Annotated in this window: 57 protein-coding genes, 1 tRNA gene and 1 pseudogene (1 of these 59 cut by a window edge); 40 read left to right on the plus strand and 19 right to left on the minus strand. The window is 70.8% G+C overall.

The genetic code is table 11. The features are described from left to right. Positions 1–117: 117 nt before the first annotated feature. Entirely contained in the window at positions 118–678 is a 561-nt protein-coding gene (locus tag ASC56_RS32885; RefSeq protein WP_055495252.1) for a hypothetical protein, read from the plus strand. 5 nt (positions 679–683) lie between these two features. On the opposite strand, the gene ASC56_RS32890 is transcribed toward ASC56_RS32885, so the two are convergent. Further along, positions 684–1,124 carry a type II toxin-antitoxin system PemK/MazF family toxin gene (locus ASC56_RS32890; RefSeq protein ID WP_055495253.1) on the minus strand — a complete coding sequence of 147 codons (441 nt, stop codon included), beginning with the start codon at positions 1,122–1,124 and terminating at the stop codon, positions 684–686. 246 nt (positions 1,125–1,370) lie between these two features. Between ASC56_RS32890 and ASC56_RS32895 the strand changes: the two genes are divergently transcribed. Then, positions 1,371–2,123 carry an MBL fold metallo-hydrolase gene (locus ASC56_RS32895; RefSeq protein WP_055495254.1) on the plus strand — a complete coding sequence of 251 codons (753 nt, stop codon included), beginning with the start codon at positions 1,371–1,373 and terminating at the stop codon, positions 2,121–2,123. A gap of 202 nt (positions 2,124–2,325) precedes the next feature. Here ASC56_RS32895 and ASC56_RS32900 read toward each other — a convergent pair whose 3' ends face one another. Both ASC56_RS32900 and ASC56_RS32905 read right to left on the minus strand, forming a co-directional pair. Beyond that, positions 2,326–3,591 (minus strand): PTS transporter subunit EIIC, encoded by a 1,266-nt coding sequence (locus ASC56_RS32900; protein ID WP_055495255.1) that lies wholly within the window; start codon positions 3,589–3,591, stop codon positions 2,326–2,328. Between the two features lie 250 nt (positions 3,592–3,841). Further along, entirely contained in the window at positions 3,842–5,131 is a 1,290-nt protein-coding gene (locus tag ASC56_RS32905) for a PTS transporter subunit EIIC (protein WP_055495334.1), read from the minus strand. 192 nt (positions 5,132–5,323) lie between these two features. On the opposite strand from ASC56_RS32905, the gene ASC56_RS32910 reads away from it, so the two are divergent. The 4 genes from ASC56_RS32910 to rdgB all read left to right on the plus strand — a co-directional run bounded on the left by ASC56_RS32910 (position 5,324) and on the right by rdgB (position 7,636). Further along, a complete protein-coding gene (locus ASC56_RS32910; RefSeq protein WP_055495256.1) occupies positions 5,324–5,557 on the plus strand; it encodes a glucose PTS transporter subunit EIIB in 234 nt (77 codons plus the stop codon). Between the two features lie 118 nt (positions 5,558–5,675). Continuing rightward, the gene (gene rph, locus ASC56_RS32915; protein WP_055495257.1) at positions 5,676–6,407 is read left to right on the plus strand and encodes a ribonuclease PH; all 732 of its coding nucleotides are present in this window, start codon (positions 5,676–5,678) and stop codon (positions 6,405–6,407) included. Between the two features lie 169 nt (positions 6,408–6,576). After that, positions 6,577–6,975 (plus strand): hypothetical protein, encoded by a 399-nt coding sequence (locus ASC56_RS32920; protein ID WP_055495258.1) that lies wholly within the window; start codon positions 6,577–6,579, stop codon positions 6,973–6,975. Between the two features lie 58 nt (positions 6,976–7,033). Further along, a complete protein-coding gene (rdgB, locus tag ASC56_RS32925; RefSeq protein ID WP_055495259.1) occupies positions 7,034–7,636 on the plus strand; it encodes an RdgB/HAM1 family non-canonical purine NTP pyrophosphatase in 603 nt (200 codons plus the stop codon). 52 nt (positions 7,637–7,688) lie between these two features. On the opposite strand, the gene ASC56_RS32930 is transcribed toward rdgB, so the two are convergent. The 3 genes from ASC56_RS32930 to ASC56_RS32940 all read right to left on the minus strand — a co-directional run bounded on the left by ASC56_RS32930 (position 7,689) and on the right by ASC56_RS32940 (position 8,738). Then, a tRNA-Leu gene (locus ASC56_RS32930) sits at positions 7,689–7,772 on the minus strand. Between the two features lie 242 nt (positions 7,773–8,014). After that, positions 8,015–8,356 (minus strand): co-chaperone GroES, encoded by a 342-nt coding sequence (locus ASC56_RS32935; RefSeq protein WP_055495260.1) that lies wholly within the window; start codon positions 8,354–8,356, stop codon positions 8,015–8,017. A gap of 43 nt (positions 8,357–8,399) precedes the next feature. Next, positions 8,400–8,738 (minus strand): DUF3618 domain-containing protein, encoded by a 339-nt coding sequence (locus ASC56_RS32940; RefSeq protein WP_055495261.1) that lies wholly within the window; start codon positions 8,736–8,738, stop codon positions 8,400–8,402. A 164-nt stretch (positions 8,739–8,902) separates the two neighbouring features. On the opposite strand from ASC56_RS32940, the gene bcp reads away from it, so the two are divergent. Next, complete coding sequence (bcp, locus tag ASC56_RS32945; protein WP_055495262.1) at positions 8,903–9,370, plus strand: thioredoxin-dependent thiol peroxidase; 468 nt, start codon at positions 8,903–8,905, stop codon at positions 9,368–9,370. A 109-nt stretch (positions 9,371–9,479) separates the two neighbouring features. On the opposite strand, the gene ASC56_RS32950 is transcribed toward bcp, so the two are convergent. Then, positions 9,480–11,897, minus strand: coding sequence for a transglycosylase domain-containing protein (locus tag ASC56_RS32950; RefSeq protein WP_055495263.1), 2,418 nt, complete (start codon positions 11,895–11,897; stop codon positions 9,480–9,482). Between the two features lie 199 nt (positions 11,898–12,096). On the opposite strand from ASC56_RS32950, the gene ASC56_RS32955 reads away from it, so the two are divergent. From ASC56_RS32955 to ASC56_RS32970, 4 genes are all read left to right on the plus strand, one after another. Further along, complete coding sequence (locus ASC56_RS32955; protein WP_055495264.1) at positions 12,097–12,897, plus strand: ABC-2 family transporter protein; 801 nt, start codon at positions 12,097–12,099, stop codon at positions 12,895–12,897. Beyond that, positions 12,890–13,723 (plus strand): ABC transporter permease, encoded by an 834-nt coding sequence (locus ASC56_RS32960; protein ID WP_234377173.1) that lies wholly within the window; start codon positions 12,890–12,892, stop codon positions 13,721–13,723. The genes ASC56_RS32955 and ASC56_RS32960 overlap by 8 nt, the downstream gene beginning before the upstream one ends. Before the next feature lie 7 nt (positions 13,724–13,730). Next, positions 13,731–14,729: an ATP-binding cassette domain-containing protein gene (locus ASC56_RS32965; RefSeq protein WP_055495265.1), complete on the plus strand. Its 999-nt coding sequence runs from the start codon at positions 13,731–13,733 to the stop codon at positions 14,727–14,729. Between the two features lie 73 nt (positions 14,730–14,802). Further along, the gene (locus ASC56_RS32970) at positions 14,803–15,699 is read left to right on the plus strand and encodes a DUF1707 domain-containing protein (protein WP_055495266.1); all 897 of its coding nucleotides are present in this window, start codon (positions 14,803–14,805) and stop codon (positions 15,697–15,699) included. Positions 15,700–15,722: 23 nt separating this feature from the next. Here ASC56_RS32970 and ASC56_RS42415 read toward each other — a convergent pair. Then, positions 15,723–16,041: pseudogene (locus ASC56_RS42415) on the minus strand (SGNH/GDSL hydrolase family protein); the annotation flags it as partial. A 124-nt stretch (positions 16,042–16,165) separates the two neighbouring features. On the opposite strand from ASC56_RS42415, the gene ASC56_RS32980 reads away from it, so the two are divergent. The 3 genes from ASC56_RS32980 (at position 16,166) to ASC56_RS32990 (ending at position 19,616) form a co-directional block, all read left to right on the plus strand. After that, positions 16,166–17,533, plus strand: coding sequence for a DUF445 domain-containing protein (locus ASC56_RS32980; protein WP_055495268.1), 1,368 nt, complete (start codon positions 16,166–16,168; stop codon positions 17,531–17,533). Positions 17,534–17,606: 73 nt separating this feature from the next. Continuing rightward, positions 17,607–19,079, plus strand: a complete 1,473-nt coding sequence (locus ASC56_RS32985) for an MFS transporter (RefSeq protein WP_055495269.1) — start codon at positions 17,607–17,609, stop codon at positions 19,077–19,079. An 81-nt stretch (positions 19,080–19,160) separates the two neighbouring features. Continuing rightward, positions 19,161–19,616, plus strand: a complete 456-nt coding sequence (locus ASC56_RS32990) for a hypothetical protein (RefSeq protein ID WP_055495270.1) — start codon at positions 19,161–19,163, stop codon at positions 19,614–19,616. Positions 19,617–19,704: 88 nt separating this feature from the next. Here ASC56_RS32990 and ASC56_RS32995 read toward each other — a convergent pair whose 3' ends face one another. After that, a complete protein-coding gene (locus tag ASC56_RS32995; RefSeq protein ID WP_055495271.1) occupies positions 19,705–20,223 on the minus strand; it encodes a hypothetical protein in 519 nt (172 codons plus the stop codon). A gap of 25 nt (positions 20,224–20,248) precedes the next feature. Further along, on the minus strand, positions 20,249–20,722 hold the full coding sequence (locus tag ASC56_RS33000) for a DUF2269 family protein (RefSeq protein ID WP_055495272.1): 474 nt from the start codon (positions 20,720–20,722) through the stop codon (positions 20,249–20,251). Between the two features lie 172 nt (positions 20,723–20,894). On the opposite strand from ASC56_RS33000, the gene ASC56_RS33005 reads away from it, so the two are divergent. Both ASC56_RS33005 and ASC56_RS33010 read left to right on the plus strand, forming a co-directional pair. Further along, positions 20,895–21,890: a GlxA family transcriptional regulator gene (locus ASC56_RS33005; RefSeq protein ID WP_055495273.1), complete on the plus strand. Its 996-nt coding sequence runs from the start codon at positions 20,895–20,897 to the stop codon at positions 21,888–21,890. A gap of 115 nt (positions 21,891–22,005) precedes the next feature. Next, the gene (locus tag ASC56_RS33010) at positions 22,006–22,641 is read left to right on the plus strand and encodes a response regulator transcription factor (protein WP_055495274.1); all 636 of its coding nucleotides are present in this window, start codon (positions 22,006–22,008) and stop codon (positions 22,639–22,641) included. On the opposite strand, the gene ASC56_RS33015 is transcribed toward ASC56_RS33010, so the two are convergent. Beyond that, on the minus strand, positions 22,638–22,970 hold the full coding sequence (locus ASC56_RS33015; protein WP_055495275.1) for a hypothetical protein: 333 nt from the start codon (positions 22,968–22,970) through the stop codon (positions 22,638–22,640). The two genes, ASC56_RS33010 and ASC56_RS33015, sit on opposite strands and share 4 nt — an antisense overlap. A gap of 249 nt (positions 22,971–23,219) precedes the next feature. Here ASC56_RS33015 and ASC56_RS33020 point away from each other — a divergent pair, with 249 nt between their 5' ends. The 6 genes from ASC56_RS33020 (at position 23,220) to ASC56_RS33045 (ending at position 28,643) form a co-directional block, all read left to right on the plus strand. Next, on the plus strand, positions 23,220–23,642 hold the full coding sequence (locus ASC56_RS33020) for an Hsp20/alpha crystallin family protein (protein WP_199836132.1): 423 nt from the start codon (positions 23,220–23,222) through the stop codon (positions 23,640–23,642). 206 nt (positions 23,643–23,848) lie between these two features. Beyond that, the gene (locus ASC56_RS33025) at positions 23,849–24,361 is read left to right on the plus strand and encodes a DUF2267 domain-containing protein (RefSeq protein ID WP_079102870.1); all 513 of its coding nucleotides are present in this window, start codon (positions 23,849–23,851) and stop codon (positions 24,359–24,361) included. A 238-nt stretch (positions 24,362–24,599) separates the two neighbouring features. After that, positions 24,600–25,073, plus strand: a complete 474-nt coding sequence (locus ASC56_RS33030) for a carboxymuconolactone decarboxylase family protein (RefSeq protein ID WP_055495276.1) — start codon at positions 24,600–24,602, stop codon at positions 25,071–25,073. A 217-nt stretch (positions 25,074–25,290) separates the two neighbouring features. Then, positions 25,291–25,560 carry a hypothetical protein gene (locus ASC56_RS33035; protein WP_055495338.1) on the plus strand — a complete coding sequence of 90 codons (270 nt, stop codon included), beginning with the start codon at positions 25,291–25,293 and terminating at the stop codon, positions 25,558–25,560. Beyond that, entirely contained in the window at positions 25,553–26,230 is a 678-nt protein-coding gene (locus ASC56_RS33040) for a DUF6879 family protein (protein WP_055495277.1), read from the plus strand. The genes ASC56_RS33035 and ASC56_RS33040 overlap by 8 nt, the downstream gene beginning before the upstream one ends. 193 nt (positions 26,231–26,423) lie before the next feature. Then, on the plus strand, positions 26,424–28,643 hold the full coding sequence (locus ASC56_RS33045; RefSeq protein ID WP_199836133.1) for a tetratricopeptide repeat protein: 2,220 nt from the start codon (positions 26,424–26,426) through the stop codon (positions 28,641–28,643). A 132-nt stretch (positions 28,644–28,775) separates the two neighbouring features. On the opposite strand, the gene ASC56_RS33050 is transcribed toward ASC56_RS33045, so the two are convergent. The 4 genes from ASC56_RS33050 to ASC56_RS33065 all read right to left on the minus strand — a co-directional run bounded on the left by ASC56_RS33050 (position 28,776) and on the right by ASC56_RS33065 (position 35,600). Beyond that, on the minus strand, positions 28,776–29,333 hold the full coding sequence (locus ASC56_RS33050; RefSeq protein WP_055495278.1) for an N-acetyltransferase: 558 nt from the start codon (positions 29,331–29,333) through the stop codon (positions 28,776–28,778). 193 nt (positions 29,334–29,526) lie between these two features. Then, entirely contained in the window at positions 29,527–32,658 is a 3,132-nt protein-coding gene (locus tag ASC56_RS33055) for a DUF3427 domain-containing protein (protein WP_055495279.1), read from the minus strand. A 351-nt stretch (positions 32,659–33,009) separates the two neighbouring features. Then, the gene (locus ASC56_RS33060) at positions 33,010–34,023 is read right to left on the minus strand and encodes a hypothetical protein (protein WP_055495280.1); all 1,014 of its coding nucleotides are present in this window, start codon (positions 34,021–34,023) and stop codon (positions 33,010–33,012) included. A gap of 101 nt (positions 34,024–34,124) precedes the next feature. Beyond that, a complete protein-coding gene (locus ASC56_RS33065; RefSeq protein WP_055495281.1) occupies positions 34,125–35,600 on the minus strand; it encodes a glycoside hydrolase in 1,476 nt (491 codons plus the stop codon). 289 nt (positions 35,601–35,889) lie between these two features. On the opposite strand from ASC56_RS33065, the gene ASC56_RS33070 reads away from it, so the two are divergent. After that, a complete protein-coding gene (locus ASC56_RS33070) occupies positions 35,890–36,681 on the plus strand; it encodes a class E sortase (RefSeq protein WP_055495282.1) in 792 nt (263 codons plus the stop codon). 2 nt (positions 36,682–36,683) lie between these two features. On the opposite strand, the gene ASC56_RS33075 is transcribed toward ASC56_RS33070, so the two are convergent. Next, complete coding sequence (locus ASC56_RS33075; RefSeq protein WP_055495283.1) at positions 36,684–38,066, minus strand: MFS transporter; 1,383 nt, start codon at positions 38,064–38,066, stop codon at positions 36,684–36,686. 211 nt (positions 38,067–38,277) lie between these two features. Here ASC56_RS33075 and ASC56_RS33080 point away from each other — a divergent pair, with 211 nt between their 5' ends. The 4 genes from ASC56_RS33080 (at position 38,278) to ASC56_RS33095 (ending at position 41,299) form a co-directional block, all read left to right on the plus strand. Continuing rightward, entirely contained in the window at positions 38,278–38,811 is a 534-nt protein-coding gene (locus tag ASC56_RS33080; protein WP_055495284.1) for a helix-turn-helix domain-containing protein, read from the plus strand. 79 nt (positions 38,812–38,890) lie between these two features. Beyond that, positions 38,891–39,202, plus strand: coding sequence for a DUF6412 domain-containing protein (locus ASC56_RS33085; RefSeq protein ID WP_055495285.1), 312 nt, complete (start codon positions 38,891–38,893; stop codon positions 39,200–39,202). Positions 39,203–39,572: 370 nt separating this feature from the next. Further along, positions 39,573–40,286: a membrane protein insertase YidC gene (locus ASC56_RS33090; protein ID WP_055495340.1), complete on the plus strand. Its 714-nt coding sequence runs from the start codon at positions 39,573–39,575 to the stop codon at positions 40,284–40,286. Positions 40,287–40,441: 155 nt separating this feature from the next. After that, positions 40,442–41,299, plus strand: coding sequence for a fumarylacetoacetate hydrolase family protein (locus tag ASC56_RS33095; protein WP_055495286.1), 858 nt, complete (start codon positions 40,442–40,444; stop codon positions 41,297–41,299). A gap of 115 nt (positions 41,300–41,414) precedes the next feature. Here ASC56_RS33095 and ASC56_RS33100 read toward each other — a convergent pair whose 3' ends face one another. Together ASC56_RS33100 and ASC56_RS33105 are read right to left on the minus strand one after the other, a co-directional pair. Continuing rightward, positions 41,415–41,906: a heme-degrading domain-containing protein gene (locus tag ASC56_RS33100; RefSeq protein WP_055495287.1), complete on the minus strand. Its 492-nt coding sequence runs from the start codon at positions 41,904–41,906 to the stop codon at positions 41,415–41,417. Beyond that, complete coding sequence (locus ASC56_RS33105; protein ID WP_055495288.1) at positions 41,903–42,988, minus strand: Gfo/Idh/MocA family oxidoreductase; 1,086 nt, start codon at positions 42,986–42,988, stop codon at positions 41,903–41,905. The genes ASC56_RS33100 and ASC56_RS33105 overlap by 4 nt, the downstream gene beginning before the upstream one ends. Here ASC56_RS33105 and ASC56_RS33110 point away from each other — a divergent pair. Further along, a complete protein-coding gene (locus tag ASC56_RS33110; protein WP_079102867.1) occupies positions 42,987–44,327 on the plus strand; it encodes an ROK family transcriptional regulator in 1,341 nt (446 codons plus the stop codon). The genes ASC56_RS33105 and ASC56_RS33110 overlap by 2 nt on opposite strands. A gap of 129 nt (positions 44,328–44,456) precedes the next feature. Here the strand turns inward: ASC56_RS33110 and ASC56_RS41345 are convergent, their stop codons facing one another. After that, complete coding sequence (locus ASC56_RS41345; protein WP_199836138.1) at positions 44,457–44,672, minus strand: hypothetical protein; 216 nt, start codon at positions 44,670–44,672, stop codon at positions 44,457–44,459. Positions 44,673–44,881: 209 nt separating this feature from the next. Here ASC56_RS41345 and ASC56_RS33115 point away from each other — a divergent pair, with 209 nt between their 5' ends. The 12 genes from ASC56_RS33115 to ASC56_RS33170 all read left to right on the plus strand — a co-directional run. After that, positions 44,882–45,400 (plus strand): hypothetical protein, encoded by a 519-nt coding sequence (locus ASC56_RS33115; protein WP_234377175.1) that lies wholly within the window; start codon positions 44,882–44,884, stop codon positions 45,398–45,400. Positions 45,401–45,459: 59 nt separating this feature from the next. Further along, the gene (locus ASC56_RS33120) at positions 45,460–46,215 is read left to right on the plus strand and encodes a GntR family transcriptional regulator (RefSeq protein WP_055495290.1); all 756 of its coding nucleotides are present in this window, start codon (positions 45,460–45,462) and stop codon (positions 46,213–46,215) included. 151 nt (positions 46,216–46,366) lie between these two features. Continuing rightward, positions 46,367–47,488 carry a TIGR03364 family FAD-dependent oxidoreductase gene (locus tag ASC56_RS33125; RefSeq protein WP_055495291.1) on the plus strand — a complete coding sequence of 374 codons (1,122 nt, stop codon included), beginning with the start codon at positions 46,367–46,369 and terminating at the stop codon, positions 47,486–47,488. Between the two features lie 79 nt (positions 47,489–47,567). Further along, the gene (locus ASC56_RS33130) at positions 47,568–48,260 is read left to right on the plus strand and encodes a phosphonatase-like hydrolase (protein ID WP_234377176.1); all 693 of its coding nucleotides are present in this window, start codon (positions 47,568–47,570) and stop codon (positions 48,258–48,260) included. Continuing rightward, positions 48,257–49,306 (plus strand): ABC transporter ATP-binding protein, encoded by a 1,050-nt coding sequence (locus ASC56_RS33135; protein WP_055495293.1) that lies wholly within the window; start codon positions 48,257–48,259, stop codon positions 49,304–49,306. The genes ASC56_RS33130 and ASC56_RS33135 overlap by 4 nt, the downstream gene beginning before the upstream one ends. After that, positions 49,299–50,117: a 2-aminoethylphosphonate ABC transporter permease subunit gene (locus tag ASC56_RS33140; protein WP_055495294.1), complete on the plus strand. Its 819-nt coding sequence runs from the start codon at positions 49,299–49,301 to the stop codon at positions 50,115–50,117. The genes ASC56_RS33135 and ASC56_RS33140 overlap by 8 nt, the downstream gene beginning before the upstream one ends. Beyond that, the gene (locus ASC56_RS33145) at positions 50,104–50,901 is read left to right on the plus strand and encodes an ABC transporter permease (protein ID WP_055495295.1); all 798 of its coding nucleotides are present in this window, start codon (positions 50,104–50,106) and stop codon (positions 50,899–50,901) included. Before ASC56_RS33140 ends, ASC56_RS33145 begins: the two co-directional genes overlap by 14 nt. 70 nt (positions 50,902–50,971) lie before the next feature. Next, a complete protein-coding gene (locus ASC56_RS33150; protein ID WP_055495296.1) occupies positions 50,972–52,030 on the plus strand; it encodes a 2-aminoethylphosphonate ABC transporter substrate-binding protein in 1,059 nt (352 codons plus the stop codon). 45 nt (positions 52,031–52,075) lie between these two features. Then, positions 52,076–52,855, plus strand: coding sequence for an HAD-IIA family hydrolase (locus ASC56_RS33155; protein ID WP_055495297.1), 780 nt, complete (start codon positions 52,076–52,078; stop codon positions 52,853–52,855). Between the two features lie 105 nt (positions 52,856–52,960). Beyond that, positions 52,961–53,590: a hypothetical protein gene (locus ASC56_RS33160; protein ID WP_055495298.1), complete on the plus strand. Its 630-nt coding sequence runs from the start codon at positions 52,961–52,963 to the stop codon at positions 53,588–53,590. A 2-nt stretch (positions 53,591–53,592) separates the two neighbouring features. Further along, entirely contained in the window at positions 53,593–54,258 is a 666-nt protein-coding gene (locus tag ASC56_RS33165) for a class F sortase (protein ID WP_055495299.1), read from the plus strand. Between the two features lie 179 nt (positions 54,259–54,437). Then, positions 54,438–55,336, plus strand: the 5' portion of a protein-coding gene (locus tag ASC56_RS33170) for a glycoside hydrolase family 6 protein (protein ID WP_055495300.1). The gene runs 118 nt beyond the window's last position; the window shows 899 of its 1,017 coding nt (coding positions 1–899); the start codon lies at positions 54,438–54,440; its stop codon lies off the right edge, out of view.

A 55,336-nucleotide genomic window follows, 5' to 3' on the forward strand; every position in this document is an offset into this window, starting at 1 on the left:
CAGAAGACGGCCGGGCCCCGTTGCGGCCCTGTGGGGATCCTGATGCGCTGGAGAAACGTCCCATCAGCGCGCGGGCCCAGGACATCGGAACAAGTGAACAGGAAAGGCGGCCATCCCATGCGCCGTACGACCCCCCACCGGACCACCACCACCGTCGTCGCCGTCGCGGCGACCCTCCTCCTCGCGGGCTGCGGCAGCCAGGGCGGTGCAGGGGCGGCCGGCAGCGGCTCGGTGTCACCGTCGGCCTCGGCCTCGGGGCCCGCGTCCGGGGCACCCTCGGGGTCGCCGTCGCTCACCCCGTCTCAGCCGTCGTCGGTCCCGCCGTCGGGGGCGCCGTCCGGCACCACGAGCGGCACGGCCTGCGCGCCCCAGGTGCAGCTCACCGCGGCCGACACGGGCCGTGTCGTCTGCCTGACGACGGGCGGCCGGATCAGCCTCACGCTGGAGGGCACCAGGGACCGGCCCTGGACCTCCGTCCGGGCCTCGGGCAGCGCGCTGAGGGCCACCAACGCCGGCATCGCCGTCCAGCCGGGCAACGCCACCGCCGCGTTCGACGCGGTCGCGCCCGGAACGGCACGGCTCACCTCGACCCGTCCGCTGTGCACCAAGCGCCCCGGCCAGAGGTCCTGCCTGGGCATCCAGGAATGGACGGTCACGGTGACGGTGACCAAGCCGTAGGGCCCTCAGCCGGCCAGATACCGCACCTGGTCCCACAACGCCGGGTCCACCACCCCCACCCGTCGCCGGAAGTGCCACAGCGGCACGTCCCACAGCTCGTCCGTCTCCAGGAAGCTGGGCCGCCCCTGGGCGTCGGCCACCGTCCCCGGGGGCAGCGGGATCACGCCGGCCCGGTCGTCGTGGTACCGGCTCGTGATCTTCGCGACCGTCGCGCTGTCCCCGTGCACCGTCAGCACCAGACACGGCCCGTCCTTGCCGCCCGACCGGTCCCGGTACGGCACGCTCGCCCACCAGATCTCGGCCGGCCGCGGATGCACGCGGGCGCGCCCCGGCGGACGCGTGGCCGCCCTGCGACGGCGCTGTCCGCGCCCCCAGCCGTCCACCAGCGTCGCGACCAGCGCGAGCAGCACCACCGCCGCCAGCGCCAGCCACCAGGACGTGTCCATGTGGATGACGGTACCGGCGCGTCCATGGCGTCGCCCGCCCTTCGCAACGCCCGTGCGCCCTGTCGTGCTCCCCGCACGCCCTTGTTCCAGCCGAACCGGTGACACCACAGGTGAGTTCCCCCACAACGGCCCCTGGCGGAGGAGCGACCCGCCCTTTTGCGTCTTACGCTCGACGAACCGCACGACCCCCGTCACCGCTCCCGTCCCTGCCTTCTGCACTTCCTGCCACGCGGAGGTTCCAGCTCTATGAAGCTCACCGTCGTCGGCTGCTCGGGGTCGTTTCCGTCCGCGGAATCGGCCTGTTCGAGCTACCTCGTCGAGGCCGACGGCTTCCGGTTGCTCCTCGACATGGGCAATGGCGCCCTTGGCGAGCTGCAGCGCCACTGCGGTCTCTACGACCTCGACGCGATCTTCCTCAGCCATCTGCACGCCGACCACTGCATCGACATGCTGGCGTACTTCGTCGCGCGCTACTACCGCCACGACGGCGGCCGCGCCGACCCGATCCCGGTGTACGGCCCGGAGGGCACCGAGCAGCGTCTGACCACCGCCTACGGCGACACGCTCGCGGCCTCTTCGATGAGCGAGGTCTTCGACTTCCACACGGTCAAGCCGGGTACGTTCGAGATCGGCCCCATCACCGCCCACACGGAACTCGTGCGCCACCCCGTCGAGGCGTACGCCATCCGCCTGGAGCACGGCGGCAGGTCGCTCGTGTACTCGGGCGACACGGGCGTGAGCGAGGCCCTGAACGAACTCGCGCGCGACGCGGACCTGCTCCTGTGCGAGGCCGCGTTCACCTACGGCAAGGAGAACATCCCGGACCTGCACCTCAACGGTCGCGAGGCCGGTGAGACGGCCGCCCGCGCCGGAGCCCGCCGTCTGGTCCTCACCCATATCCCGCCGTGGACCGACCCCCAGGTCAACCTCCTGGACGCCCGTGCCGTCTACCCCGGGCCGGTCGACCTGGCGGCGCCCCGGGCGTCGTACGAGATCTAGCCGTACGAGGTCTAGCCCTACGAGGTCTAGCCGTACGAGAACCAGTCGCGAGATCCAGGGCCGTACGGCGGCGACGGCCGGAATCGCCCGCGCACGCACGCGACCCGCGCACGCATGACCCGCGCACGCATGCGACCCGCGCACGCACGCACACGAAGAGGCCCCCGGAGGAATCCCCCGGGGGCCTGTCCGCGTAGCGCTCCTACCTGGCCTCGGCCTTCTGCAGTTCGGCCAGCTCCTCGTCGGACTCGCGGCCCGGCGTCGGCAGGTTGAACCTGGTGATCGCGAAGCGGAAGACCGCGTAGTAGACCGCCGCGAAGCACAGGCCCACCAGGACCAGGCCCCAGGGGTTGGTCGCGATGCCGAGGTTGAGGCCGAAGTCTACCGCTCCGGCCGAGAAGCCGAAGCCGTCCTTCATGCCCAGCGCCCAGGTCAGCGCCAGGGAGACACCGGTGAGGACGGCGTGGATCGCGTACAGGACCGGCGCGATGAACATGAACGTGAACTCGATCGGCTCGGTCACGCCCGTCACGAAGCTTGTCAGCGCGATGGAGAACATCATGCCGCCGACGACCTTGCGGCGCTCCGGGCGGGCGCAGTGCACGATGGCCAGGCACGCGGCCGGGAGGCCGAACATCATGATCGGGAAGAAGCCGGTCATGAACTGGCCCGCCGCCGGGTCGCCGGCCAGGAAGCGGGCGATGTCACCGCTCTTGCCGTGGTACTCGCCCGCCTGGAACCAGGGGAAGGAGTTCAGCAGGTGGTGCATGCCGATCGGGATCAGCGCCCGGTTGGCGACGCCGAAGATGCCCGCGCCGACGGCGCCCGAACCGACCAGCCACTCACCGAAGTTGTGCAGACCCGTGCCGAGCACCGGCCAGATGTACCCGAACACGATGCCGATCAGCAGGCCCGCGAAGGCCGACAGGATCGGGACGAGCCGGCGGCCGCCGAAGAAGCCGGCCCAGTCCGGCAGCTTCGTGCGGTAGAAGCGCTGGTAGAGGAGGGCGACCACGAGACCCATCACCACACCGCCGAGGACCTTGGCGTCCACGGGAGCGTCCACCATGACGACCTTGCCGTCGACGGCCTGTGCCACCTTCGGCAGGTTCTTGTCGGTGAACGTGGCGAGCACGTTCTTGAAGACCAGGTAGCCGACGACCGCCGCGAGCGCCGTCGAACCGTCCGACTTCTTCGCGAAGCCGATCGCGATGCCCACGGCGAACAGCAGCGCCATGTTGTCGAGGATCGCGTTGCCGCCGGCCGCCATGAAGCCCGCTATCTTCGTGAGGAACGAAGGGAACGACGGGCGGCCCAGCATGTCGGTGTTGCCGAGGCGCACCAGGAGGGCGGCAGCCGGCAGCACCGCAACCGGCAGCATCAGGCTGCGGCCGATGCGCTGCAGTACAGCCATCGCACCGGCGCCCTTCTTCTTCTCGGCCGCGGGAGCGGCGCTGACCGTGGTCACAACTTCCTCCAGTGGGCAAGGCGCCGCCCGGTGACAGGGGAAGGGGGACGGCGGCGTCTCCGACGGAACGGGACCGCGCACCCCGACCGGGGCGTATCGCGTGGTCTACACCACCCAGTGGTGTAGACCTGTTGTAGCAGATGAAGGGCGGATAAGGAACCCGCGATCCTGCGACCGCCGCGCTACGCGCCGTACCGGCCCGGGACATGGCAGAGGCCCCCGGATCAGGGGGCCAGGCGGGACGGTGGCATCACGGCTCGGTGACGTCCTCGACCTCCTCCTCCTGCTCCCTGCCCACCGTCTTCAGGTCGAACGTCGTGATGGCGAACCGGAAAACCGCGTAGTACACGACCGCGAAGCACAGCCCGATCGGGATGATCGCCCACGGCTTGGTCGCCAGGTTCCAGTTGATCACGTAGTCGATCAGGCCCGCGGAGAAGCTGAAGCCGTCGTGCACCCCGAGGCCCCAGGTCACCGCCATCGACACCCCGGTCAGCAGGGCGTGGACCGCGTACAGCAGCGGCGCGACGAACAGGAACGAGTACTCGATGGGCTCCGTGATGCCCGTGACGAACGACGTCAGCGCCACCGACAGCATCATCCCGCCCACCTCCTTGCGACGGCTCGGCCTGGCGCAGTGCGTGATCGCCAGCGCGGCGGCGGGCAGCGCGAACATCATGATCGGGAAGAAGCCTGACGTGAATTGCCCCGCGTGCGGGTCCCCCGCCAGGAACATGTTGATGTCGCCGTGCACCACCGTCCCGTCCGGCTTCGTGTAGCTGCCGAACTGGAACCAGACCGGCACGTTGAGGAACTGGTGCAGCCCCACGACCAGCAGCGCCCGGTTGGCGACGCCGAACAGGCCCGCGCCCCACGCCCCGAGCCCCACCAGCCAGTCGCCGAAGCGCTCGAGACCGCTCCCGACCGGCGGCCAGATCCACAGACACAGCGCCGCGAACGCGATCCCGACGAACGCCATGACGATCGGCACCAGCCGGCGGCCGTTGAAGAAGCCGAGCCAGTCCACCAGCCTCGTACGGTGGTAGCGCTGCCAGAAGAACGCCGAGAGCAGCCCCATCACGATGCCGCCGAACACCCCCGGATTCTGGTACGTGAAGGCGGTCACCGAGTGGTCCGCCGCCTGGCAGCCGATCGCGGGCAGTGCCTTCGTCCCGCCCGCGCAGTCGTTCGGGAACTGGTGCAGCACGTTGTAGTAGACGAGGAACCCCGCGACCGCCGCGAGCGCCGTCGACCCGTCCGCCTTCTTCGCCATGCCGATGGCGACCCCCACGCAGAACAGCATCGGCAGCCCGAGCGAGCCGTCGAGCAGCGCACTGCCCGCGCCCGCCATCACCCTGGAGACATCGGTCCAGCCCAGTCCGTCCTTGCCGAACACGTCGGGCTGGCCCAGCCGGTTGAGGATGCCCGCCGCGGGCAGCACCGCGATCGGGAGCTGGAGGCTGCGCCCCATCTTCTGCAGCCCCTGGAACAGCCGGTGCCCGCGGGCGCGGCCGGGCGCCGCGGGGCTCCCCGCACTCATCGGCGTCCCGAGCCGGTCATCGGCGTCCTCCGGCACACAGTTTGGCGACCGTTCCTCAGGTGGTGTAGACCAGTCGGGGGACGGTCGCGCCGTCGTGAACGCCATCCTCGGGGACGGACGACATGACCGCTCGCAAAGTTGGGCCAACTGTGGGTTACTGCGACAAAGCGGTTCGGATCAGGGAGAGAAGACATGGCCAGCAAGGCTGAGAAGATCGTTGCCGGGCTCGGCGGCATCGACAACATCGACGAGATCGAAGGATGCATCACCCGACTCCGCACCGAGGTCAACGACCCCTCGCTGGTCGACGAGGCCGCCCTGAAGGCCGCGGGCGCGCACGGCGTCGTCAAGATGGGCACCGCCATCCAGGTCGTCATCGGCACGGACGCGGACCCGATCGCGGCGGAGATCGAAGACATGATGTGAGGCGCCGGGCGCGCCAACGGGTCCCGGAGGACCGCCGGCGGGTCCAGGCGCTCACTCGGAAGGGGTCCATTCCGCCGCGGGAGGGGCCCCTTCCGCAGCTACGGATAGGCTCGGGGCCATGTCTCGAATCGACGGCCGAACCCCTGACCAGCTCCGCCCCATCACCATCCAGCGCGGCTGGAGCAAGCACGCCGAGGGCTCCGTCCTCGTCTCCTTCGGTGACACGAAGGTCCTCTGCACCGCCTCCGTCACCGAGGGAGTGCCGCGCTGGCGCAAGGGCAGCGGGGAGGGCTGGGTCACCGCCGAGTACGCCATGCTGCCCCGCTCCACCAACACCCGGGGTGACCGCGAGTCGGTCAAGGGCAAGATCGGCGGCCGTACGCACGAGATCAGCCGGCTCATCGGCCGCTCCCTGCGCGCCGTCGTCGACTACAAGGCGCTCGGCGAGAACACGATCGTCCTCGACTGCGACGTGCTGCAGGCGGACGGTGGCACCCGCACCGCGGCGATCACCGGCGCGTTCGTGGCGCTGGCGGACGCGGTGGCCTGGGCCCAGCGCAAGAAGCTGGTGAAGCCCGGACGGAAGCCGCTGACCGGCACCGTCTCGGCCGTCTCCGTGGGCATCGTGGACGGCGTACCGCTCCTGGACCTCTGCTACGAGGAGGACGTCAGGGCCGAGACCGACATGAACGTCGTCTGCACCGGCGACGGCCGCTTCGTGGAGGTACAGGGCACGGCGGAGGCGACACCGTTCGACCGCAAGGAGCTGAACGCCCTGCTCGACCTCGCGGCCGCCGGCTGCGAGGAACTGGCGGCGATCCAGCGCACGGAGCTGGAGGCAACCGCATAGGGGCCCTTCGGCGTTCTCAGGGATAGCCGCACGGTTGCGGTGGCAGGCGCACGGGACGTGCCGCGCGCCCGCTCGCAGCCCCGTACGACCACCGAAGCGTCGGGCGCGCCGGATCGCCCGGCGCGTCCACGGGAGAGTGCGGCACCGTCCACGGGGAGGGAACCGTTCCATGGCCGCGCGCCACCGCCGAGGCATTGCCACCGCCGCGTTCGCCGCCGTCGCCGTACTCGCCGCCGTGGGCGCGAGCTCCGGCTGCGACGTCGTCGACAAGGCGATCGACTGCGTGCAGACCGCCGACACGATCGCCGACAGCGTCACCGGTCTCCAGCAGGCCGCCGAGAACGCGGCGAACGATCCGGCGCGGACGAACGCCTCCCTCGACTCCATCGAGAAGAACCTCGACAAGATCGGCGACAGGACGGGCAACGTCGACGTCAACAAGGCGGTGGACGACCTCCGCAAGGCCGTCACGAACGTCCGCCAGGCCATCGGGAACGGCGACCGCACCCCCGACGTCGGCCCGGTCACGGACGCGGCGGGGGAGCTGACGAAGGTCTGCACGTCGTAGCGGACCGGCACGGGGGGTGCGGCGAGGCGGGCGTCGGCGGCGCACGATACTGGGGGACATGACCCGCCTGATCCTCGCCACACGCAACGCCGGAAAGATCACCGAACTGAAGGCGATCCTCGCCGAAGCCGGCCTCCCGCACGACCTCGTCGGCGCGGACGCCTACCCCGACATCCCCGATGTCAGGGAAACCGGTGTCACGTTCGCCGAGAACGCCCTGCTGAAGGCCCACGCACTGGCCGGGGCGACGGGACTGCCCGCGGTCGCCGACGACTCGGGTCTGTGCGTCGACGTCCTCAACGGCGCGCCGGGCATCTTCTCGGCGCGCTGGGCGGGCCGGCACGGCGACGACAAGGCGAACCTGGACCTGCTCCTGGCCCAGATCGCGGACATCGACGACGCCCACCGGGGCGCCCACTTCGCCTGCGCGGCGGCCCTGGCCCTGCCGGACGGCACGGAACGCGTGGTCGAGGGCCAACTGCGCGGCACCCTGCGCCACACCCCGTCCGGCACGAACGGCTTCGGCTACGACCCGATCCTGCAGCCGGAGGGCGAGACGCGCACCTGCGCGGAACTGACCCCGGAGGAGAAGAACGCGATCAGCCACCGCGGCAAGGCGTTCCGCGCGCTGGTGCCGGTGGTACGGGAGCTGCTGGGCTGACGACGAGGGTCCACCCGGTTCCCGCTCCGGGTGGACCCTCGTATCGATCGCGTGCGGCCGGTGGGATTCGAACCCACACGGGCGTGAACCCACTGGGACCTAAACCCAGCATGACTGCCAGTTCCATCACGGCCGCTCACGCGGTCGGCGTGCGCGACCGCGGCGCTCAGTCTACGGGCAGGCCGAGTCGCGCCGCGAGGGGCACCGCGTCATCCGGCGGTCCTACGGTGCCGTCGCCGCACGGCAGTTCGGTCTCAGCGCCCGGCCGCCGCCTTCAGCCCCCCACATGCTCGCGACAGCAGGAGGGGAACGGCAGAGGGGCCCGTGACGGTGGTCACCGGCCCCTCTTCCTGAGTGATCTACAAGTGCCTGAGTGATCTACAAGTACAGGCCCGTGGAGTCCTCCGACCCCTCGAAGCGGTCCGCCGCCACGGCGTGCAGGTCGCGTTCGCGCATCAGGACGTACGCGGTCCCGCGCACCTCGACCTCGGCCCGGTCCTCCGGGTCGAACAGGACCCGGTCGCCCGGCTCCACGGTCCGCACGTTCTGCCCGACCGCGACGACCTCGGCCCAGGCGAGGCGGCGGCCGACGGCCGCGGTCGCGGGGATCAGGATGCCGCCGCCGGACCGGCGTTCGCCCTCCGCGGCGTCCTGCCGCACGAGCACACGGTCGTGCAGCATCCGGATGGGCAACTTGTCGTGGTGGGTCTTCTCGCTCACGCCTTGAACCTACCTGCCCTCGACGGCCTCGTGCGCGGCCGGGTCAGCGCTTGCGCCGCTTGGCGCCGACGGCCAGCAGCCCGACGACCCCGACCACGACCAGCGCGACGGGCACGACGCGCTCCAGCCGTGGCGCGCCGTCCTCCGTGACCAGCTGCCCCTTCACCTGGCTGACGACCCGGTTGACGCCGACATAGGCACGCCCGAGCGTGTGATCGACGTGGGAGACGACCTTGGCCTTGGCGTCCCCGACGATCGTCTTGGGGTGCACCCGGACGCCGATCTCGTCGAGCGTCTCGGCCAGCGTTTCGCGGCGGCGCTTGATGTCCGCCTCGATCTGCGCCGGAGTTCTGGTGTCCGGTGTGCTCGACGTGTCCGCCACCGCGCTTCCTCCGTGGTCGTTTGCGACGTGTTCCGCGCAATTCCTGCTTCTGTGGTCGACAGTCTGTCAGCTTCGGGCCGAACACACTCCTCGGCACCCCTATGGAGGGGCCGGAAGCGGATTAGGCTCGTCGGGTAATCCGCCCCTTGCCACGTGAGGTTCCGATGAGCGAGCGACTCCAGCCCGGCGACACCGCCCCCGCCTTCACCCTGCCCGACGCCGACGGCAACGGGGTCTCCCTGGCCGACCACAAGGGCCGCAAGGTCATCGTGTACTTCTACCCGGCCGCGCTCACCCCTGGCTGCACCAAGCAGGCGTGCGACTTCACGGACAACGTGGAGCTGCTGGCGGGCGCCGGCTACGACGTCATCGGCATCTCCCCGGACAAGCCGGAGAAGCTCGCGAAGTTCCGCGAGAAGGAGTCCCTGAAGGTCACCCTCCTCGCCGACCCCGACAAGGAGGTCCTGGAGGCCTACGGCGCGTTCGGCGAGAAGAAGCTGTACGGCAAGACGGTCGTCGGTGTCATCCGCTCCACGGTGATCGTGGACGAGGAGGGCAAGGTCGAGCGTGCCCTGTACAACGTGAAGGCGACCGGGCATGTGGCGAAGATCATCAAGGATCTGGAGCTCTGACGGTCCGCCCTCGGCACGAACGGCCCGCACCGGCTTGATCCGGTGCGGGCCGCTTGCGTGCCGGTGCGGGCCGGTGAACCGCGCCGCTACGGCCTTGAGCCGCGCGTCCTCACGCCCCCGCCCCGCCCGTGGTGCCGCCCGTCGGCGGTGTCCCCCCGGTGCCGGTCGTCCCCCCGGCCCCGGTGGTGCCGCCCGCGCCGGTGGTGCCGCCCGTCGGCGGAGTCCCTCCCGTGCCCGTCGTCCCCCCGGCCCCGGTGGTGCCGCCCGTTGCGCTGGTGCCCCCGGTCCCGGTCGCGCCGCCGGTGCCCGGAGTGCCCGTGGTGCCCGTCGTGCCGTCCGCCCCGGGTGTGCCGCCGGTGGTCTGGCCCTGGGTCTGGCCCTGGTCCTGGCCCGGGACGGTCTGGTCACCCGTCGTGCCGCCGTTGTCCTGGGTGCCCGTGGCCCCCGGCTGCTGGCTCGTGGGGTCCGTGCTGGGCTCGATCGTCTGGTCCGCGCCGGCCTGCAGGTTGAGATCGAAGTCCTTGACCGCCTTGCCCTGCAGGGCGGCGCCCGTGAACTGCGCCCAGATCTGCGCGGGCGCGCCGCCGCCATTGATCCGCGGCAGGCCCATCGCGCCGTACAGCGACTCGTGTCTGCCGGTGTCCGGGTCCTGGCCCATCACCGACACCACCGTCGCCAGGTCCGGGGTGTAGCCGGCGAACCAGGCCGCCTTGTCCTCCTCCGCCGTGCCCGTCTTGCCCGCGGCGGGCCGCCCGGCGGCCTGCGCGTTGGTCGCGGTGCCGTTGTCCACCACGCTCCGCAGGACCGCGGTGGTCGTGTCGGCCGCCTCGCGGCTCACCGCCTGCCGGGTCTGCTGCTGCGGCAGCTGGACGTCCTGGGTGCCGTCCTTGGCGACCTTCTCGACCAGCGTGTAGACACCGTGCTTGCCGTGGTTGGCGAGCGTCGCGTACGCCTGGGCCATGTCGAGCACGCTCGCGGTGGCCGTGCCGAGCGCGATCGACGGATACGGGTGCAGGTCCGGCGTGTCCGCGGGCACGCCGAGGTCGACCGCGGTCTTCTCCACCTTGGACGGGCTGACGTCCACCGCCATCTGCGCGTACACGGCGTTGACGGACTTGTCCGTGGCCTGGCGGACGGAGAGCGGGCCGTAGGACTGGTTGTCCTCGTTCTCGGGCGCGTACGCCGCGCCGCTCCAGCCCTGTACCGGGCGCTTGTCCGTGCCGTCGTACACCGTGTTCGGGGTGATCGTGACGCCGTCCTGCGTCTGGGCGCCGTTCTCCACGGCGGAGGTGAACACGAACGGCTTGAACGTGGAGCCGACCTGGTAGTCGCGCCGGGTGGCGTTGTTGACGTACTGCTTCGTGTAGTCGATGCCGCCGTACATCGCGAGGACCTTGCCGGTGGCCGGGTCCATGGCCACGCCCCCCGCGCGGACGTACCGGTCGACCTTGCGGTTCTGCTTGTCGAGCTTGGACATCACCTGGTCGTCGACGGCCTTGACGAAGGCGTCCTGCTTGGACTTCTGCAGGGTGGTGGTGATGCGGTAGCCGCCGCCCGCCAGGGTGTCCTCGTCGATGATCTTGTTGGTGGTGAGGTAGTCCTTGACCGCCTGGACGAGGTAACCGCGCTGGCCGGACAGCCCCGTCCCGGCGGCCTGCTGCCTGGGCGCCGGGAACGTCACCTTCTGCCGCTCCGCCGCGCTCAGCCAGTTCTTCTTGACCATGCCGTCGAGGACGTAGTTCCAGCGGGCCATGGCGGCACCCTTGTTCTCGGGGTGCGCGATCACGTCGTACTCGCTCGGCGCGTTCAGCAGCGCCGCGAGGTAGGCGCCCTGGCCGACCGTGAGGTTCTTCGCGTCCACGCCGTAGTACGCCTGCGCGGCGGCCTGGACGCCGTACGCGTTGCGGCCGAAGAAGCTGGTGTTGAGGTAGCCCTCCAGGATGTCGTCCTTGCTCTTCTCGCGGTCGAGCTTTATCGCGATGAAGAACTCCTTCACCTTGCGGGTGACGGTCTGCTCCTGGCCCAGGTAGTAGTTCTTCACATACTGCTGGGTGATCGTCGAGCCGGACTGCTTCCCCTTGCCGGTGGCGGTGTTCCAGGCGGCGCGGACCATCGCCTTGGGGTCGACCGCGGACTCGGAGTAGAAGTCGCGGTCCTCGGCGGCGAGCGCCGCGTGCTGGGCCGCCCTGGAGATCTGCGCGAGCTGCACGTTCTCACGGTTGACCGGGCCGACGCGGGCCAGTTCGCTGCCGTCCGCGTACAGGTAGACGTTGCTCTGCTGGGTCGCCGCCGCGTTCGCCGCCGGGATCCTGACCATGTAGTAGCCGACCGCGAAGAGGCCGATGAGGACCAGTAGCCCGGTGACGCAGGTGGCGAGCACCGTCCGCCAGGTGGGGATCAGCCGACGCCATCCCGTGCGCCCGGGCCGCTTCGGCTCCTCACCGGGGAGCGCCCCCGGGGCCGCGGGCTGGGGCTGTCTGGGTGCCAAGCCCTGGCTGCTGTGCTGCGGCTGCGGCTCGTCGCTCATCGTGGTGCCGGATCTCCCGTTTCGCGTCGTACGTTCCGTACGTCCTCGTACGCCATGTGCGTCCCCCGAAGAAGACTGTCGCACCTTCCGTTCCGTTCCCGACACGAGGGACGCGTCCCTGGGAAAAACGTGTGGTACGCCACTTCGTGCGGGCGCTAGGCTCCAGCGCTTCGCCCGGCTCGCGCCGAAGGAGGTTGCCGTGGGGACAGGGCGGTTGTACGCCGCCGTCGCCGCCAGCGGTTTCCGGCGGTACGCGACCTACCGGACCGCGACCGCGGCGGGGGTGTTCACCAACACAGTCTTCGGAGTGATCTTGGCATACACGTACCTCGCCCTGTGGCACGAGCGGCCCCACCTCGGGGGGTACGTCCAGGCACAGGCGTTGACGTACGTGTGGGTCGGTCAGGCGCTGCTCGTCGCGGTCTCGGTGATGGGCGGCGGCTTCGAGGACGAGCTGATCGAGCGTATCCGTACGGGCGACATCGCGATCGACCTGTACCGGCCCGCCGATCTGCAGTTGTGGTGGCTGGCCGGGGACCTGGGCCGGGCCCTGTTCCAGCTGCTGGCCCGGGGCGCGATCCCGATGGCGGCCGGCGCGCTGCTGTTCCGGCTCGCCCTGCCCACCCGCCCGCTGACCTGGCTGGCGTTCCTGGTCGCCGTCGTGCTCGGCACGGTGGTGAGCTTCGCGATCCGCTTCCTGGTCGCGCTCACCGCGTTCTGGCTGATGGACGGGGCGGGCGTCGCCCAGATCTCCTGGATCACCGCGACCTTCTGTTCGGGCATGCTGCTGCCGCTCAACGTCTTCCCGGGCGTGCTCGGCGAGATCGTGCGCGCCCTGCCCTGGGCGTCGCTGATCCAGGCCCCCGCGGACATCCTGCTGGGCGCGGCGGACCCCCTGACCACGTACGCCCGCCAACTGGCATGGGCGGTGGCGCTGCTCGCGGCCGGGCGGCTGCTCCAGTCGGCGGCGACGCGGCGGGTGGTGGTCCAGGGTGGCTGAGAGCTCCCAGTCGTACGGCCGTGCGCGGGAAGGCCTGCGCGCCTACGGACTGGTCGCCGCGATGTGGATCCGCTCCACGATGGCCTACCGGGCCTCCTTCGTGATGAGCACCCTCGCCAACTTCGCCGCAACCGCGCTGGACTTCGTCGCGATCCTGCTGATGTTCTCGCGGGTCGACGTGCTCGGTGGCTACCGGCTGCCCGAGGTCGCCTTCCTGTACGGCCTCTCGGCGACCGCCTTCGGGCTCGCGGACCTCGCGATCGGTTCCATGGACCGGCTGGGGCGGCGGGTGCGCGACGGCACGTTGGACACCCTCCTGGTGCGTCCCGCGCCCGTCCTCGCGCAGGTCGCCGCGGACCGCTTCGGGCTGCGTCGGCTCGGCCGGGTGACACAAGGGGTGTGTGTCCTGGGATACGCGGTCGCCGCGCTCGACATCGCCTGGACCCCGCTGAAGGCGGTGATGATCCCGCTGATGGTGCTGAGCGGCGGCCTGATCTTCTGCGCGGTGTTCGTGGCGGGCGCGGCCTTCCAGTTCGTGGCACAGGACGCCTCGGAGGTGCAGAACGCGTTCACGTACGGCGGTACCACGCTGCTGCAGTACCCGCCGACGGTGTTCGCCAAGGAGCTGGTGCGCGGGGTGACCTTCGTCCTGCCGCTCGCCTTCGTCAACTGGCTGCCCGCCCTGTACGTGCTGGGGCGGCCGTATCCGCTCGGCCTGCCGGGGTGGGCCGCCTTCACTCCGCCCCTGGTCGCGGCGGGCTGCTGCGCGCTGGCGGGGCTGGCGTGGCGCGCGGGACTGCGTTCGTACCGGAGTACGGGGAGCTGAGGGGCATATGGAGGGTGCATCGGTGGACGGTGGCTTCATCGAACTGGAGCGGGTCGAGAAGGTCTTCGACGTGCGCAAGAGGACCGGCTTCCTGAAGAGCGAGCGGCGGCAGGTGCGCGCCGTCGACTCGATCTCCTTCACGGTGGCGCGCGGCGAGATGGTCGGCTACATCGGTCCGAACGGCGCAGGGAAGTCCACCACCATCAAGATGCTGACCGGGATCCTGACGCCGAGCGGAGGCCGGCTGAGGGTCGCCGGGATCGATCCCTCTCGCGAGCGGACGAGACTGGCCCGGCGCATCGGGGTGGTGTTCGGGCAGCGCACGACCCTGTGGTGGGACCTGCCGCTGATCGACTCCTACCGGCTGATGCACCGTATGTACCGCATCCCGGACGGCCGTTACCACGAGAACCTCGACCAGTGCGTCGAACTCCTCGAACTGGGCGGCCTGTTGGACGTGCCGGTACGGCAGCTGTCGCTGGGGCAGCGGATGCGCGGCGACATCGCGGCGGCGCTGCTGCACGACCCCGAGGTGCTGTACCTCGACGAGCCGACGATCGGCCTCGACGTGATCTCCAAGGCCAAGGTGCGGGACTTCCTGCGGGACCTGAACGCCGAGCGCGGCACGACGGTGCTGTTGACCACCCACGACCTGCAGGACATCGAGCAGTTGTGCTCGCGCGTGATGGTCATCGACCACGGGCGTCTCATGTACGACGGTCCGCTCGCCGGGCTGCACGAGGTGGGCGACGGCGAACGCACCCTCGTGGTCGACCTGGAGCGGGAGCTGCCGCCGATCCAGGCGCCGCCCGCTCGCGTGGTGCGGGTCGAGGGGCCGCGGCAGTGGCTCGCGTTTCCCGCCTCGGAGTCGGCGGCCCCGCTGGTGGCGCGCGTCGCGGCCGAGTATCCGCTGGTGGACCTGTCGGTGCGGGAGCCGGACATCGAGGCGGTCATCGCGAAGATGTACGCCGGCCAGGCGGTACGGGCCGAGCGGGCGCTCCCGTAGGCGGGGGCGGCCCTCCTCCCTGACCCGGCATCCCTCGTAGCCCGGCGCCCGCGATCCTCGTAGGCTGACGCCTATGACCGACGCAGCGTCTTCCGGGGGAAGCGACGATCAGCGGCCGACGCCGCAGGCCCCCCATCCCGCCGCCCCGGAGCTCCGCGCCTCCGACGCCGACCGCGAACGGGTCGCCGAGGTCCTGCGGGACGCCCTCGCGGAGGGCCGCCTCGACATGGAGGAGTTCGAGGAGCGGCTGGAGGCCACGTACAAGGCCCGGACCTACGGGGAACTGGCCCCCATCACCCGGGACCTGCCGGTCGCGGGCGTTACCGCGCCGACCGTGTCGCTGACCAAGGAGCCTGCGGAGAGCGGGGGTTGGGCGGAGCGGATCGTCGGGGGCGGCGGGTCGTCCTCGTGGGCCGTCGCCGTGATGTCCGGGTTCCAGCGCAAGGGGCGCTGGACGGTGCCCAAGCGGTTCAACTCCTTCGCCTTCTGGGGCGGCGGTGAGATCGACCTGCGGGAGGCGTACTTCGCGGACCGTGAGGTCGAGATCAACTGCGTCGCGATCATGGGCGGGGTGAACGTCATCGTGCCGCCCGGGGTCCAGGTGGTGGTGCGCGGCATCGGGATCATGGGCGGCTTCGACCACCGTGAGGAGGGCGTGCCGGGAGAGCCGGGCGCGCCGCGCGTGATCGTCAACGGGTTCGCGTTCTGGGGCGGGGTCGGCATCGAGCGCAAGATCACCCGGGCCGAGCGGCAGCGGCTGAAGGAGGAGCGGCGCCAGGAGAAGCTGGAGCGCAAGGCCGCCCGCAAGGAGCTGCACGCGTCGCTGCGTGAGCGGTACGAGACCCACCGCGACATGCTGGAGGATCATCGCGAGCTGGGGCGCGAGCGACACGAGGAGCGCCGCGAGCTCCAGCGGGAGCGCCGGGAGGCCCGTCGCGAGGGGCGCGACAGGCGCCGCAACGGCTACTGACCGGAGCATGCCGGGTGGACCCCCGGGCCCGACGGGGTGGGGGAGTACGTGGTCACGAGCACGTCGGAGTCGCGCGGGACGGCGATGCGCACGGCTGACCACCTGCCCACCGGGGGCCAGGAAGACCGAGGCGGCGACCGCGGAGGTGAGCCGGCGCATGGTCCCGGCGGCCGCGGCCGCGTCGTCCCCGGCGGCGACCGCGAGGGAGGCGTGCGTGATGGCCGGCGGCTGCCGGCCGTGGCGATGGGACAGCGTGATACGGGCACTCGTACCGCCGACGCCGACGCCGACGCCGACGCCGACGCCGACGTGCACGACGTCGCGCACGGACCGTCCGGACATCGCGAGGCACAACCGGAACGCCCCGACCCGACCCTGACGAGACCCTGAAATGCCCCGGGACTTCTCCGTCCGGACAGACGCCGGGAACTCCCGCTCCGTTCCAGGAGTCGGTCAGGAAGGGACAATGTGTAGCGGGGTACGTGAACGGGTGGAGTGGATGGAACGCACGAAACCGGATGAAGTGGTCGCCGTAGGGCTGTCCCGCGCGGGGACGGCCACGAACCGGGCGATGACGGCCTTCAGCCCTGCCGACGAGGAGAAGCGCCGGGGCGTACGCCGGATGAAGGGCATGGCGAGCGGGCTGCTGCTCCTCGTGGCGCTCGTGTACGCCCTCGCCAAGGGCGCAGAGAACGCGGGCGCGGGCCCCTGGGCCGGCTATGTCGCGGCGGCGGCCGAGGCCGGCATGGTCGGCGCGCTCGCCGACTGGTTCGCGGTCACCGCGCTCTTCAGGCACCCGCTGGGCCTGCCCATCCCACACACGGCGATCATCCCCAACAAGAAGGACCAGCTCGGGGTCTCCCTGGGCGAGTTCGTCGGCGAGAACTTCCTCTCCGAGGAGGTCGTACGCCAGCGCCTGCACGCCGTCGGCATCAGCAGACGTCTGGGCGCCTGGCTCGCCGATCCGGAGCACGCCGACCGGGTGACGGCGGAACTGGCGACCGCCCTGCGCGGCGCCCTCACCGTCCTGCGCGACTCCGACGTCCAGGCCGTGGTCGGCGAGGCCATCACCCGCCGCGCCGACGCCCAGGAGATAGCGCCGGGACTCGGCAAGATGCTGGAGAAGGTCGTCGCGGACGGCGGCCACAGGCGGTTCGTGGACCTCATCTGCCTGCGTGCCCACGACTGGCTCGTCCTGCACGACGACCAGGTCATGACCGCCGTCCAGGACGGCGCCCCCGGCTGGACCCCCCGGTTCGTCGACAAGAAGGTCGGCGAGCGTGTCTACAAGGAGCTGCTCCGCTTCGTCACCGAGATGCGGGACGCCCCCTCCCACCCGGCGCGTGGCGCCCTCGACCGGTTCCTCGCCGACTTCGCCTCCGACCTGCAGTCCGACACCGACACCCGTGCGCGCGTGGAGCGGCTCAAGGGCGAGGTGCTGGGCCGCGGCGAGGTCCAGGACCTGATCGCCTCCGCCTGGACGGCCGTACGGTCCATGATCGTGTCCGCCGCCGAGGACGAGAACAGCCAGCTGCGGCTGCGCGTGCGGGCCTCGCTGCTGGCGCTCGGCGCGCGTATGGCCGCCGAGCCGAGGACCCAGTCCAAGGTGGACAAGTGGGTGGAGGGCGCGGCGGTGCACGTCGTGACGACGTACCGCAAGGAGATCACCTCCCTGATCACGGACACGGTGGCCGGCTGGGACGCCGCGCACACCACACGCAAGATCGAGGCGCACATCGGCCGTGACCTGCAGTTCATCCGGATCAACGGCACGGTGGTGGGCTCGCTGGCCGGACTGTTGATCTACACCGTGTCGCGGGCGCTCGGGGCGTAACCGGCGGCCGAGCGGGAACTCGGGTCGCGTGCGGCCGGGTGCGAGGACACCCGGCGCCCTTGAGGAGGAAGCCATGTCCGTCACCGCGCCCCCACCCGGCACGGTCACCACCGCCATCCCCGCCCGACTTGATCGCCTGCCCTGGTCGCGCTGGCACTGGACGATCGTGATCGGACTCGGCACGGTATGGATCCTCGACGGCCTGGAGGTCACGGTCGTCGGCAACATCGCCAGCCGTCTGTCGGAGCCCGGCAGCGGGCTGCCGATCACCTCCGGGCAGGTCACCGGCCTGGCGGCCGCGCTGTATGTGGCGGGCGCCTGTTCGGGCGCCCTCTTCTGGGGCCGCCTGACCGACCGCTACGGCCGCAAGAAGCTCTTCATGATCACCCTGGCGGTCTACCTCGGGGCGACCGCCCTGACCGCGGTCTCCTTCCAGTCCTGGTGGTTCTTCCTCTTCCGCTTCCTCACCGGTTTCGGCATCGGCGGCGAGTACGCGGCCATCAACTCCGCGATCGACGAGCTGATCCCGGCGAACTACCGCGGACGCGTCGACCTGATCATCAACGGCAGCTTCTGGCTGGGCGCGGTCGGCGGTTCGCTGCTGTCGATCCTCGCGCTGAACACGAGCTTCCTGCCGAAGGACGTCGGCTGGCGGCTGACATTCGCCCTGGGCGTCGTCCTCGGCCTGGCCATCCTGCTGGTACGACGGCACGTTCCCGAGAGCCCGCGCTGGCTGCTGATCCACGGCAGGGAGCAGGAGGCGGAACGGGTGGTGTCCGAGATCGAACGGCGCGTCGAGGCGGAGAAGGGCCAGCCGCTTCCGCCGCCCCGGGGCGTGATCACCATCCACCAGCGCGAGAGCATCGGCTTCGCCACCATCGCCCGCACGGTCTTCCACGACTACCGCAAGCGCGCCATCCTCGGCTTCTCCCTCTTCATCGGGCAGGCCTTCCTCTACAACGCGATCACCTTCGGCTTCGGCGCGATCCTGACCAGGTTCTTCAACGTCCCCGCCGACCACACCGGCTACTACTTCGCCGTCATCGCGATCGGCAACTTCTGCGGCCCGCTGCTGCTCGGCAAGCTCTTCGACACGGTCGGCCGCCGGGTGATGATCTCGTCGACGTACCTGCTCTCGGGTGTGCTGCTGTTCGGCACGGCCTGGCTGTTCTCACGCGGCGTGCTGAGCGCGGGCACACTGACCGCGTGCTGGTGCGCGGTGCTGTTCTTCGCCTCGGCGGGCGCGTCCAGTGCGTATCTGACGGTCTCCGAGGTGTTCCCGATGGAGACGCGGGCCATGTCCATCGCCTTCTTCTACGCGATCGGCACCGCGGCCGGCGGCATCAGCGGCCCGATCCTGTTCGCGGAGCTCACCAACACCGGGCGGGTCGGTGACACGGTTCTCGCCTTCCAGATCGGCGCGGCCCTCATGTGCGCGGCGGGACTGGTCGCGGCGCTGCTCGCGGTACGGGCGGAGCGGCGGTCGCTGGAGGACATCGCCAAGCCGCTCACGGCGACGACGGTGGGGGCGCAGGCGACGCCGTAGGCGCGAGGGCCCAGAGGCCACAGGGCGATCTGAGTATCCATACTCTGTCCGCTCCACGGCGGGGCGGGAACTCTCGTACGCATGACCGAGAAGCTGCTCCGCCCCATGCGAACGCGCCCCATGCCCGAGCGCTGGCTGATCCGCCTGCTCGGCGCCGCCCTCGCGGCAGCGGCGTACCTCCTGTGCCTGCCGTGGGACCTGCGCAACCGGCCGGCGACCCCGGAAGCCGCCCAGGAGACGACGCCCGTGACGGTCGCCGGGGTCCTCCTCCTCGCACTGGCCCTGCTGCTCCTGGCGGCCTACTTCGGCCACTGGGACGGCCTGGGCTGGCCGCTGCTCCTGGTGGCGGCGCCCCCGGCCGCCCTGATGTACGCCTCCTTCCGCACCCACCCCGGACCGGACGCCTCGTTCAGGCCCCTGGCCTGGGGCTCCTTCACGCTGCTGATCGCAGGCGGGGTGTTCGTGGCGGCCGGCGTGGCGCGGACGTTCCGGGGGGAGTGGGCGAGGGAGGACCCGATGCTCTCCAACCCGCTGTAGTCGTACGGGGATCGGGCGCCTGAAGTCGTACGCGGCTCAGGCGCCTGTAGCCGTAGGGGGGCTCAGGCGCCTGTAGCCGTAGGGGGGCTCAGACGCCGTAGAAGTACCGCGTCCCCTTCTCGATGAAGTGGGACGCGTAGACGCGTCCGAGGGCGGGCTTGCCGCGGTACATGCCCACGTACTGGTGGGTGCTGTCGACCACGACCGGCCGGGCCATACAGGCGAACCTGGTGCGCTGCTGGGCCTCCGCCCAGTGCACGGCGGCCGGTTCGACGTTCTCGCTGACCAGGACGGGGAAGGCGCCGACCCCGGTCTGCAGGCCCACCGGCAGCCCGCCCTTGGTGTCCTTGGCGTACCTCAGGACGCTGTCGGTGAAGCTCTCGATGGCCTGCACGGTGATCTCGGGGACCATGGCGGCCACCGTGAACAGATGCAGGTTCGTGGCCATCCAGCGCAGCCGGAAGTCCGAGCGCCGCCCCACCAGCACCTGGGTGCCCGCCCAGTCCTCCCACCGCGTGCTGCACCCGTCGGCCGTCAACCGTGCCTGGAGGGCGGTGAGGTAGGCCCTCGACGCCGACTGCTGCTGCCCGTACACCTGTCCGTACATGAGCGGGATCCTAAGCCCAGCGCCCCTAGGCACCCGTGGTGGATCCCGGGCGCACGATCATCAGGACGGTGACGGCGGCCCACAGGAGGTTGAAGATCCCGGTCACCATGGCGAGCCGGACGGTCGCCCGCTCGTCCACCCCGCCTCTCTCAAGGCCCTCGCCTCCCTCGACGACCTCCAGGATCGCGCCCTGCCGGGGCAGCACCAGGGCGGCGAGCACGGCCGCGGCGAGCGCGGTCAGCACGATCGACACGATCAGCCAGGCGTCACCGAGCACGCCCATGTCGCGCGCGGTGGCGAACCCGAACGCCGGGACGACGACGCCCACGACGGCGTACACCCGGCAGATGCGGTGCAGGAGCGCGAGGGTGTCCCGGTTCTCCCGGGGCCGGGCGAGCGCCTTGCGCGCGGTGGGCGGGAACATGCTCGCGGCGACGGTGACGGGCCCGATGGCGACGATCGCGGCGAGGACGTGGACGGCGAGAAGGAACTTGGTCACGGGCCGAGGCTAGGGGCCCGCGCGGATCTTGAGGAAGTGGCGGAATTGCCAGTCCCCGACGGATTCTCGCCACAAGCCCGACCGGGGTTGCGACATGGCTCGCCGTCCAGTGGCCTTTCCCGCGCACGACCCCCTGCTTGGCCAGAACCTGTCGCACCCCTAGGCTCTCGCCATGCACACCGTGGCCGTCCTGGCGCTCGACCAGGTGATCCCCTTCGACCTCTCGGCCCCGATCGAGGTCTTCTCGCGCACCCGGTTGCCCGACGGGCGGCTCGCGTACCGGGTGCGGATCTGCGCGGCGACGGAGGAGGTGGACGCGGGTACGTTCCGGATCCGGGCGCAGTACGGTCTCGACGCGCTGGCCGAGGCGGACACGATCATCCTGCCGGGCACGGCGGATCCGACGCTGCCGTTGCCGGAGGGCGTGGCGCAGGCCCTGCGCGCCGCCGCGGCGAACGGGACACGCATCGCGTCCGTCTGCGCGGGCGCGTTCGTGTTCGCGGCGACGGGCCTGCTGGACGGACGGCGCGCCACGACGCACTGGGTGGCGGCGCCGGTGCTGGCCGAGCGCTATCCGGCGGTGACGGTCGATCCTGACGTGCTGTACGTCGACGAGGGCCAGTTCCTCACCTCGGCCGGGGCGGCCGCGGCGCTCGACCTGTGCCTGCACATGATCCGCAAGGACCACGGCTCAGCGGTCGCGGCGGACGCGGCCCGGCTGTCGGTGATGCCGCTCGAACGCGAGGGCGGGCAGGCCCAGTTCATCGTTCACACCCGGCCGCCGGCCCCCGCCGGAGCCACCCTGGAGCCGTTGCTGCACTGGCTGGAGGAGAACGCGGACCGGGATCTGACCCTGGACGACATCGCGGCCCGTGCGGGCATGAGCGCCCGCACCCTGAACCGCCGCTTCCGCGAACAGACCGGCACGACGCCGTTGCAGTGGCTGCACCGGGCGCGGATCCGGCGCGCGCAGTACCTCCTGGAGACGACGACGCACCCCGTCGAACGTATCGCGGCCCAGGCGGGCTTCGGTTCCCCCACGGCGTTCCGGGACCGTTTCAAACGAGTGGTCGGCACCAGCCCGTACGCGTATCGGCGGGCGTTCCAGGGGGTACCCGCCCCGGTGGGCGCCGGGCACGGTGCGAGGCATGCCCCCCGAACGGGCTAGGTCGGAATGCCGGTACATCGGGGAGCGGCGATGGTGGGGATCACATGGTGGGGTCACCCGCCTGTCTGTCCCGACGCCCCCCATCCGGTCGGTGCCGAACCCACCAGGAACCTCGATGAGCCGACGTCCGACGCACGTAGCAGTCGTCTCCGACTGCCCGCTCCTTCAGCAAGGTCTGGCGCTCGTCATCGACGGCGCGCCCGACCTGCAGAGAGTGACCTCCGTCAAGCGCGTCGGTGCGCGGCGATACGACGCGGGTGACGCGGACGTGGTCGTGCTCAACATGCAGGTCTCCGTCAGGGAGACGTGCGACCTCGTCGCCGGACTGCATCGGCAGAACCACAGTGTCGTCGTGCTGTCGCCCTCCAAAGCGCAGACCGACCTCGTCCTGGCCATCGAAGCGGGCGCCCAGGGATACCTGAGTCAGCAAGCGGGGGAGGCGGAGCTGTTGACGGCGGTGCGTACCGTCGCCTCCGGTCGCAGCTACTTCTCCGCGGAATTCCACAGTCAGCTGGGGCAGAAGCACCCGTTCGACATCACTGACCGGGAACGAGAGATCCTGGTGCTCGTCGCGAGCGGTGCCACCGATCGTGAGATCGCGTCCAAGCTGAACATCAGCGAGCACACGGTGCATTCGCACCTGGACCGATTGCGCAGTAAGACCGGCGTCCGCCGCAGGGCCGACCTCACACGCCTCGCGCTGCAGGGTGGCGTGGCCGATGAGCTGTCGGACGAGGGGTGGTCCGGCTAGCCGAGGGGTGGTCCGCCAGAAGGGTCCTGGCCGCGCCGGTCGGCGACGGCCCATGAGGCGAGCGCGACGGCTCCGGCGACCCCGAACACGGCCGGCCATGCGCCCACCTTCCTGGCCAGCGGGTGCGACCCGGCGAAGGCGGCGACGTATGCGGCACTCAGCGTCCCGGCCGCCGCGCCACCGGCCTGCCGCCGCCACCGCTGGGCGGCGGTGGCTCCCGCCACGGCCAGCACGGCCCCGCCGAGCTGCCGCTTCTTGCTCCAGCGCCCGGCCCCGTACCCGCCGACGAGCCCGCTCGCGGCCACCAGCGCCGTAGGAACCTTCGCCATCGCTGTCCGCCTCCCGCTGCTGCGTCCTGTCCCGGCCATTTCGGCGACACGAGGCTAACTCCGCGCCGGGACACGGGCGCGCCGGGGGCGAGCCGGGCGCGCCGGTGGCCGTGCCGGGCGCGCCGGTGGCCGTGCCGACACGCCGCCCAGGTGAGGGGTTGAGTCAGAGGTTGTCAACTTTCTGCCCTCGCGCTATATAAGAACCCGAAGGGCATCGCACCCAGTGCCTCAGTGAAGGGAGTGACCGTGATGCTCATGCGCACCGACCCGTTCCGCGACCTCGACCGGCTCGCTCAGCAGGTCTTCGGCTCCTCGCAGCGCCCCGCCGCGATGCAGATGGACGCCTACCGGTCCGGTGACGAGTTCGTCGTCCACTTCGACCTCCCCGGCATCGACCCCGAGACGATCGACCTGGACGTCGAACGCCACGTCCTGAACGTCCGCGCCGAACGCCGTTCCCCGGCCCCCGCGGACGCCGAGATGGTTGTGGCCGAACGTCCCACCGGGACCTTCACCCGCCAGCTGTTCCTGGGCGACACCCTGGACACGGACCGCATCGACGCCTCGTACAACGCCGGCGTCCTGACCCTCCGCATCCCGGTCGCCGAGGAGGCGAAGCCGCGTCGCATCCCGATCGCGGGCGGCGACAAGCCCAAGCAGCTCAGCACCTGACAGCCGCAGCGCCGAAGCCCGTCCTGCGCGCCCGAAACGCGATCTGGCACGTGTGTACGAAACACGAGTCGACACACAGGTCTAACAACGGGTCGACACACGAGTCGACACACGTGTCGAAAGACGCGTGGGACGGGTGGCGGCATTGGGGTACCCGGGAGAGGACCGGGTGGGGATACAAGCGGAGGAGTACCCGCAGGATGAGCATGACCACGACGAGCGCGGCGGCGAGGAGCACGATCGACGAGGTCGCCGCGCCGGGGATCGACGAGGTGGCCGCAGCCGACCGGGAAGGGGCGGGCGCGGTCCCGTCCCGCCCTGACTGGGGCCGCCTCCTGAAGGCCGTGAAGGAATCCGGCCAGTACCCGACGACGAGGGAGGCAGAGCGCATCACGTGCCTCGTGCTCTGCGCCCTCGGCGGCCACGTCATCGGAGACGAGCGCGTGGAACTGGCCCGACGGCTGCCCGACGAGGCGGCCCGTCTGATCGCCTCACAGATCCCGGTGCGCCGGCCGCTGACGGCCCCCGAGTTCGTCGACGCGGTCGCGGGCCGCATCGAGGGAGCCACACCGGCGACGGCCCGCTGGGACGTCGGCGCGGTCCTCGGCACGCTGCCCGCCCTGATCGGGGAGGACCTGACGGCCCGTATCCTCCGCCAACTCCCCACCGGTTACGCGCTGTTGTTCGGCAAGGCGGAACTACTGACACGGGCGGCGTGACACCAGTGCGTCGACGTCGCCCACGATCGACCCCATGACCGTGGAACGAGGGGCCGGACCCGGAGCGGTCCGGCCCCTCGCCACACGTCGGGCGACGCTTCCTCGTCACGCGAGGCCCCACCGATACGCCACCAGCCGCTGAGACGCACGTCACACCCGACCGACTCGTCCGCGTGTCACATCTGGCCGGGCCGCTCCGTCAGTGCTGTGTAACCACCAACGCGGCAAGGAGACCACCATGGACGCCCGTCTCAACTTCTACGGCAGCCCCGTCGCGGCCAAGTTCGCGAAGTACATCAACTCGGCCGGCAAGGTCGTCGCGGACTCGACCCTGCCGGCCGCGACACAGGAGCTGGTGAAGATCCGCGCCAGCCAGATCAACGGCTGCGGCTTCTGCACCGACATGCACACCAAGGACGCCGCGCACGCCGGGGAGACCTCGGTGCGCCTGAACCTGGTCGCGGCCTGGCGGGAGGCGAAGGTCTTCACCGACGCGGAGCGGGCGGCCCTGGAACTGACCGAGCAGGGCACCCGGATCGCCGACGCGGCCGGAGGCGTCACCGACGAGGCCTGGGCGAACGCCGCCAAGCACTACGACGAGGAGCAGCTCGCCGCCCTGGTGTCCCTGATCGCCCTCATCAACACCTACAACCGCATGAACGTGATCATCCAGCAGCCCGCCGGCGACTACCAGCCGGGCCAGTTCGCCTGACGGTGACCAGGGGCCCGGTGGCCGATGCCGCCCACCGCGCACGCGCGGCATCGGCCACCGGGCCCCGCCTCTCTGGAAGTTCGCGCCCCGGGGAGCGCCTCGGGGCGAGGTGGCTGGGACGAGCCGTGAACTGGCTCTGATGCCCCGTTGTTCGGTGTGTGCGGGCAGCTACAATCCGTAGTGGGTGATAGCGCAAAGAAGTCGAGTGGAGGCGGAGATGACCCGCGCCTGGGAGGCCGACCCGTCCGCGTTATTCAGACGAAGGCTGGGGAAGTCGGCCAAGGAGCTTGGCAATTCGGATAACCGGGACGAATGCCCGGACATTTGGCAGCTCGACAACGGTGACATCGCTGTCATCGGCAGGGACCTCACAGCCGCCTACCGCTCCCGCCTCCCTGACGGCGTGGCCCTTGCCCCGGACGAGCGATTGGTCGTCATCCCCGGAGGCATGCTCAGCGCGGCGAAGACAGACATCCCCGATGCGTGACCCGCTCCCCCCGACTCTCGTGCCTGAGCAGGGCGAGCGTCTCACTCGCGACGCCTACAAGCAGGACTTCCAGGCATGTGACGCGGCCCTCCGTGATGCGGACTCGTGGAAGCTGGAGCGCCGTCAGCACTTCGAGGAACAGGGCAGCGCCAGCCGGGACGCACTGCGCCGAGGAGAATGGCAGAAGGCTCTACGGCTCCTCGGGGACCGGCGTGACGGCCTGCTCGCCACAGTCCAGGAAGACGAACGCAAGGGCCATCGCTTTCACCGCGTGCGGGTGGTTGAGCAGCCGCTGACACCGTATGTCCAGTGGGAGCTCCACTCCCATCGGCAGCGCGCCGAATGCGGAGAGCGGATCCGCGTCGTCAGCGCCGAACAGGTGGCTTCGGCAGAGGCCGAGCGCGTCCTGCCGGAAATCGTCGTCCTCGGCGGCGCCACCCTCTTCCAGGTCCTCTACACCGAGGCCGGGGCCGCCGTAGGCGCGGTCCGCTACACCGACCACGATCTGGTCAGGGGCTGGGAGAACTACATCAGGAAGCTCTATGAGGCAGGGGAAGACGTGAGGTCCCACTTCGAGCGCGAGGTGGCGCACCTTCCCCCGCCCGCAACGGCACCCGGCGCCGCAGCCGTCGTAGCAGCCGCAGACCAGGACGGAGTAGGCGATCACTGAGTCCAGCTCTGCCAACCAGCACCCCGGCAGCACGCACTCCGAACTGTCGGGATCGTCTTCCCGCGACGTCGTACAGGCCAGGGACATCGCGGGAGGAATCCACTTCCACACACAGGCGACGCCGGACCACAGCGGCTCCGCGAACCCAACGCCGCGCCAACTGCCCGCCAGTGTCAGCGCCTTCGTCAATCGCATGGCAGAGCTGGACCAGTTGAACGCCGTGCTGACCGGCGAAGGCGACGATCCACTGGTCGTCTCGGTGTACGTGATCGCCGGAACCGCAGGCGCCGGAAAGACCTCGCTGGCGCTGCGCTGGGCCCACCAGGTGCGCGACCGCTTTCCGGACGGGCAGCTCTATGTCAATCTACGCGGTTACGATCCGGGGCAGCCGGTCACCGCCCAGGAGGCCCTGCACCGTTTCCTGACCGCTCTGGGAATCGACCCGCAATCCGTACCGCAGGACGTCGACGCCGCCGCGGCGCTCTACCGTTCGCTGCTGGCCGAACGCCGGGTACTGGTCGTGCTGGACAACGCGGCGACGGCGGGCCAGGTCCGTCCGTTGTTACCCGGCAGCGCGAGCAGCCTGGTCCTCGTCACCAGCCGCAGCCGGTTGTCCGGCCTCGCGGTCCGGGACGGGGCACGCCGACTCACCCTGGGGACGCTGCCCGAGCGCGAGGCGATCGCCCTCCTGCGAGCGGTGACCGCCGGATACCGGCCCAAGGACGACGAACAGCAACTCGCCGAACTGGCCCAGCTGTGCGCGCGGCTGCCCCTTGCCCTGCGCATAGCGGCCGAACGCGCCGCCGGCAACCCCCACATGCGGCTGGACGATCTGATGGCCGATCTGCGTGACGAATCCGCCCTGTGGGACGCCCTGAGCACCGGCGACGAAGGAGAGGCCGAAGCCGTCCGCACCGTCTTCGCCTGGTCCTATCGCGCCCTGTCCGCCCAAGCCGCCAGGCTCTTCCGGCTCCTCGGCCTGCATCCCGGACCGGAATTCGGCCTGGACGCCGCCGAGGCCCTCACGGGAGCGACCAGGGGCCGGACCCGCCAGCTGTTGGACACACTGGTCGGCGCCCATCTGCTGGAGCAGACTGCCCCGGACCGCTACGAGTTCCACGACCTGCTGCGCGCCTACTCCATTGATCAAGCGCAGCACGAGGAGCCACCGAAGGAACGGGACGCTGCGCTGCGCCGCATCCTGGAGTGGTACCTCCACACCGCCGACGCAGCCCAGAGCTGGATCAGCCCTGCCGAAGACCGACTGGCCCTCGCCTCAACGCCCCAGGGCGTGCGCCCGCTGTCCTTCCCCGACTACGACGCCGCCGTGAACTGGGCCGAGCGCGAACACACCAACCTCCTGCACGCGGTCCGTACAGCGGCTGCCGCCGGATACGACGCGCTCACCTGGCGGCTGTGCGCCGTACTGTTCCACGCCCAGTCTCCCTCTGCCCCGGGCGCCGATTGGCTGGGCGTGGGCCACATCGGCTTGGATGCGGCAGCCCGGTGTGGTGACCGTGCTGCGGAGGGTCTGCTGTTCACCGATCTCGGTATGGCGCACGCACGCGTCAACCGCTTGGCCGAGAGTGCCGAATACCACCGCAAGGCGCTGGAGATCTGGGGCGAGCTGGGCGACCGTCTCAACGAGGCGCACTCGCTCAATCTCATCGGACTGAACCATCTCCAGCACAGACGTCTCGACGCCGCTGCCCGACACTTCGAGCAGGCCATCGCCGCCTTCGAGGAACACGGCTCGGCCCAGTGGGAGGCCACCGCGCTGTCCAACCTCGCTACCGCCCACTACCTGGCCGGAGACCTCTCTCGGGCCGCGACTGCCGTCGAGCGGGCCCTGACATCACACCGTGCCCTGAACGACAAACGGGGCGAGGGCAACATCCTGCGCGTCCTGAGCGGCCTCCAGCGCGAACGGGGCGAGATCGACGAGTCCCTGACCACAGCCCAGGCCGCCGTCGACATCGCCCTCGGTCTGCGCAACCCCCGTCTGGAAGCGTACTGGCTCCTCACGCTGGGTGACGCCCAGCAGGCAAGCGGGCTGTTCGCCGACGCGCTGAGCTCCTACCAGCGCTCCGCCACGCTCCATGGCCGCCTCGGACACCGCAGCAGACAGGCGCTCGCCTGGCACCGTGCGGGCGAGGTCTACCGTCGGCTCCACCGCCACTCGGAGGCGGCCGACTTCCACCGCCAGGCCGCCGCCGCCCACCACGATCTGGGTGATGTGTGGCACGAGGCCCTGGCTCTCGACGGCCTGGGCCAGGCCTTGCTGGAGGAGGCTCCTGCGGCGGCCCGTCAGCACTGGGCCGAGGCGCTAAGGCTGCTCGCCGCATACGACGACCCAAGGGCCGTGGCGACGCGCAACAGCCTCGAACGGCGGCTGGCGGGGGGCGACTCCTGAACACGAGCACCGGGCCCCGGGGCCCGCACTATGACGGTGTACGCCGAGTGGGCTCCATTGAAGAGAGGGCAGTGCGACGGCGTAGGGGGCAGCGAAGGAGCCAACCGTTCACTTGACGCGCCAACGGTGCGTTCAGCGAAGGTCGAGCAGCATGACGTCGTGGAGGTCTGACCCTTCCCACGGACGCGCCTCCCCGATCTTCTGGTATCCCCATGCTCGGTAAGCGGCCGTTGCCGCCGTGCTGTCCGGGTGGACATTCAGCAGCACTCGCTCGGCCTGGATGTCGTCGAGCACCGTCGTGTGAAGACGGCGCGCGACGCCCTGTTCTCGCCACGGTCCGCGCACGGCGAGTTCCATAAGCCCGAAGGTCCGATGGCCGTCCTCACGGCTCATCTCGTCGGACACAGGCTCGGTCAGACGGTCCCACCATCCGGAGTTGGGACCAAGGGGGTAGCCGAAGGCCATGCCGACAGGCTCGCCGCCGCCCTGGGTACGGGCAAGAGCGGCGCGAAATGCAGCTTTGCGGGTCTGGGAGCGGAAGCGGCGGAAGGTTGCCGCCACGTCTTCTTCCGTCTCGTTATACGGCGGCTCCGCGAACGCCTCAGCGTAGATCAGCCTGAATGCGTCTTCGGCCTGCGTCGCCCCGAGTCCGTTCAAGCGCTCCACTGTGATGGTTGCTCGCTGCGTCACGTCATGCTCCCTGGGACAGTTTCGCGGATGCGTTCTCGGCATTCGAGGGCCACAACGCTGTCGACCCGGCCTGCGGCTTGTTGAAACAGGGAGCCGGTCCCGTCAGCCTTCGAGCCGTACCCCGTCGCAAAACTGCGGGCGTCTCCGATCAACCGGGCCGCTGGGGTCGGGTTCCAAGACTGCGGGGCTGAGGTCACCCGGCCGCGATGGTCGAGTAGGCCCACACATCCGCCGGGATCTCATGTTTTAGCCGCCATGTGATGGCCAAGGGCTTGCTGCCCTTGTGCTGGACGTACTCGGCTGGGCCGAGCAGCATCCATGGCTGGGCTCCTCCGATGTCGCTGCTCTTGTTGCGGCGCACGAAGAGGAGGACGTGGCTGCCTTGTGCGACGTGATGCTGGTAGCGGAGACCGGTTGCGGACGTCTCCGACGTTTGATTCTGGGACTCCCAATGGAAGAGGGTCTCGCTTAGTGCGTAGTCGTGGTAGCGGGTCTGCGGAGAGAAGTCCTTCTCGTCCTTCTCCAAGGTGATGAGCAGCGCATCGGTCTTAATGGACTCGCACCACTTCACACCCTCCCGGAAATCACCGGGCATGAAGCCACCGATAGAGGACTGGCCGAGTGCGGGCAGTATCTCTTCGCGACTGTATGAGGCGTGCACAGTCAGTGGAACGCTGCTGGGCCCGCCGATCCCGAGGAGCGGGATGGGGACGTGCTCGGTGTGGGCGAGGCTGTACTCCAGGACCTGTCGAATCTCGCTACGCACGGCGCGTTGGTTGCGGAGCGCCGCAAAGCCCGCATCGTAATGTGCGAAGCCCTTGCGGGTGACACCGCCCAAGGGCCAGAGCTGGAAGAAGAGCATGCGGGCGTAGGCTTGCTGCTGCTCGTCGAGGGCGCTGTAGGGCGGGGCGTCGTCCTCCAACATGCGTGTGTACGCGGCAACGCGCAGCGGGTCGTCCACGTGGAGGAAGGCGGAGACTCTCTTGAGTAGTGCGGCCTCTCCCGTCGGTGCCTCACCTTTCAAGAGTCCGGAGCGCCGGAGCAAGCCGGTCCAAGAGTTCCCGTTGCCCCGGTAGAGGTCCTTGAGGTCGCGTCCGCTCTCGTCGAGGTAACGACTCAGTTTGGGTTCGGCGTACTCAGCTACCTCGCGTGCCAGCGCCGTGACGTTCACGGCGAGCTGATCCTTGATGTTGGCGATGATCCTTCTCTTGGCCTTCTCTTCCAGGATGATCTGGCAGCCGGAGGGTAGCTGCGGGAAGCCGCGCTCGATGTTGTCCAGGAGGCGCTTACGGGTCAGGTTTATGAGGGCGCGGAACTGGTTCTCGAAGCGGAACTCCTTGCGGTGCTGCCCGATGAAGTCCAGCACGGTCAGGACCGCCTTGTTCTCGCTGCGCCGCAGACCACGTCCGAGCTGCTGAAGGAAGACTGTTGCGCTGGAGGTAGGGCGAAGTAGGAGCAGGGTGTCCACGTCGGGGATGTCGAGGCCTTCATTGAACAGATCAACAGAGAAGATCACCTGTAGCGCCCCGGCTGCGAGGTCGACAAGTGCTTGCTTGCGACTCTCGGCAGGGGTCTCACCTGATAGCGCGACGGCATTGATGCCGGCGGCCCTGAAGCACTGTGCCATGAAGTGCGCATGCGCGACCGAGACGCAGAATCCCAGTGCTCGCATGGAGCCAGGGTCGGCAATCTTCTCCTCAACTGCCTTAAGTATCAGGCGAGCCCGGGCATCGTCGCCGGTGAGAACATTGCTCAGAGCGCTCGCTTCGTATCCGCCTCGCTTCCACTCGACCGCACTCAGGTCAGTGCTGTCACTGATGCCGAAGTAGTGGAACGGGCTCAAGAGGTCGTTTTCCAAGGCTTCCCACAGGCGCATCTCGGCGGCAATTCTGCCGTCGAAGAACTCGTCCTGGATGCTCTTGCCGTCCATGCGCTCGGGGGTGGCAGTCAGCCCCAGCAGCTCCATCGGTTCGAAGTGGTCGAGGATCTTCCGGTAGGTGGGTGACGTGCCGTGGTGGAACTCGTCGATGACAATTACATCGAAGTGATCAGGAGCGAGCCGATCCAAGGCGCGCGCGTTGAGTGACTGCACGCTCGCGAACACATGTGTCCAGCGTTGGGGGATCTCTCCACTGTGCAGGGGTTCACCGAAGTTCGCGTCGATCAAGACGTCTTGGTACGTGCGGAGCGACTGTTGCAGAATCTCCTTGCGATGGGCGACGAACAGCAGTCGCAGGTCCCGGCCGCGCTTTTTGCGCAGTTGCTTGTAGTCCAGCGCTGCCATGACGGTCTTGCCGGTGCCGGTCGCTGCTACGAGTAGATTCCGGTGCCGGTCATGCACCTCGCGTTCGACCTCTAGCCGCTCCAGCATGTCGCGCTGGTGCGGGTAAGGGCGTACCTCAAGGCCGGAGAGTGTGATCCCGCGGTCTGCGGCCGTCTTCGAGGAAGAGCCACCCGCAATCGTGAGTGCTTCCTGGAGTCGGCTTCCGTCAGCCACCGGGTCGTACGTCTCGAAGGACGGGTCGCTCCAGTACGCCTCGAAGGTTGCGTCGAACTTTCGTAGGACGTCGGGTGTAGCGATGGACGACAGCCGAACGTTCCACTCCAGGCCGTCCAGCAGCGCGGCCTTGGAGAGGTTGGAACTGCCGACGTACGCCGTGTCGTAACGACTGTCGCGGCGGAACAGCCAGGCCTTGGCATGGAGCCGCGTCGACCGCGTCTCATAGTTGACCTTCACATGGGCGTTGAACTCCTGCACCAGTCTGTCGAGCGCCCGCCGCTCGGTTGCCCCGATGTACGTGGTGGTGATGACGCGTATGGGCACACCACGCTCATGGGCTGCTCTGAGGGACTGCTCGATGATCCGCAGCCCGTGCCACTTCACGAAGGCACAGAGCAGGTCGACCCGGTCAGCGGTGGCGAGTTCGGCACGCAACTCGAAACCGAGGCTCGGGTCTTCCGGGGAGTTAGTGAGTAGGGCAGTGTCGGAAAGCGGGGTGGCGGGGCGGACAGCGAAGACGCCGGGGGCCTCCTGCTTGGTCAGAGCTAGAAGTTGGCGGGGACCGGCAGCTACCAGGTCAACCCACTGCTGTGCCCCTTGAAGTGTGCTGATGGACTCCAGGATGTGATTGGCGGCGTGTACCCGCTCTTCTGGCGGGAGCCCTTGCAGCACACGTCGCACAGCCAGGGCCACGTGGCGTGCCAGCACGTGCGGTACCGAATCCTGCCGCACCGCGTCGATTACGGGGTGCCACCCACGGTTGGCGAGCTCCTTCAGCTTCTGCTCGAACCGCAGCGTGACCAACTCTTCGTACACGCCCGCCATCGGGTGCGACGGTTCTCCCAGCTCAGGCACGTTGGCTCCCCCCCGGGTTAGGTGTGATGGCCATGTCTAACAGAGGCCACTGACACCCGTGAGGGCGTCCCCGTCGGTGCGGTCTTCCATAGGCGGCTGGATGTGATGCGGGCCAAGCTGCATCGCACCAACTGGAAGGGCATCTCCTGGTTGGTAGACACGGACGGCAGCGAGGTGGCCGCGTAGCCAGTCATGGTTCTACCGGGACAATGCGGCCCTGAGGCGGAGCTATGAGCGGAGGCATCCCATCCGTGTCATTCGGGGCTATGAGGAGACCCTCAGCACTCCCCGCCTGATGACTCACAGCGACGTGGCGATGAGTTACTGCCCTCCGTGACACCCCTCATAAGCCCGCCCCGTCCCACACCAACAAGCCGCCCCCCGCTCCGGTGGCCAGGCGACCGCCCGTCCTCGGGCCGCCAGTGTCGTCGCGTACTGGGGTAGCAGTGCCGTGTCGCTCGGGGACGTGCTCTCCGACGCCGCGAAGGCCTCGTACGACGGGACCGTGCCCGTCACGATGCCCAGGTTCGGGGTGCCCGAGGCCGCCAGCTCCCGGAGTGAGTCCTCTATCGTCGTCAGGTGCTCGTCGTGGGACGGGTACTCCGCGGCCAGCGACGGGTACGCCGACACCAGTTCGTCCAGCTCGGCCGCCGTCCAGTGGAGGATCGCCACCGGGAACGGGCGGGAGAGCGCCTCGCGGTAGGCGCCCAGCTCCGCCCGCAGGCGGCTGATCTCCGCCTCCAGCTCCGCCGGGTTGTCCGAGCCGAGGGACCAGATCCGCTTCGGGTCGTGGAGCTCGTCCAGGGAGACCGGGTAGGAGTGCAGGGTGTCCGCCAGGGCGTCCCACTCGTCGTGCGCCGCGCCCAGCATGCGGCGGACCCGATGGCGGCCGTAGAAGAGCGGGTGCGTGGACTTCGAGGGCTCCGACGAGTCGCCGATCAGGAGCCGCAGCCCCTCGGTGAACGTCGCCTCCGCCGCCTCCAGCTCGTCGTGCGACTCCAGGGACTCCGCGACGATCACCCAGGGGGCCGCGTGCCGGGGGGAGGCCGTGCGGACTCCGTCGATGATCGCCCGGGCCTCCGCCTCGTGGTCGTACTCCCACAGGTTCGACGCCTTCAGGGCGCGTACGAGATAGGGGTTCTCCAGAGGCTCGGGAGAGGACAGCAGGCGGTCGTACAGCGCGGTCGCGCCGGGGCGGTCGCCGGCCAGTTCCCGGTGGGCCGCTGCCTGCAGCAGCAGGTGTTCCGCGTCCTCGGGATACAGGCCGGCAGTCCGCTCCAGGCGTGCTGCTTCGGCGTTGTGGTCGACGTTCTCGGCAGGCGTGTCGGGGCGCATGGGGGACACCGTACTGCCGCCGACCGACAAAGGAGAGAGATTCGCAGGCCAGGGGGTGGGGGAGGGTTTGGGTCGGGTCGGAGCGTGTGCCCCCCCGGCCGCTATGCCACCACCCCGTCCACTTGCAGGGTCTGCACCGCCCCCGCCGCGAACGGCACACTCACCGTCTTCCCGCTCAGGTAGGTGTCCCTGTGCGTCGTGTACAGGTCACCGCCACCGCCCGTCACCGTGTTCCAGCGGGGGACCACACCGCCCGCGCCGCCCGTCACGGTCGTGAAGCGGGAGAGGTCGAAGGTCAGGGTCTGGGCGGACGACGACTTGTTCGCCGCCACGATCACCAGGCGCTTGGCCGACTTGTCCAGGGCCGCCACCGCGTAGTCGACGCCCGTGTCGATGATCGTCATCCCCGGGCGGATGTGGCGGCTGAACTGCGCCATCACGTAGTACTTCGTCTGTACCGCGCCGGGCTGCAGGGTGCTCGCGTCGTACGCGATCATCGCCCAGCTCGCGGTCGGGTCCATCACCTGCCAGTAGACCCATGCCGTGGGGTGCAGCCAGCGGAAGTCGAGGAGCAGGTTGCTCGCCAGCGTCAGCCCGGTGGCGTCGCCGTCGCCCGTCTCCGAGTTCCACAGGGCCTTGCCGGCCGTCTTCACCACGTCGGTGTACAGCAGGTCCCTGCGGCCGCCCGAGCCCTGGTAGCCGTGGACGTTGACCCGGTCGACGTAGGACTTCGTGGTCGAGCTGAAGGAACCCCATGTCGTTCGGGCCAGGTCGTAGCTCGTCTCGTCCGACGCCGAGATCTTGGTGCCCGTCAGTCCGCGCTTGTCCAATTCGCTGCGCAGGTAGGGCAGTACGGCCGACTGCACGGAGGCGTCCATATGGCAGCCCTCCTGGGTGCCGGTCGCCTTCCACCAGTTGGACGACGGCTCGTTGAAGGCCTCGACCGTCGAGAAGTTCACGCCCCAGTTGTTCCTGGCGTGCAGGGCCACCGCCGCCAGGTGGGAGGCGTGCTGGCGGTAGTTCCAGGACTGGAGGTTGTTGCCGCCGTCGGCGGCGCCGGACGGGTTGTGGTTCAGGCACATCCACCACATCGGGGAATTGGCGAACAGCTCACTGATCGCGCCCCGCTGGGCCGCCTTGACGAGCATCGCGCGCTGTGTCGCGTCGGCCGACCACTTCCACGCCGAGGACGTGGGGTCCTCGTTGTTCCAGTCCTGCCAGTAGCCCTCGATCTGCTTGAAGGAGGGGATGTTGGCGGAGGCGACCATGCTTTCGCCGTTGACGCTGTTCCAACTGCACGCGCCGAGGTTGTACCGGGCGATGTTCAGGCCGAGACCGGGCAGCGTCCTTCCGCTGTACGTCACCGACTTGGTGGTGAAGAAGATGTCGGCGAAGTCGTCGCGGGCGCCGAAGACGTTGGCCCACCAGGCGAGGGAGGTGCCCCAGCCCTCCCAAGTGCCGCAGATGCCGGACGGGTTGACGGCGATGGTGGCGTCGGCCCGTGCGGTGCCGGTCGCCAGTGCGCTGCCGAGGAACGAGCCGCCCGCGGCGGCCAGCAGGGTTCTGCGTCGGATCATGGCTTCTCCGCCTCGTCGTACCGCTCGAACGCGGGGTCGTCCGCCCGGCGTCGACCGGTCTCGTTGGTGCCGTCACGAAGGATCTGACCATCACGAAGGATCGGGTGTGGCGCACGGGGTTGTCGAGGGTTGTGACAGCCCTTTCCAAAACCGCTGTAGGAAGCGGGCGGAAGGGGCCGGTGAAGGGCGGGCGAAGGGTGGCGCAGAGGGCTGGTGACTTGGCAGGGGGCTGGTGACTTGACGGGGCACCCCCTATCGTGCGGGCGGCCCCGGCTGAGGAGGCGTGCGCATGCGGGCTTCCGTGATCCTGCACAGCACCCGACGGCGCCGGGCCCGCGTCAGGCGTGTTCTGTGGTCCGGGGGTGAACTGCTCGTCACCGTCGGGGTCGTGGTCATGTTGCTCGTCGTGCACCAGCTGTGGTGGACCAACCGGGAGGCCCGGCAGGGCGCCGAGCGGCAGGTGCGGGCGTTGGAGCGGGAATGGGGCGGGCGCACGGGATCGGCGGCGGGCGGGGCCACGGGATCGGCGGTGGGCGGGGCCATGAGGGCGCCGGGTGACGGCGGGCCCCTGAAGGGCTCCCCGCGGCGGCAGGGGCAGGCCCTCGTCATCGGCCCCGTCCGCCCCGCTCCCTCCCAGGCCTACGCCGTCCTCACCATCCCCCGCCTCTCCCTCCGCGTCCCCATCGCCGAGGGCATCGGCAAGGCGGACGTGCTCGACAAGGGGTACGCCGGGCACTACCCGGGCACCGCGCAGGCCGGGCAGGCGGGCAACTTCGCGCTGGCCGCGCATCGCAACACCCATGGGGAGCCGTTCCGGTACCTCGACCGCCTCCGTCACGGGGATGCCGTCACCGTGGAGACCGGGGCCGCCACGTACACGTACGTCGTCGACCAGGTGCTCCCGGAGACCTCCGCGGGGGACGGGGGCGTACTGCGTGCGGTGCCGCGCAGCACCGTCGAGCCGTCGTACGGGTACGACCGTCGTGGGTACTACCTCACCCTCACCACCTGCACCCCCGAGTTCACCTCCCGCTACCGGCTGGTCGTGTGGGGCGTGCTGGCCTCCGCCCGGCCCCGGTGACCTCAGGCGCGTTCCCGCAGGAGCAGCACGCCCGCGGCTCCCACCAGGGCCAGGCCCGCCGAGACGGCCGCGGCGATGTCCGCCCCGTGGGCGGGTGCGCCGCCCGTCGTCACCAGCGTGATCGTCAGGGCCACACCCGCGCACGAGCCGATGTAGCGGAACGTCTGCTGGGCGCCCGAGCCCATCGCGGCCCGTTCCATGGGCACCGACTCCACGGCGACCAGCGGCAACGCGGCGTTGAGCAGGCCGCTGCCCACGCCGCCGATCACCAGGCCCGGCAGCAGTCTGGCCCAGGAGCCCGAGCCGACGGCGCCCAGCATCGTGAGGACGCCCACGGCGTGGAGCGCGAATCCGAGGGCCAGTTGGTGGCGCGATGAGACGCGGCCCGCCAGCCGCTTCGCCTGCAGTGCGACCGCGAAGGACAGCCCGGACCAGAGCAGGAACAGCCACGCCGTGTTCATCGGCGTGAGGCCGAGCGTCCGCTGGAGCAGCGTCGGAAGGAAGCTGAACAGGCCGATCACCGCCAGACCCGTGAACAGCCCGCTCACGGCCGAGCCGAGGAAGCGTGGGCGGCGCAGCAGGGCGAGGTCGATCATCGGGGTGCGGGCGCGGTGTTCGATCACGGCGAAGACCAGGACCAGGAGCACGGCCGCCGCGAACAGCAGGACCACCGGCGGGCGCAGCCAGCCGTCGCGGCCCAGCGTCAGCGCGGCCACCAGGGAGACGAGGGCGAGGCTGAAGACGGCCGCACCCGCGAGGTCCGGCCGGCCGCCCCGGGGTGCGCGGGACTCCGTCAGGGTGCGTGCGGACAGGGCGGCGACGATCAGGGCCGCGGCGCCCAGGACCCCGTACGCCACCCGCCAGGTGGGCATCGCCCCGGCGACCAGCGGGCCGACCGCGATGCCTCCGCTGACGAAGGCGCCCCACACGCCGGTCGCGTGCAGCCGGCCCCGTGGTGTCGGGAAGGCGTGCACCAGCAGGCCGAGGCTGCTGGCGAGGATCGCCGCGCTCGCCGCGCCCTGGGCGACGCGGGCCAGCGTGAACAGCCAGGTGGAGGTCGCGAAGGCGCCGAGTGCGGTGGTGAGGCCCAGTGCCACCGTGCCCGCGACGAAGATCCGGCGGCGGCCGTAGTCGTCGGCGAGGCTGCCGGCCACCAGGAGCAGCGCGGCCAGGCCCAGCGGGGTGCCGTTGAGGAGCCAGGCCTGCGCGGAGACCGAGGTGTGCAGGGCGGCGGCGGTGCCGGGGAGCGTGACCATCGGCGCGGTGTACGTCATCAGCGCGACGGCGGTGGCGGCGCTGGTCAGGGCGAGGGTGGGGGACGCACGGGGGATCTTCCGGGTCGCCGGGGCGGCGACGGTTTCCACGGTGCGTTCGAGCTGGGACATGGCCTGCCCTTCCGGGGCGGGTCGGTTCAGGGGGCGGACCGACCGATGGGTGGCGGATGGCGGGGGGTGGCGGGAACCGCTCCAGGTTCGGTCATTGAACCTGTCTCCTCCGTGTGACCGTAGCAGGCTTGGTTCGTTCACTGAACCAAGATTGGGGAAAGTCGGTTCGGTCACTGAATCAAAACGTGGGGATGTCGCTACAGTGGGGCTCATGGCTCTGGGCAAGGACTACGCGACGCAGGAGTGCTCGATCGCCCGCGCGCTGGAGGTCGTGGGCGAGCGCTGGACGCTGCTCGTCGTGCGCGACGCGTTGTACGGCGTACGGCGCTACAACGACTTCCTGGTGCACCTCGGCATTCCGCGCGCCGTCCTCGCGGCCCGCCTCCAGACCCTCACCACCGAGGGGATCCTGGAGAAGCGCCGCTACCAGGAGTCGCCGCCGCGGGACGAGTACGTCCTCACCGACCGCGGTGTCGCCCTGTGGCCCGCCCTCCGGGCGCTCGGGCTGTGGGGCCGCGAGCACTTCAGCGAGACGCAGCTGCGGGCCTTCCGGCACGCGACCTGCGGCACGGAACAGGAGCTCGGGCCGTATGGCGAATGCCCCGGCTGTGGAACCGTCGTCCCCGTCGCGGACGTCGAAATGATTCCGGGGCCCGGACTCGATCCGGACCCGGCCGACCCGATCAGCCGGGCGCTGCTCAGGCCGAAGAGGCTGCTGCGGCCGATCGAGACGGATCCTGTATAACCGATGCAGGACGACCGGTCCTGTGTCCGCTGGGCAACCACGGGGACGGACAAGGCAGTTGTGGAGGGGAGGGCAGTCGATGATCCGGAGCCGGGCGAGTCTGCGGCCCGCCGCCGTGTTGCTGCTCCTGCTTCTTGAGGTCGCCGTCCTCGACGCCGGCAGCCTGCCCGCCGCCGTCGCCTTCGCCGCGACCGCCGCGGCCGGCACCGCCCTCGCCGTCTGCGCGCTGATCGCCGCGCGCAGTGTGCCCGTCGTGCCGCCGACCCGGGTGCGCACGGCCATCCGTGACCGCGAGCACCGCACCGCGTTCCTGCCGCAACGGGACCCCGACGCCCCTGGCCGCAGGCGACCGCGTGCACCGGGGCGTGCCCTTCCGGCGACCGCCGCGTAGGTCACGTCTCCTTCGTACGCCGCGTACGTCTGCCCGCCGTAGCTCCTCCTACGGCGCCTCGTCGCACGTTCGCGTACGGCAGCCCGCCGTACAGCCGAGTGCCTCGTACGTACCCGTCGTACATCGGCGCACCTCGTATGTACTCGCCGTGCATCGGCGTACCTCGTATGTACTCGCCGTGCATCGGCGCACCTCGTACGTACCCGTCGTACATCGGCGCACCTCGTACGTACCGCCCGTACATCCGTGTGCGTCGTACGTCCGTGACCCCGCGTGGGTCGTCATGCCGACACCTTCCCGACCCCGGCACGACGAGACCCCGGAGGGCTCATCCATGTCCGCATCCATGTCCGCAGCTATGTCCGCATTCATGTCCGTGTTCGCCGGTCTGGTCGAGCGGCTGGCCGACCTGCTCCAGCCGCTCTTCCACGCCTCCGCGGCGGCCGCCGCGATCGTCCTGTTCACCGCGCTGGTACGACTCCTGGTCCACCCCCTGTCCCGGGCCGCGGCGCGTGGGCAGCAGGCGCGTGCCCGGCTGCAGCCGAAGATCGCCGAGCTGCGCAAGAAGCATGCGAAGGACCCGGAGAAGCTCCGGAAGGCGGTCCTCGAACTGCATGCCGAGGAACGGGTCTCGCCGCTCTCCGGCTGTCTGCCCAGCCTGCTTCAGGCGCCCGCCTTCTTCCTCCTCTACCACCTGTTCTCCAGCACGACGATCGGCGGCCGGAGCAACGGTCTGCTCAGCCATACGCTGTTCGCCGCCCCGCTCGGGGGCCGATGGGCCGACGCGCTCGGCGGCGATGGTGGCCTCCTCGGGCCGGCCGGGCTCGTCTACCTCGGGCTGTTCACGCTCGTCACGGCCGTCGCCGCCTTCAACTACCGGCGTACGAAGCGAATGATGGCCGACACCCCGGTTCCGGTCGGTGACGGCGAGCAGCCGCCCGGGCTCGGCGCGGTCACCAAGGCCATGCCGTTCCTGTCCTTCTTCACCCTGGTCAGCGTGGCGGTGGTGCCACTGGCCGCCGCGCTGTACGTGGTGACCAGTACGACGTGGAGCGCGGTCGAGCGGGCTGCGCTGTACCGCTGAGCGCGGGGCCGCGGTGCGGTCCAGTCCGTGAACGGGGTATTGCGGACTGGACCTGGACCTTGGAGGATCGACCAGTCCTCCGATGGCTGCGCCCTCGGCCGCACTCGGGCCGCACCCATCGGCCGGGCTGCCCGCGATCGAGGGAGACTGTGATCATGAAGCTGCTGCGAGTCGGTACGGCGGGGGCGGAGCGGCCCGCGCTGCTCGACACCGAGGGGACCCTGCGGGACCTGTCGGGTCTCGTCCCGGACATCGACGGGCCGCTGCTCGCCGACGACGCGGCGCTCGGCCGCATCCGTGCCGCCGCCGGCTCGGGAGAGCTGCCGGAGCTGGACGCCACGGGGCTGCGCGTCGGACCGCCGCTCGCCCGGATCGGCAAGGTCGTCTGCATCGGCCTGAACTACCACGACCACGCCCGCGAGACCGGCGCCGAACCGCCCGCCGAGCCGGTGATCTTCTTCAAGGCGGCCGACACGGTGGTGGGGCCCAACGACACCGTGCTGGTGCCGCGCGGGTCCACCAAGACCGACTGGGAGGTCGAGCTGGCGGTCGTCATCGGCCGTACGGCCCGCTATCTGGAGTCGCGCGAGGAGGCGCTCGCGCACGTCGCCGGGTACGCGGTCGCGCACGACGTCTCCGAGCGCGAGTTCCAGATCGAGCGGGGCGGGACCTGGGACAAGGGCAAGAACTGCGAGACGTTCAATCCGCTCGGGCCGTGGCTGGTGACGGCGGACGAGGTGCCGGATCCGCAGAACCTCGCGCTGAAGCTGTGGGTCAACGGGGAGCTGAAGCAGGACGGGACGACCGCCGAGCAGATCTTCCCGGTGGCCGAAGTGGTGCGTTACGTCAGCCAGTTCATGACCCTGTACCCGGGAGACGTCATCAACACCGGTACGCCCGCGGGCGTCGCGCTGGGGCGGCCCGAACCGAAGCCGTTCCTCCGGGCCGGGGACGTGGTGGAGCTGGAGATCGAGGGGCTGGGGCGGCAGCGGCAGGAGCTGAAGGACGCGTAGGCGCTGCGCTGGGGGAGCCGGGGAACTGCGGGGAACTGCGGGTGAGCCGGGGAACTGCGGGTGGTTCGCCACCACGGGGCGTCAATGGTCGCTCGCGCAGTTCCCCGGGCCCCTTTCACGGGCGTACCCGCTCCTCGCCCCCCTCGGCCCGGAACCTCTCCAGCGCCTCCACCACCAGCGCGTGGTCCTCCACCTGGGGCAGGCCGGAGACCACCACGGTGCCGATGACGCCGGCGCCCTCGACCGTGATCGGGAACGCGCCCCCGTGGGCCGCGTACACATCGGGGTCGAGGCGGGAGGACTCCTCGAAGGTCGTGCCCTTGGCGCGGAAGCGGGAGCCGACCAGCAGGGAGGAGCAGCCGTAGCGTTCGACGACGCGGCGCTTGCGGTCGATCCAGGCGTCGTTGTCCGGCGTGGAGCCGGGCAACGCCGCGTGGAAGAGCTGCTGGCCGCCGCGGCGGATGTCGATCGCGACGGGGGCCTGCCGGGCCCGCGCCAGCTCCACCAGCAGCGTGCCCAGGGCCCACGCGTCGTCGTAGGTGAAGTGGGGGAGCGTCAGACGGCGCTCCTGGGCTTCGAGTTCCGCGATCTCCGGTGCCGTGGTCACAGCTTCACCGCCACGCCCTCGTGGGCCGAGCGCCGGGCCGCCTCCAGGACGTCCAGGGCCGCGGCCGCCTCGGGCGCGGTGACCGGGTTGGGGCCGCCCTCGCGCAGGGCCTTCGCGATCGCCGCGTAGTACGCCGGGTAGTCGCCGGGGAGGGTCGGCACGGGGCGGCCGCCGCCGGTCAGCGGGGACTCGCCGGCGCCCACGCGGCCCCACAGGGGCTCGGGTTCGGTACCCCAGCCGCGGCCGGGGCGCTCGCCCGCGCGCAGCGCCGCCTCCTGCGGGTCCAGACCGTACTTCACGTAACCCGCCCGGGAGCCCAGGACGCGGAAGCGCGGGCCGAGTTGGGCCGCTGTCGCGGAGACGTACAGGTGGGAGCGGACGCCGCTGGTGTGGGTGAGCGCGATGAACGTGTCGTCGTCCGTCTGCGCGCCCGGTCGGCGGATGTCCGACTCGGCGTAGACGGAGGCGGCGGGGCCGAAGAGGACCAGTGCCTGGTCGACGACATGGCTGCCCAGGTCGTACAGGAGACCTCCGATCTCTGCGGGGTCGCCCGACTCGCGCCAGCCGCCCTTGGGCTCCGGGCGCCAGCGCTCGAAGCGGGACTCGAAGCGCCACACATCGCCGAGTTCGCCCTCGGCCAGCAGCTTGCGGACCGTGAGGAAGTCGCCGTCCCAGCGGCGGTTCTGGAAGACGGAGAGCAGCAGGCCGCGCTCCTCGGCCAGCGCCGCCAGGCCGCGCGCCTCGGCCGCCGTGCCAGCGATCGGCTTGTCGACCACGACCGGCAGGGCCGCCTTGAGCGCGGCGGTCGCGACCGGTACGTGCGTCTTGTTCGGGGAGGCGATGACGATCAGGTCCAGCTCGGCGGCGCGGGACCACAGCTCGTCGGGGGCGGCGGCGAAGCGCACGTCCGGGAACTCGGCGCGGGCCTGCTCCTGCCGCTGAGGGTTCGAGGTGACGATCGTGTCGAGGGTCAGGCCCTCGGTGGCGGCGATCAGCGGGGCGTGGAAGACGGAACCCGCGAGGCCGTAGCCCACGAGGGCCACGCGGAGGGGGGTGTGGGTACCAGGGGCTGTGCCAGTCATGGCTCTACTTTCGCAACGCTGTTGCCAAAGTGCAAGCGCGAGGGAGAATGGGTGGGTGAACAGGACGTACGCGGAATCCGCTGGAGGCAGACGTGGGGTCGGGGGGACCGTGGCGGGCGGGGTGAACCTGCTGGCGCTGCGCAGCCACAACGCGGCGCTCGTGCTCGACCTGTTGCGTACGGCGGGGGAGAGCGGGATCAGCCGGCTGGAGCTCGCGGAGCGGACCGGGCTCACCCCGCAGGCCGTCAGCAAGATCACGGCCCGGCTGCGCGCCGACGGCCTGGTGACGGAGGCGGGCCGCCGCGCCTCCACCGGCGGCAAGCCGCGGACGGTGCTGCGGCTGGTGCCGGGGGCCGGGCACGCGGTGGGGCTGCATCTGGACCGCGACGAGCTGCGGGCCGTGCTGTGCGACCTCACCGGCGCGGTGGTCGCGGAGCGACGGGCCCCGCTGGACCTGGGCGCCGGCGCGGACGCCGTGGTGGAAGGCGCGGCCCGGGAGGTGGAGGGGCTGCTGGCCGAGGTCGCCGAGGTTCCAGAAGTTGCCGAGGTCGCCGAGTTCTCCGGGGTCTCGGAGGCCGCCGAGGTCGGCGAGGTGACGGAGGTCGGCGAGGTGACGCAGGTGGAGCCCGCGTCTGTGCCGGCGCCCGCGGGCGTTCCCGTGCCCGTTCCCGTGCTCGGTGTCGGTGTGGCGCTGCCCGGCCCCCTCGATCATCTGCACGGTGTACTGCATCGCGTCACCGGCTTCCCCGAGTGGGACGGTTACCCGCTGCGCGACGCGCTGGCGCGACGGCTCGGGGTGCCCGTGGTGGTCGACAAGGACACGAACGCAGCCGCGCTCGGGCTCGCGCTGGGCGGCGCGGTCGAGGACGCGCACGGGTCGTTCGCCTATCTGCACCTCGGGACCGGACTCGGCGCGGGGCTGGTCATCGGCGGGGCCGTGCACCGGGGGGCCCGGACCGGGGCCGGGGAGTTCGGGCACCAGGTGATCCAGCTCGACGGGCCGCCGTGCGGGTGCGGCAACCGGGGCTGTATCGAGGCGCTGTGCCTCGCGGCCGTCGCGCGCGGCGATACGGCCGAGGCGGCGCGCGTCCTCGGCGCGGGCGCCGCGAACCTGGCGGGGCTGCTCGACATCGATCTGGTGCTGCTCGGCGGGCGTACCGTCGCCGCGCAACCGGACTCCTTCCTACGAGGAGTGGGAGCCGTCCTCGGCGCACGCGCCCGGCGCGAGGGCTCGACCACGGCCGTCCCGGTGCGTATCGCGCCGGGCGGGGCGCGCGGTGTGGCTGAGGGCGCGGCCCAACTGCTGCTCGCGCCGTTGTTCGGGCGGGCGGAGGGGTGAGGGTGCGGGTCCGGTCCGGCCGGACCGGTGCGGGCGACGGCTGCGCCGATCGAGGGGACTTGGCCCGTCGGCCGTCGTCCGCAGAGCGTGGCGTGGTCCGGCGCGTGCCCACCATGGCAGGTCATATTGTCATGCGACCCTCCCGACCTCCTCGACCCTCTCGACCTCCTCGACCCTCTCGACCTCCTCGACCCTCTCGACCTCCTCGACCCTCTCGACCTCCTCGATCCTCTCGACCTCCTCGATCCTCTCGACCCTCCCGACCTCCTCGACGTACTCGACTCTCTCTGGGACCTTGGCGAGGCCGGCCCCCCTTCTCCGTCCCCTGCTCCATCCCCTGCGCACTCGCGGCCGCCGCCCTCTTCCCCCAGGCTCCCGGCATCGCGCTCCCGGCCGACCGGCAGCCCACCTGCGCCGTCGCCACCGGTCACGCCTTCCCCGTCGCCACCCGCATCCACGGCGGCCCCGACACCTACGAGGCGGGCGGCGGCGACCACACCTGGTTCATCGACCTCAGGAACACGACCGCCCACCCCTGCGGCAACATCCACCCGGTGGTCGTCCTGGTCGGCGCCCGGCACGCGATGACGGCCAGTCAGCCGAAGCTGGAGTTCTTCGACGGTGACCGCCCGCACCCGGTCGTCTTCGCGCGCACCGACCAGCAGGAACTGGTCGGCCCGTTCGACGACGGCTTCCCCGGCTTCACGGTCGCCCCGGGGCAGACGCTCACCGTGAAGGTGCGGCTCGCGCTCGCCTCCGGCACCCGGCCGGACGATGTCGTGGTGAACGCCGCGATCGTGCAGCGACAGGGGAACGACGGGGACTGGGTGGGCGAGTCGAACGACTACCGGTTCCGGATCGAGCAGGGCCGCGGCCCGGCCGACGCGACGACGGAGACCAGACCGGGGGCGAAGACGCCCGGCCCGGGGCGGAGCCCGGCCGGTGAGGCACTGGCCGACACCGGACCGCGCCCGCCGCACGGGCTCGGCCCCGCCGTCGGCGGACTGGTCCTCGCGGTGGGCGGCCTCCTCGTCGTGGGCTCGTCCTGGCTGCTGTTGCGAAGGCGCCGCTGAGACCGCCCGCCCTGCCGCCCCCTCCGGTCGGCGCCCGGCCCGTCTGCGACGATCACCCCGTGGACTACCCGAACGACCAGGACCCAGGTGCCCCGATCCGCTCCGGCATCCCCGAGCACGGCCGCATTCCCAAGTACTACGCGGTGAAGGCACGGATCGCCGAGCTCGTGGCCGAGCTGGGCGAGGGCGGGCTGCTGCCCACCGAACGCGACCTCTCCGAGCGGTACGACGTCGCGCGCGAGACCGTACGGCAGGCACTGCGCGATCTGCTGCTGGAGGGGAAGCTGCGGCGGCAGGGGCGGGGAACGGTGGTCGCCGGGCCCAAGCTGGAGCAGCCGCTGTCCCTGGCCAGCTACACCGAGGGGGTGCGCCGACAGGGGCGCACCCCCGGCCGGGGCCTCATCACCCTGGACCGCTTCCCCTGCAACGACGCCCTGGCCGCCGAGACCGGCCTCACCCGGGGCGAGCCGGTCTGGCACATGGAACGCGTGCTCCTCGCCGACGACGAGCGGGTCGGCCTGGAGAGCACGTACGTGGCGGTGGCCCGGGTCCCGCGGCTCGACACCGACTTCGACCCCGACTCCTCCTTCTACGGCTACCTCCACGAGCAGGGCATCGCCTTCGGCGACGCCGACGAACGCATCGAGACGGTGCTCGCCGCGCCGCGCGAGGCCCTGCTCATCGGTACGCCCCCGGCCCTGCCGATGCTGCTGATCCACCGCGTCTCGCGGGACACGCAGGGGCGGCCGCTGGAGCGGGTGCGGACGCTGTACCGGGGGGACCGGTTCTCCTTCACGGCGCATCTCAGCGGCTAGGGGCCCTGCTGACGGATGACCGGGCGGGCCTGCGGGCCCGCCTGTTTAATAACGAGAAGATAACTGGTCTAGCCCAAACTTGAGAGGCGGTTCACCATCTGGATGCCGACCGGACCCGTCCGATTTCCCGATCCCGAGGAGCGTGGCCGCCGTGAGAGTGACAGTCGTCGGAGCAGGCGTGGTGGGCGCCATGCACGCCTGGCAAGCAGTGGAACGCGGCCATGAGGTCGTGCAGATCGAGCGGGAGGCCGAGGCCCGCGGCGCCTCGCTGCGCAACTTCGGGCAGATCTGGGTGAGTGGCCGCGCGGGTGGCGAGGAGCTGGAGACGGCCCTGCGGGCCAGGGAGTTGTGGGAGGCGCTCGGCGCCAGGGTGCCCGCGCTGGGCTTCCGCCCCAATGGTTCGCTGACCCTCGTCCGCTCCGGCCTGGAACGCGCCGTCGCCGAAGCGGCCCTGGCCCGTGCGGACGCGGCCGTGCGCGGCTACAAGCTGCTCACCCCGGCCGAGGCGCGCGCCGTGAACCCCGCCCTGCGCGGCGCGTACGAGGCCGCCCTGTACTGCGAGCGGGACGCGGCCGTCGAGCCGCGCACCGCCCAGCTCGCCCTGCGGGCCCAGCTGCTGAAGTCCCCGAACTACACCTTCCTGCCCGGCCGGGAGGTTCGCGAGGTCACCGGACCCGGCACGGTCCGCGACGACCACGGCGACGTGCACCGCGCCGACGCCGTGGTGCTGTGCACGGGCGCCTGGCTCGGCGGACTGGTGAAGGAGCTGGCGCCCGACCTGCCCGTGCGCCGCGTACGGCTGCAGATGATGCAGACCGACCCGCTCGGCGAGGCCCTCCCCACCTCGGTCGCCGATGCCGACAGCTTCCGTTACTACCCGGCCTACCGGGGCGAGTCCCTCGACCGCCTGGAAGCCGGGCAGCCCCAGGCCCCGACCGCCGCCGCCCACCGTATGCAGCTGCTGATGGTGCAGCGCGCGGACGGCGGGCTCACCATCGGCGACACCCACGAGTACGAGCACCCGTTCGCCTTCGACACGCTGGAGGACCCCTACGAGCACCTGGCCGGGGTCGTCGAGGGGTTCCTCGGCCGGCCGCTGCCGAGGATCCGCCGCCGCTGGGCCGGTGTGTACGCGCAGTGCACCGATCCCGGCCGGGTCGTGCACCGGCAGCAGGTGCGCGACGGAGTGTGGCTGGTCACCGGGCCCGGCGGGCGCGGCATGACCTGCGCGCCCGCGATCGCCGAGACCACCGCGAACGAACTGGGCTGGTGAACCACCTCATGCACCACCTCATGGACCACCTCATGCACCACCTCATGGACCACCTCATGACCGACACATGGACCACCTCATGACCGACATACGTCTCGTCGTGCTCGACATGGCCGGGACCACCGTCGCCGACGGCGGACTGGTCGAGCGGGCGTTCGCCGCGGCGGCCGCCGAGATGGGCGTGGAGCCGGGCTCCGCCGACCACACCGAGAAGCTGGCGTACGTACGGGCCACCATGGGCGAGTCCAAGATCTCCGTCTTCCGGCACCTGTTCGGACAGGAGGGTCTCGCCCGGCGCGCCAACTCCGCCTTCGAGAAGGCGTACGGCGAGCTGGTCGACGGTGGACACGTCACCGAGCTCCCCGGAGCCCGCGCCGCCATCGAGGAACTGCGGGCCGACGGCCGGACCGTCGTGCTCACCACCGGGTTCGCCCGCGTCACCCAGGACGCGATCCTCGACGCACTCGGCTGGCGGGAGCTGGTCCCGCTCACGCTGTGTCCCGCGGACGCCGCGGGCCGCGGACGGCCGTATCCCGACATGGCGCTGACGGCCTTCCTGCGTACCGGGGCGGCCGAGGACGTGCGGCAGATCGCGGTCGTCGGGGACACCTCGTACGACATGCTCGGCGGTGTGCGCGCCGGGGCGGGCGTGGTGGCCGGGGTGCTCACCGGCGCCCACGACGGGGCGGCGCTGCGGGCGGCCGGGGCCACGCACGTGCTCGGCTCGGTGTCCGAACTCCCCGCGCTGTTGAGAGGAGCCGACACCGCATGACCGGGATTCGCTTCGACCGGGTATCGGTGGCGTACGACGGGACCACCGTCCTCGACGCTCTCGACCTCACCGTCGAACCCGGCGAGGTCATGGCGCTGCTCGGCCCGTCCGGCTCCGGGAAGACGACCGCGCTGCGGGCCGTCGCGGGGTTCGTACGGCCGGTCACCGGACGGGTCTTCGTCGGGGGGTGCGACGTCACCGCTCTGCCGCCGCACCGGCGCGGGATCGGCATGGTCGTGCAGCAGTACGCGCTCTTCCCGCACATGCGGGTCGCGGACAACGTGGCGTTCGGGCTCAGGGCGCGGAAGGCGCCCCGGCGGGAGATCCCCGGACGGGTCGCCGAAGCGCTGGAGATGACCGGGATGGGGGAGTACGCGCGCCGCTATCCGCGCGAGCTGTCGGGCGGACAACAGCAGCGGGTCGCGATCGCGCGGGCCCTCGCCGTACGCCCCGGAGTGCTCCTCCTCGACGAGCCCCTGTCCGCGCTGGACGCCCGGCTGCGCTCCGGGATGCTGGCCGAACTCGCGCGTCTGCACCGGGAACTGCCCGACGTGACGATCCTGTACGTCACCCACGACCAGGTCGAGGCGCTGACCCTGGCGGACCGGATCGCGGTCATGGACCGGGCACGGTTGCGGGACGTGGGGACGCCACGAGAGCTGTACCGGGCGCCGCGCACCGAGTTCACGGCGTCCTTCGTGGGGAGCGCGAACCTGCTGCCGGTGACCGTGGGGGCGAGGGGGGTCGCCTTCGGCGGTGCCGAACTGGAGGTGGACACACAGGGAGCGGCGAAGGGGTCCGCCGCCACCCTGTGCGTACGGCCGCACCTCGTCGGACTCGGGCCCGGACCCAACCGGCTGGCCGGAGTCCTCGGCGAGATCCAGTGGCGGGGAGCCACCCACCGTCTGTACGTGGACGTGGACGGCCACCGGCTCATGGCCGACGTACGGGAGCTGCGACGTCCGCCCGCGCCGGGGGACGCGGTGGAGGTGCACTTCGCACCGGAGGACGCGGTGCTGCTGGCCGCGGGGGTGTCCCATGGCTAGCCGTCTGACCTGGGCCCTGCCACCCGCGGCCCTGCTGGCCGCCGCCTTCCTCTACCCCCTCACCCTCGTCGTCCGGCAGTCCCTCCGGCCCGACACCGGTGGCACCTCCCTCAAGCCCTACGACGACGTCTTCGCCTCCCTGGTCTTCCGTGAGGCCCTGTGGACCACCGTCTGGCTGGCGCTCGCGGCCACCGCCTGCTGTCTCGTCCTCGGGTTCTTCCTCGCGCTCGTCATCGCCTTCGTCCCGTTCCCCGGGGCGAGGGCGGTCGCCCGGTTCGTCGACGTCTTCCTGTCCTTTCCCTCCTTCCTCGTCACGCTCGCCCTCCTCTTCCTCTACGGCAGCGCGGGGATGGCCAACGGGCTGTGGCGCGACGCGACCGGTGCGGCCACCGGGCCCTTCCAGTTCCTCACCACCCCCTGGGGCGTCCTCCTCGCCGAGGTCACCTACTTCACCCCCTTCGTGATGCGTCCCCTCCTCGCGGCGTTCACGCAGCTCGACACGGCACAGGTGGAGGTCGCCGCGTCACTGGGGGCACGGCCCGCGCGGATCGTGCGCCGGATCGTCCTGCCCGAGGCGCTGCCCGCGCTCGCGGCCGGCGGCGGCCTCGTCCTCGTCCTCGCCCTCAACGAGTTCGGCATCGTGCTGTTCACCGGCGCCAAGGGCGTCACCACGCTGCCGACGCTCGTCTACAGCAAGGCGATCCTGGAGTCCGACTACCCGGGCGCCTGTGTCGTCGCCGTCGTCAACGTCCTCGTATCCGTGGGCCTGTACGGCCTCTACCGGGTGGTGAGCCGCCGTGCTGGTGCATAGCCGCACGGGGAAGTGGGCCGCCTGGGGCCTCTTCCTCGTCCTCTTCCTCCCCCTCTTCGCCCTGCCCCTGCTCGTCGTCCTCGCCGCGTCCTTCGCCGGTCACTGGTCCGGCGCGCTCCCGTCCGGCTTCACGACCGCGCACTACACGGCCGCCACCCGCGGTGAATCCCTCCGGGCGCTCACCACCAGCCTGGTCACCGCGGTGACGGCGAGTCTGCTCGCCCTCGCCGTCGGCACCTGGGGCGCGCTCGGCGCGCACGCCCTGCCCAAGCCGGTCCGGCGGGTGCTCGACGCGCTGTTCGTGCTGCCCGTCGCCGTCCCCTCGGTCGTGGTGGGGCTCGCGGTCCTCGTCGCCTTCTCGCAGCCGCCCGTACTGCTCAACGGCACCCGGTGGATCGTGATCCTCGCCCACACCGTCCTCGTCACGGCCTTCGCGTACCAATCCGTCTCGGCGGCCCTGCTCCGCCTCGACCCCGCCTACGAGCAGGCCGCCGCGTGCCTCGGCGCCCGGCCCGGGTACGTCCTGTGGCGGATCCGGCTGCCGTTGCTGCTGCCGTCCCTCACGGCCGCCGCGGGGCTCTGCTTCGCCCTGTCCATGGGCGAGTTGAGCGCCACGATGATGCTCTACCCGCCCGACTGGACGCCGCTGCCGGTCCAGATCTACGCCGCCACCGACCGCGGCTCGCTCTTCACCGGCTCCGCCCTCGCGGTCGTCCTGATGACGGCCACCCTGCTCGTCCTGTTCACCGTGGCCCGGGTCCGCACGCGGGCCGTACACCGCTGACCACGCCGTTCACCCACGCACCGTTCACCTACGCACCGTTCACCCACGCAGGCAAGGAGTTCATTCCGTCATGCCCACGATTCCCGCCAAGCCGCTCGCCGCCGTCCTCGGGGGCCTCCTTCTCGCCGGCTCGCTCACCGCCTGCGGCGGCGGCTCCACCGCCGCCGCCGACACCGTCACCGTCTACAGCGCGGACGGCCTCAAGGGCGAGAACGGGGACGGCTGGTACGACCGCGTTTTCAAGGACTTCGAGAAGCAGACCGGGATCAAGGTCAAGTACGTCGAGGGGGGCTCCGGCGAAATGGTGCAGCGCGCCCTCCGTGAGCGGACCAACCCCCAGGCCGACGTCCTCGTCACCCTTCCCCCCTTCATTCAGCAGGCCGACAGCAAGGGCCTGCTCGCCAAGTACGCGCCCCAGGGTTCCGTCGAGGTCGCCGACGCCGACAAGGCGGCCGACGGCACCTGGACCGCCGTCGTCAACAACTACTTCGGGTTCGTCTACAACAGGAAGGAGCTCAAGAAGGCGCCCACCACCTGGGAGGAGCTGCTGGAGGGGACGTACCGGAACAAGCTCCAGTACTCCACCCCGGGCGTCGCCGGCGACGGCACCGCGGTGCTGGTCAAGGCGATGAACGACTTCGGAGGCAAGGAAGCGGCGCTCGCCTATCTGAAGAGGCTTCAGGCCAACAACGTCGGCCCGTCGGCCTCCACCGGCAAGCTCGCGCCCAAGGTCGACAAGGGCGAACTGCTCGTCGCCAACGGCGACGTGCAGATGAACTACGCCCAGTCCAGGACCATGCCGAACCTCGGCATCTGGTTCCCGGCGCGACGGGGCGGACGGCCCACCACCTTCGCGCTGCCGTACGCCGCCGGGCTGGTCACCAAGGCCCCGCACTCGGAGAACGGCAGGAAGCTGCTGGACTACATGCTCAGCCGCACCGCCCAGGAGCAGGTCAGCGCCATCGGCGGAGGATTCGCGGCCCGCAAGGACGTCGGGGCCAAAGACGCCAACGCCGCGGCCCTGACCAAGATCATGGACGGCGTCCAGGTCTTCCGGCCGGACTGGAACGACATCGACAAGAACCTTCAGACCTATGTCGAAGACTGGAAATCCGCTACGAACAGCTGATCGCTAGGCTGGGGCCCCGGCGCACCGTACGGCAGGAGATCGCACATGGCAGAGCGCAAGCCCATCGAGTCGTGGCTCACCGACATGGACGGTGTGCTGATCCACGAGGGTGTTCCGATCCCCGGTGCCGACGCGTTCCTCAAGAAGCTGCGTGAGTCCGGCAAGCCCTTCCTGGTGCTCACCAACAACTCCATCTACACCCCGCGCGACCTGCACGCCCGGCTGCGCCGTATGGGTCTGGACGTGCCGGTCGAGAACATCTGGACCTCGGCGCTGGCCACCGCCCAGTTCCTGGACGACCAGCGGCCGGGCGGGTCGGCGTACGTCATCGGCGAGGCCGGTCTGACCACGGCGCTGCACGACATCGGCTACATCCTGACCGACCAGGAGCCCGACTACGTCGTCCTCGGCGAGACCCGCACCTACTCCTTCGAGGCCATGACCAAGGCGGTCCGGCTGATCGACGCGGGCTCCCGCTTCATCTGCACCAACCCCGACGAGACCGGTCCGTCGCCGGAGGGCCCGCTGCCCGCGACCGGCGCGGTCGCCGCGCTGATCACCAAGGCGAGCGGCAGGAAGCCGTACTTCGCGGGCAAGCCGAACCCGCTGATGATGCGCACCGGGCTCAACACGATCGGGGCGCACTCCGAGACCAGCGCGATGATCGGTGACCGGATGGACACCGACGTGCTGGCCGGCATGGAGGCCGGGATGCAGACGTTCCTGGTGCTCACCGGGCTGACCACGCCCGAGGGCATCGACCGGTACCCGTTCCGCCCCTCCCATGTCGTGAACTCGATCGCGGACCTCGTCGACCTCGTCTGACGCCCCTCCGTCCGGCAACCGACCCCCGTACGGAGTAGTCGAGGGTCCCGTCCGGATGCGCCGGAGTGCCCGGCAAGGGACTCTCCTGGTATCGGGAGGTTCACGATGGGTTCACTACGGCTCACACTCTGTGCCGGATCGGTCGTCGCGGTCGCCCTCGCGCCGACGGCGTACGCGGTGGATGCTCAGGGCGTCTTCCTGACCCCTGCCTCGCCCATGCCCGGCACCGACGTCCGGCTGGCCGTGCGGGGCTGCGCCGGTACGACCGGCAGCGCGGTGTCGGACGCGTTCGTGGCGGAGGCGCGGCTCGTCGGCAGGGACGGCATGCTGACCGGCGACACCCGCGTCCGCTCCGCACTGCCACCGGGCAGGTACTCCGTCACCGTCGGCTGCGACGGCCGGCAGGTCAAGGGCGTGCTCACCGTCGGCGGGCCGTCCGTGTCCCCACCCCGGGCGCAGACCGCTCCCGCATCCCCCGGCATCCCGGCGTCCGCCGCGGTCCCGGCGGCCCCGACCGCCCCGGCGACCCGCAGCGCCCCGGTCCGGCCCTCCGCTCCCTCCTCGCCGGTCGCGCCGGTGCCCGCGGGCGGCGGCGGTACCGCGCCCCTCTCCGCCGCCGACGCCCGGGCCGCCGGGCCCGGCACCCGGCAGGCGGTCGTCGGCCTGGTCCTCGCGAGCGTCGCCGCCATCGTGGTGGTCGCCCGCAGCGTCCGTCGGGGCCGCGGCCGGGAGTGAACGTGTCCGAGCGCGAGCGTTTCTCCGGTACCGGGCGTCTGCTGATGGGGGTCGCCTGGGTGATCCTGTTGCTGGGGCTGTGGCTGTGGGGCCGCGAGGTGACGGACGTACGCCATGGGATTTCCGCGCCGACGACCGGCGACATGGCCGCCGTCGGCAGGCCCCCGCAGCCCGCACTGCCGCCCGCGGCCAAGCCGCTGGCACAGGCGGCGCCGCTGCGCTTGGACATCCCCGTCATAGGGGTGCAGGCACCGGTCGTGGCGCGCGGCCTGGACCAGCAGGGCGCGATCGACCCGCCGCCCTTCGACCAGCCGGGCGTGGTCGGCTGGTACGGGAACGGCGTGAAACCCGGGGCCGCCGGGACGGCGCTGTTCGTCGGGCACGTCGACACCGAGACCGGTCGCGCGGTCTTCTACAAGCTCAGCAGTCTGCGGCCGGGCGCCACGGTGCGGGTGGTCCGTGACGACGGCCGGGTCGCCGAGTTCACCGTCGAGGACGTCCAGGTCCTCACCCGCGACCACTTCGACGCCCGGCAGGCGTACGGGACACGCGAGCCGGGGCGGGCCGAACTACGGCTGATCACCTGTGGCGGCACCTTCGACCGGGCGAACCACGAGTACACGGCGAACGTGGTGGTGTCGGCGTATCTGACGGGCACCGGACGGTGACGTCCGACGGGCATGGACGGTGGGTGACGCCCGACGGTCGTCGACGGTGACGCCCGCGGCCCCCGCCCTCCGGGAGACGGGCTGTAACAGCTGTCCGACAAGAGCCGTGCGACCTCGTGGGCGCCGCGGCGGGTATGTCACGATTGGGGCGTAAGACGGTACACCCAAGGGGGAGTTGGATGTACGGGACGAGGAGTGCCGGGGGACGGGCCGCCGCCGCGGCGGTGGGGGCCGCGCTGCTGCTGGCCGGGTGTTCCTCCTCCGGGGGCGGCGACCGGAAGAACGACTCGGGTGGGGCGATCACCCAGCAGCCGAAGACCTCCGACCCGTTCTGGGTCAACCCGGACGGCAACGCGGCACGGCAGGTCGCCGCGTACCGGAAGGCCGGGAAGACGGCCGAGGCGGACCAGATCAGGAAGATCGCCGAGCGGCCCACGGGGGAGTGGATCGGGCCGGAGAACCCCGAGGCGGAGGCGCAGGGATTCACCGAGGCCGCGCGGAAGGCGGACCGGACGGCGCTGCTGGTCCTCTACAACGTCCCGCACCGCGACTGCGGACAGTTCTCGCAGGGCGGCGCGGCGGACGGCAACGCGTACCGGACCTGGATCGACGGCGTGGCCCGGGGCATCGGGGACCGGCGGGCGACGGTGATCCTGGAGCCGGACGCCGTGCTGCACATGGTGGACGGCTGCACGCCGGCCCAGTTCCACGAGGAGCGGTACGACCTGCTGAAGGGCGCGATCGCCAAGCTCAAGGCGCTGAAGAACACCAAGGTGTACCTGGACGCGGGCAACGCGGGCTGGCAGCACCCCGACCGCATCTTCCAGCCGCTCCAGCGGGCCGGCGTCGCCCAGGCCGACGGCTTCGCCGTGAACGTCTCCAACTTCTACTCGACGCCGGAGTCGATCGCGTACGGCAAGCAGCTGTCGGCGAAGGTCGGCGGCAAGCACTTCGTGATCGACACCAGCCGCAACGGCAACGGGCCCTATGCGACGGGTGATCCCCAGCAGCGCTGGTGCAACCCGCCGGGGCGGGCCCTGGGCGAGACCCCGACGACGAGCACGGCGGACCCGCTGGT

The organism is Streptomyces sp. TP-A0356 (genome assembly GCF_001417775.1).
In the GTDB taxonomy this organism is placed as follows: domain Bacteria; phylum Actinomycetota; class Actinomycetes; order Streptomycetales; family Streptomycetaceae; genus Streptomyces.

Bases quoted from the DNA above. Each gene is read 5' to 3' on its own strand.
- ASC56_RS32885 (WP_055495252.1), top strand. From the start codon at position 118: ATGCGCCGTACGACCCCCCACCGGACCACCACCACCGTCGTCGCCGTC.
- ASC56_RS32890 (WP_055495253.1), bottom strand. From the start codon at position 1,124: ATGGACACGTCCTGGTGGCTGGCGCTGGCGGCGGTGGTGCTGCTCGCG.
- ASC56_RS32895 (WP_055495254.1), top strand. From the start codon at position 1,371: ATGAAGCTCACCGTCGTCGGCTGCTCGGGGTCGTTTCCGTCCGCGGAA.
- ASC56_RS32905 (WP_055495334.1), bottom strand. From the start codon at position 5,131: ATGAGTGCGGGGAGCCCCGCGGCGCCCGGCCGCGCCCGCGGGCACCGG.
- ASC56_RS32910 (WP_055495256.1), top strand. From the start codon at position 5,324: ATGGCCAGCAAGGCTGAGAAGATCGTTGCCGGGCTCGGCGGCATCGAC.
- rph (WP_055495257.1), top strand. From the start codon at position 5,676: ATGTCTCGAATCGACGGCCGAACCCCTGACCAGCTCCGCCCCATCACC.
- ASC56_RS32920 (WP_055495258.1), top strand. From the start codon at position 6,577: ATGGCCGCGCGCCACCGCCGAGGCATTGCCACCGCCGCGTTCGCCGCC.
- rdgB (WP_055495259.1), top strand. From the start codon at position 7,034: ATGACCCGCCTGATCCTCGCCACACGCAACGCCGGAAAGATCACCGAA.
- bcp (WP_055495262.1), top strand. From the start codon at position 8,903: ATGAGCGAGCGACTCCAGCCCGGCGACACCGCCCCCGCCTTCACCCTG.
- ASC56_RS32950 (WP_055495263.1), bottom strand. From the start codon at position 11,897: ATGAGCGACGAGCCGCAGCCGCAGCACAGCAGCCAGGGCTTGGCACCC.
- ASC56_RS32965 (WP_055495265.1), top strand. From the start codon at position 13,731: ATGGAGGGTGCATCGGTGGACGGTGGCTTCATCGAACTGGAGCGGGTC.
- ASC56_RS32970 (WP_055495266.1), top strand. From the start codon at position 14,803: ATGACCGACGCAGCGTCTTCCGGGGGAAGCGACGATCAGCGGCCGACG.
- ASC56_RS32980 (WP_055495268.1), top strand. From the start codon at position 16,166: ATGTGTAGCGGGGTACGTGAACGGGTGGAGTGGATGGAACGCACGAAA.
- ASC56_RS32985 (WP_055495269.1), top strand. From the start codon at position 17,607: ATGTCCGTCACCGCGCCCCCACCCGGCACGGTCACCACCGCCATCCCC.
- ASC56_RS32990 (WP_055495270.1), top strand. From the start codon at position 19,161: ATGACCGAGAAGCTGCTCCGCCCCATGCGAACGCGCCCCATGCCCGAG.
- ASC56_RS32995 (WP_055495271.1), bottom strand. From the start codon at position 20,223: ATGTACGGACAGGTGTACGGGCAGCAGCAGTCGGCGTCGAGGGCCTAC.
- ASC56_RS33005 (WP_055495273.1), top strand. From the start codon at position 20,895: ATGCACACCGTGGCCGTCCTGGCGCTCGACCAGGTGATCCCCTTCGAC.
- ASC56_RS33010 (WP_055495274.1), top strand. From the start codon at position 22,006: ATGAGCCGACGTCCGACGCACGTAGCAGTCGTCTCCGACTGCCCGCTC.
- ASC56_RS33015 (WP_055495275.1), bottom strand. From the start codon at position 22,970: ATGGCGAAGGTTCCTACGGCGCTGGTGGCCGCGAGCGGGCTCGTCGGC.
- ASC56_RS33020 (WP_199836132.1), top strand. From the start codon at position 23,220: ATGCTCATGCGCACCGACCCGTTCCGCGACCTCGACCGGCTCGCTCAG.
- ASC56_RS33025 (WP_079102870.1), top strand. From the start codon at position 23,849: ATGACCACGACGAGCGCGGCGGCGAGGAGCACGATCGACGAGGTCGCC.
- ASC56_RS33030 (WP_055495276.1), top strand. From the start codon at position 24,600: ATGGACGCCCGTCTCAACTTCTACGGCAGCCCCGTCGCGGCCAAGTTC.
- ASC56_RS33035 (WP_055495338.1), top strand. From the start codon at position 25,291: ATGACCCGCGCCTGGGAGGCCGACCCGTCCGCGTTATTCAGACGAAGG.
- ASC56_RS33040 (WP_055495277.1), top strand. From the start codon at position 25,553: ATGCGTGACCCGCTCCCCCCGACTCTCGTGCCTGAGCAGGGCGAGCGT.
- ASC56_RS33045 (WP_199836133.1), top strand. From the start codon at position 26,424: ATGGCAGAGCTGGACCAGTTGAACGCCGTGCTGACCGGCGAAGGCGAC.
- ASC56_RS33055 (WP_055495279.1), bottom strand. From the start codon at position 32,658: ATGGCGGGCGTGTACGAAGAGTTGGTCACGCTGCGGTTCGAGCAGAAG.
- ASC56_RS33060 (WP_055495280.1), bottom strand. From the start codon at position 34,023: ATGCGCCCCGACACGCCTGCCGAGAACGTCGACCACAACGCCGAAGCA.
- ASC56_RS33065 (WP_055495281.1), bottom strand. From the start codon at position 35,600: ATGATCCGACGCAGAACCCTGCTGGCCGCCGCGGGCGGCTCGTTCCTC.
- ASC56_RS33070 (WP_055495282.1), top strand. From the start codon at position 35,890: ATGCGGGCTTCCGTGATCCTGCACAGCACCCGACGGCGCCGGGCCCGC.
- ASC56_RS33075 (WP_055495283.1), bottom strand. From the start codon at position 38,066: ATGTCCCAGCTCGAACGCACCGTGGAAACCGTCGCCGCCCCGGCGACC.
- ASC56_RS33080 (WP_055495284.1), top strand. From the start codon at position 38,278: ATGGCTCTGGGCAAGGACTACGCGACGCAGGAGTGCTCGATCGCCCGC.
- ASC56_RS33085 (WP_055495285.1), top strand. From the start codon at position 38,891: ATGATCCGGAGCCGGGCGAGTCTGCGGCCCGCCGCCGTGTTGCTGCTC.
- ASC56_RS33090 (WP_055495340.1), top strand. From the start codon at position 39,573: ATGTCCGTGTTCGCCGGTCTGGTCGAGCGGCTGGCCGACCTGCTCCAG.
- ASC56_RS33095 (WP_055495286.1), top strand. From the start codon at position 40,442: ATGAAGCTGCTGCGAGTCGGTACGGCGGGGGCGGAGCGGCCCGCGCTG.
- ASC56_RS33110 (WP_079102867.1), top strand. From the start codon at position 42,987: ATGGCTCTACTTTCGCAACGCTGTTGCCAAAGTGCAAGCGCGAGGGAG.
- ASC56_RS33105 (WP_055495288.1), bottom strand. From the start codon at position 42,988: ATGACTGGCACAGCCCCTGGTACCCACACCCCCCTCCGCGTGGCCCTC.
- ASC56_RS33130 (WP_234377176.1), top strand. From the start codon at position 47,568: ATGACCGACATACGTCTCGTCGTGCTCGACATGGCCGGGACCACCGTC.
- ASC56_RS33135 (WP_055495293.1), top strand. From the start codon at position 48,257: ATGACCGGGATTCGCTTCGACCGGGTATCGGTGGCGTACGACGGGACC.
- ASC56_RS33140 (WP_055495294.1), top strand. From the start codon at position 49,299: ATGGCTAGCCGTCTGACCTGGGCCCTGCCACCCGCGGCCCTGCTGGCC.
- ASC56_RS33150 (WP_055495296.1), top strand. From the start codon at position 50,972: ATGCCCACGATTCCCGCCAAGCCGCTCGCCGCCGTCCTCGGGGGCCTC.
- ASC56_RS33155 (WP_055495297.1), top strand. From the start codon at position 52,076: ATGGCAGAGCGCAAGCCCATCGAGTCGTGGCTCACCGACATGGACGGT.
- ASC56_RS33160 (WP_055495298.1), top strand. From the start codon at position 52,961: ATGGGTTCACTACGGCTCACACTCTGTGCCGGATCGGTCGTCGCGGTC.